The organism is Paraburkholderia sp. 2C, from assembly GCF_054589215.1.
The window spans coordinates 183,121-229,440 of the sequence record NZ_BAAILL010000049.1; the positions used below are offsets into that span (position 1 = coordinate 183,121).

Sequence of the window (46,320 nt, forward strand, 5' to 3'; positions counted from 1 at the left end):
ATCACGACGTCGGCATTGCTCTTCGTGAGCAGCGTCGGCTGCAGCAGCACCGTGTCGACCTGCTTCTTGCCGTTGTCGTACTTCGCATTGAACGCCGGCTTGTTGCCCTTCGCGAGATCGACCGACAACTGCGCCGCCTGGCTTGCGATCAGCTTGAGCGGCTTGTAGACGGTCATCGTCTGCGTGCCGGCAATCACCCGCTTCACGGCCGCGAGGTCCGCGTCCTGGCCCGACACTGGCACCTTGCCCGCGAGATGTTGCGCGGCCAGCGCCTGGATCGCGCCGCCCGCGGTGCCGTCGTTCGAGGCGACGATCGCGTCGATCTTGTTGTTGTTCGCGGTCAGCGCGTCTTCGGTGATGCGCAGCGCCGTTGCAGCGCTCCATTCGGGCACCCACTGCTGGCCGACCACCTTGATGTCGCCGCGGTCGATGGCGGGCTTCAGCACCTTCAACTGCCCTTCGCGCAGCATCTTCGCGTTGTTGTCGGTCGGCGCGCCGCCGAGCAGGAAGTAGTTGCCCTTCGGCTGCGCGTTGAACACGCCTTGCGCCTGCAGTTCGCCGACCTTCTCGTTGTCGAACGAGATATAGCCGTCGACGTCGGCATCGAGAATCAGGCGGTCGTAGGACACGACCTTGATGCCGGCCTTGTGCGCTTCGGCGATCACATTGCCGAGCGTCTTCGAGTTGAACGGTACGATCACGATCACGTCGACGCCGCGCGAGATCAGATTTTCGATCTGCGAAATCTGGCGCGATTCGCTGGCGTCGGCCGATTGCACCGACACCTTCGCGCCAAGTTTCGTTGCGGCCTCAACGAAATAATCGCGATCGCGCGACCAGCGCTCGACGCGCAGATCGTCGATACAGAAGCCGATTTCGGGTTTGTCCTTGCTTGCATGCGCAAGCGGGGCAATCGATGTCAGGCCGGCAAACATCGCGGCGCAGACGAGCGCATTCAGGACGGTACGACGCACGGCAGATTTCATGTCTCACTCCTTTTTTCTGGTTGGCTACCGGCGCTTTCGAACGTGCGAGAGAGGTGAAGAGGCCGGCGAAATCGTACGGATGCGCCGCGAATTCGTGTTCGCGGTCGTCGATTGTGTTGATACTGGGTTTGTCCGCCCGACAGCGTGGGCTGTGCGGGCTCGCCGGGCAATGACGAAATTGCCCGGCCGGCTCGACGTTTTTTACCGATGCCCGGCGCTCACCTCGTGCTACTTCGCGGGGCTGTAAAGCGCTTGCGTCACGATGTTCTCGAGGTGCTCCTGGCGGCCGCTCACATGCCGCGGCGCGAGGCCGCGTGCGATCGCGTCTTTCGCCAGCGCTTCGAGCGTGAAATCGCCCGACAGGATCTTGCGGCCGAATTCGCTGTCCCAGGCCGCGTAGCGCTGTTCCTTGAACGCAGCGAGCTGGTCGTTCTCGACGAGGCGCGCCGCGCGTTCGAGCGCAATCGCGAGTGCGTCGATCGCGCCGATATGGCCGTAAAACAGATCGTCGGGATCGATGCTCTGACGGCGCACCTTCGCGTCGAAGTTCATGCCGCCCGTCGTGAAGCCGCCGTTGCGCAGAATCTCGTACAACGCGAGCGTCAGTTCTTCGACGCTGTTCGGGAACTGGTCGGTATCCCAGCCGTTCTGCGGGTCGCCGCGATTCGCATCGATGCTGCCGAACACGCCGAGCGCAAACGCATTGGCAATCTCGTGATGGAACGAATGGCCCGCGAGCGTCGCGTGGTTCGCTTCGATATTCACGCGAATTTCGTCCTGCAAGCCGAATTGCGTGAGGAAGCCATGCACGGTCGCGACGTCGTAGTCGTATTGATGCTTGGTCGGTTCCTGCGGCTTCGGTTCGATCAGCAGCGTGCCTTTGAAGCCCTTCTTGTGCTTGTGCTCGACCACCATGCTCATAAAGCGGCCAAGCTGCTCGCGCTCGCGCTTGAGGTCGGTGTTGAGCAGCGTTTCATAGCCTTCGCGGCCGCCCCACAGCACGTAGTTCGAGCCGCCGAGGCGCTGCGTTGCTTCGAGCGCCTCGAACACCTGCGTCGCGGCAAAGGCGAACACGTCCGGGTTCGGATTGGTCGCCGCGCCGGCTGCATAGCGCGGATGCGAGAACAGGTTCGCCGTGCCCCACAGCAGCTTCACGCCGGTTTCTTCCTGCTTGCGCGCAAGGTAGTCCGCAATCGACCTGAAGTTGCTCACGTACTGCTGGATGCTGTCGCCTTCGGGCGCGACGTCGTTATCGTGGAACGTGTAGAACGGCGCGTTGAGCTTCGAGAACAGCTCGAATGCGGAATCGGCCTTCAGACGCGCGCGCTCCATCGGCTCGCCCGCGCCGTGCCACGGACGCTCGAAGGTGCCCGGCCCGAACATGTCGGTGCCCGCCCAGCCGAACGTATGCCAGTAGCAGACAGCGAGGCGCAAATGATCTTCCATGCGCTTGCCGAGCACGAGCTTGTCGCGGTCGTAGTAGCGATACGCAAACGGACTGGTCGCCTGCGGGCCTTCATAGCGCACGGCCGGCAGGTGTTCGAAATAGGACATGCGCGTCTCCTTGATTGATATCGTGCGTGCGCGTTGCGCAACCAGGGCGCATGACACGCACCGCACGTTTGCATGAGTGACGCCATGCTGCCAGCTTGCGCTTCGAACCGGCAATTGCGAAATCCGCCAGCGCGACTAGCGATTCTTGCCGCCCGTTAAAATCGTATGGCGGCAGCGAACTCGCACCGCCTAGAATAAGCAGAATGCTTAATACCAACAGCGTGCGAAGCCGCTTGCCCACATGGTGAATCACGTTTGCCCTTAAGGGTTTTGCCGATCAGGGTTTCGCCGCATACGGAGACGATGGCCGCGCACGCGCGCCGTTCAACTGAAACGATGACACGCCAGCAATCCGCTCAACGTACGCATCGAATCGCGTTGCTCTTCAACGCGAACAAGGTCTACGACCGCGAAATCATCACCGGCATCGGCAAGTATCTGCTGTCGACGCGCGTCGCATGGGACCTGTTTCTCGAAGAAGACTTTCGCGCGCGATTGAATGGCATCGAGCACTTCGAGGGCGACGGCATCATTGCCGACTTCGACGATCCCGCCGTTTGCGAAGCGCTTTCCGATTGTCCGCTGCCCGTGGTCGCGGTCGGATCATCGTACGAAGAGGCATCGCGGTATCCGGAGAATCTGCCGTATATCGCCACCGACAATCGCAAGCTCGTCTCGCTGGCGTACACGCATCTGATCGGCGCGGGATTGCAGCGCTTCGCGCTATACAGCCTGCCCGAAGCGCCGACCAACCGCTGGGCGCAGGAACGCGAACTCGCGTTCAATACGCTGCTCGAGGCCGACGGCCTCACCGGCGACGTGCATCGCGGGCTGCCGACCAGCGCGCCCGTATGGAACCAGGCCAGCGAACAACTGGCCGCGTGGCTGCAAGGCCTGCCGAAGCCCGTCGGCATTATCGCGGTGACCGATGCGCGCGCGCGTCAGCTGTTGCAGGTGTGCCTGATCTCCGGCATTGCGGTGCCCGAGGAAGTCGCGATCATCGGTATCGACAACGACCCTTTGACGCGCTCGCTCACGCGCATTCCGTTGTCGTCGGTCATTCAGGGGACCGAGGAAATGGGCCGCACGGCCGCGCACCTGCTGCATCAGATGCTGGGCGGCGCGCGGTTTGCCGGGCGGCGCATTCTCGTGCCGCCGGTCGGCATCAACGTGCTCGAATCGACCCGGCATCAACCGGTGTCGAGCCCGTATGTGATGCGCGCACGCCATTACATCCGGCAGTACGGCTGCCAGGGCATCAAGACCGAGCAGGTCGCCGACTATGTCGGCGTTTCGCGTTCGTCGCTCGAAGAACACTTCCGCCGCGAACTCGGCTGCACCGTGCATCAGGAAATTCTCAACCACAAGCTCGAGGTCGCGAAACGGTTGCTCGCGCAACCGGATATTTCGAGCACCGAAGTCGCGATTCGCTGCGGCTTCACGTCGTTGCAGTACATGTACGCCGTGTTTCGCCGCGAGCTGGGCTGTACCCCGCGCGAGTACCATGAGCGTCTGCAGTCCACGCAGGCATCGCAACCCGGCTGAGCATTCAGCCGACCTCAGGACTTCGATTTTTTTATCCATGAACCTTGCAGACTCGCGCAGCGCCGATCGCGCTCCTCACACGCACGTGACCGTCGAACGCTGGGGCGCGCTGCCCGGCGGCGATGCGGTCCGTCTCTTCACGCTGCGCAACGCGCATGGCATGCGCGTGGTGATCAGCGACCTTGGCGCGACGCTCGTGTCGTGGCACGCGGCCGACCGCGCGGGCCGCATCGCCGATGTCGTGCTCGGGCACGATACGCCGGCCGAATATCTCGCAAGCACGTCGTACTTCGGCGGCACGATCGGCCGTTGGGCGAACCGCATCGCGCACGCGCGCTTCGCGCTCGATGGCGTCACATATCAGCTCGATCGCAATCAGGGCGACAACCTGCTGCACGGCGGCGCGACCGGTTTTCATCGCGCGGTGTGGAATGCGCGTGAAGCGGACGGCACGCTGGTTTTCACGCACGAATCGCCGGAGGGCGATGCGGGCTTTCCGGGCACGCTCGAAGCCACCGTGCGCTACGCGCTCGACGACAGCGGCGCGCTGACAATCGACTACGACGCCGTCACCGACGCACCGACGCCGGTCAACCTGACGAATCACGCGTATTTCAATCTGTCGGGCGGATCGGCCGATATTCGCGGCCATATGATCGAAATCGACGCGGACGAATTCTGGGAAGTCGACGACACGCTGATTCCGATTGCGCGTGCCAGCGTGACCGGCAACGCCTTCGACTTTCGCACCAGCGCGCCGATCGGGGCGCGCCTCGACTGGCCGCATGCGCAACTCGTGCGCGGCAGGGGCTTCGACCATTGCTATCTGCTGCGCGGCACGCCGGGTTCCCCGGATGGGTCCAACGCGCCCGGCGCGGTGCGCCGCGTGGCGGTGCTATACGACCCGGCCAGCGGCCACGAACTGACCGTCGAAACCGACGCGAACGGCTTGCAGTTCTATTCGGGCAATTATCTGGACGGTGTCGTCGGACGCGGCGGCGAGGCGCTGCGCAAGCACGCGGCGCTGTGCCTCGAAACCGGCGGCTATCCGAATCAGATCAACATGGACGATTGCGCTGCGCAAACCGTATTGCGGCCTGGTGAACGGTATCGGCACACCGCCATCTACCGGCTCGGTGTTCGATAGACGAGATCGAATAGCCACATTCAGCCGTAACCGTCAGAAACATTTCGGAACGGTTCGGTTAGCTTGCGATTATTGCGACATTCCCGTTGGCGTGAAATGATAGCGGTTCTCATTTGAACGCCAGCCAGCCCCCTGCTTCGCGGCCATTTTCGTACGATGTACGCCCGCGTAGGCCAGACGGCCAGCCAGCCCGGACTGCCGGCCACGACTTCGGCGCACCGCTTTGGTGCGTTGCTCTGTGCGTCGATTCGTGCATCGTACCGACGGCGTCCCCACCCATTTGCAGGTCGTACAGCAAGCGAGCGAGCGTGCCCGCCGACGGCAAACGCCCGCGGCCGCCGCGGCGCGCCCTTGCGCATCACGACCCGTCACGACGAAACACCATTCGATTTGCGGAGCCATCTTGAACACCACCGACACCCTCGATTCGGGCGCCGCCGATTTCACGCCGCTCGCACCGCATGCCTCGGCGGCCGATGCCGCGGCGTCCGGCGCTTCGGGTGCTTACGCCCAGCAAAAGCGTCCGCGACGCATCACCTTCATCCGCTGGCTGCGCAAGATCCACGGCTGGATCGGCCTGTGGGGCGCCGCGCTTGGGCTGCTGTTCGGCACCACCGGCTTCTTTCTGAACCACCGTGCGGGTCCGCTGCGCATTTCGACAGGCGCGCCGCAGGTCTCCGAACTGCAAGTGCCGCTGCCGCAGCCGGCGCCCGGGTCGCCGCGTGAACTGGCCGGCTGGCTCAAAAGCGAACTGAAGCTCGCCGGCAAGCCCGGCCGCGTGCAGAAGGAACCGGCGCATGCGGTCGCGTGGGGCGAGCGCAGCGCGATCCAGCCCGAGCACTGGCAACTGACGTTCGCCTCGCCGCAGCAGATGACGTCCGCCGACTACTGGGTCGGCAGCGGCTACGTCACTGTGAAACGCACGGACAACACATTCCTCGCGACGCTGACGAACCTGCATAAGGGCGTCGGTTTGAGCGTGGGCTGGGTGCTGCTGATCGATACGCTCGCGGGCAGCATCATCCTGCTTTCGCTGACGGGCGTGCTGCTGTGGACCCAGTTGAATACGCGGCGCACGGTCGGCGCGGTGCTGGTGATCGGGTCGATCGTGGCCGCGGTCTGTGTGGGGCTGGCGTAGCTCGCGCCTTAGCGCCGCTCAGCGCCCTCATTGCCATCCAGCGCGGTTCAGTGCGGCGCGCGGAAAGCCGGCGCGCCGCTCGGCGCCCCCGTCAGCCCGCCATCGACGACGATTTCCGTCGCCGTAATGCCCACCGCATCGTCGGACGCGAGAAACAACACCGCGCGCGCCGTTTCTTCAGGGTCGGCCAGACGCCCGATCGGAATACGCGGCGCGATCGCTTTTTCCGTATCGTCGAGCGTCCGGCCGCTATTCGCGTCGCGCGTCCAGATCGGCGTGCGCGTCGCCCCCGGAATCACCGTATTCACGCGAATCCCGCGCGGCGCCAGCTCCGACGCAAAGACCTTCGCCATCCCTGTCACACCCGCCTTCGACGCCGAGTAGGCAGCCGAGCCCGCGATGCCTTCGCTGCGCATCACCGAGCCGTTGAGCACGATCGCGCCGCCTTCGTGCATCAGCGGCAGTGCGGCCTGCACGGTCAGAAACACCGAGGTCAGATTGGTGCGCGTGATCGCCTCGAAAGCCGCGGCGGTCGTGGCGCCGAGCGGCGTCGCACCGCCCACGCCCGCATTCGCGAACACCACATCGAGCGAACCGAATTCGTCCTTCACCTTCTTGACGACACGCTCGAGCGCGTCCGCGTCGTTCAGGTCGGCATCGATGCCGATCGCGTTCGGGCCGAGTTCGGTCAGCGCCTGATCGAGCTTCTTCGGGTCGCGGCCGGTGATCGCGACGCGCGCGCCCTGCTCGACCAGCATCTTCGCCGTGGCAAAACCGATGCCGCTATTGCCGCCCGTCACGAGCGCCGTCTTGTTCTGGAAACGCATGATGTTCTCCTTGGGAACCGTTTATCTGTACCAAACCGGTTGACCTGGCAACTATTCATTGCAACTGCAACCATAAATTAATGATACTGATCGCAATGATTAAGATCAAACGACCTGGGCAGAACACTGTGTTCGTCTGGCGAAGACAAAAGGTCAGTGAAAGGGATGCGACATCTGACGGCTGCGGCGCGGGATCCGCCTGCGAGGATCGATAGCACCGGTCACGATGCGGCTACCTTCGCCGGGTTATACGTGGCCGCCATCGGTGTCGTTCCGGACGAAAGAATCGACAGTAAATTGACGATCACCTCGCTGCGCTACCCCACGCCGGAGCAAGGAATTGTTGAGTTTCGTGGGGGAACATAAGCTTTATAATTGCATATGCAATTATAAATTCGCATGTCGTCACGAGACCGGGCTGGCCAACGCGGCCGCCGGATCAAGGCAGGTTGGGAGTTCGCCATGAAAGTCAGCAAGGAGCAGGCGGCGCAGAACCGCGCCAAGCTCATCGAGACCGCCGCGCGTCTGATGCGCGAGCGCGGCATCGACGGCGTCGGCGTCGCCGAAATCGGCAAGGCCGCCGGCCTCACGCACGGGGCGCTCTACGCGCATTTCCCGTCGAAGGACGCGCTTGCCGCCGAGGCGCTCGCCTTCAGCCTCGAACTCGGGCACCGGCGCCTGACCGCGCCGCGCGACGGGCGCCTGCCTGAACTCGGCGAACTGCTCGACGGTTATCTGTCGGAGGAAAAGCGCGACGACGTCGCGGAAGGCTGCGCGATGGCCGCCTCGGTGAGCGAGATCGGGCGGCAGGACGCGTCGGTCAGCGACCGCTTTGCGGAAGGCTTCGAACAGATGGTCAGCGTGTTCGCGTCCAAGCTCGGCGCAGGGCACGCCGACGCGAGACGGCGTGAGCGCGCGCTGACGATGGCCGTCGCCATGATCGGCGCGATTTCCGCTTCGCGCGCGGTGATCAAGGCGCGGCCGGAACTCGCCGACGAAATTCTTCATGCGGTCCGGCATTCGATCGACACGATCGCGGCGCAGCCGCGCGGGACGCAGCCGGCCGCAAACGAGCCTACAACAGCCCCAGCGCCGACGCCTTCAGCGTAGCGGCCGCCCGCGTCGAACACTCGAGCTTGCGAAACACGCTTTCGACGTGCGTGCGCACGGTGCTCGGGCTCAGATCGAGTTCGCGCGCCACTTCCTTGTTACTCGCACCGCGGCTGATCGAACGCAGCACATCGGTCTCGCGCGCGGACAGGCGCGCCGCTGAAGAGGCCGGCCGGCGCTGCCCCGCGCTTGCCGCCGCGGCGCGCGGCGCGTCCGGTCCGCACACACAGGCAAGCAGCGTTTCGACCACCTCGGGATCGAAGCGCCCGCGCGCCGCGTCCTCGCGCAGCAGCGTCGCCGCTTCGTCGATACCGAACGCGGCGCGCCACGGCCGCGCCGCGCGCAGCGCCACCCATGCCACCGACGCCGCGAGCACCCGCGCTTCGAGCGGCAGCGCCTCGCGCGCGACGCCGCGAAAGTAACCGGTGCCGTCGTCGCGCTCGTACGCATATGACGCGAGCTCGGCCGCGTCGGCGAGCGTCCCGGTCTGCCGTCCCGCGCGCGCGGTCCAGTACGGCACGAGACGCACGCGCTCCCACGCGGACGCCGGCAGCCGCCCCGGCGTATCCCACAGCGCATTCGGCACCGCCGCGCGGCCGATGCCATGCAACAGGCCCGCGCGATAGACGCGCTGCCGAACCAGCGGATCCGCGCTCAGTTGCGCGCAGCATTGCGCCGCCGTCTGCGCGACTGCGCGCGAGTAGCCGGTCATCCATGGCAGCTTCAGATCGATGACGTCGGCGATCAGCTCGGCGGGCGTCGCACCGGACATGGGCGGCGTCGCGAGCGCCTCGTCGACTTGCGCGGGCGCGAGCGCATCGAGCGTGGCGAGCCATTGCGCGCCATGCGCATCGCCCAGTGCCGCCAACGCGGCCGGATAGCGTACGTCCGCGCGCTGCGCGATCAGTTGCAGCGCCTGTTCGACGCCATAGACGCGCGCGAAAACCTCGAGGTCGCCGGCCAGTGCGATGAGGTACACGGCAACCGGCACCGCGTCGCCCGCGAGCTTGTCGGGCAGGCCGCCGCCATCCCACGCTTCGAAGATATGCCGCAACGCCGCTTGCGTGCTGTCCGCGAGGCCGAGCATGCGCGCGACTTCGCCGGACACTTCGCAATGAATCTGCGCGAGCGGCGTCAGCGCGGCGCTCACGCCGCCTTGTGCGGCAAACGGTTGCGCCCAGTCAGGCCGGTTTTCGAGCATCGCGACGCGGCCGCCGACGTCATCGCCGAGCACGTCGGCAAAACCCGATGCGTTCGCGGTACAGCCGGACCAGCGCAATAGCGACGCTTCGATGACCGCGCAGCACGTGGCGTCGCCGGCGCCGGCCGCGCGCGCGAATTGCGCGGCGAGCCACGCGGTACGCAGCGAGTGATCGGTGGGCTGGCCCATGCTGAGGTCACCGATAAAAGCGAGCGCCTTGACCGCGTCGAAGACGCGCAGCGTGGCGCCCGGGTCCGGCGTCGTTGACGATGCGTTCATGAATCGGCCGTCGAATGGAAATAGAGGTCGGTTGACGATGTTGCGCACTATACCGGCATCGCGGCCGCGAGCAAGGCACGGTAAAAAAGTCCGCTGTTGCAATAAAAAGCGGCGAAGCGCGGTAATACACGGCAAGGCTCGCGGCAAGACACACGGCAACGCGGCGCCACAGAACGCGAAAGCCCCTGCAAACGCCCGACAAAGTTCAAAACTACGTTGCGCGCATTGCACTCCTTGTCGCGATAGCCAATAGTAGAACGACGTGCGCGCCGTGTATTCGATGTCGTGCGCACCGGTTTTCATCTGATGAGGAGCTGATCGTGCACAAGTTCACTGCTACGCTGCATCTTGCCGCCGCGCTTGCTTTCGCCAGCGCTGCCGGCTTCGCGAACGCGCAAGGTTTGTCTGTCTACGACGATGTCCATGCGCCGCAAAACAGCACGAAGCTGATGCCGAACGCACCGCTTGGCAGCGAGTATCCGACGCACGGCAACCGCCAGGCCGGTGAGCTCGATCTGAACCCTACCGACCCGCGCGCGCAGCTCGTCAACGGCTTGCCGAACAACGCGGAAGCGGGCGGCTATGGCGCACCGCTCGCGGGTTGGCACAACAACGTGACGCCGCCGCCTGCCGGGCAAAAGATGGAATAAGGGTGCAATAAGCGGGCGAAAAAAAGCCCGCTTGCGCGGGCAACCTTCGCGGTGGAGAAACCGGTAAAACGGCTCGCGAGGCGAGCCTATCGACGATAAAACCGCGTCATTTCCTGTAGATCCGCTTACGCGCCTGCTCGAGCTGGGCAAGTATCGCGTCGAGCCTGGTCGGATCGGAAACGAACTGCTGCATGCCCTTCATCCCTTCGTCGGCCATTTCCTTCGTCATATCGCGATCGTAGAACTGCGCGATACCGCCCTTCGTGTTCGCGAGAATCTGGAAGCCGATCTTCGAGATCGGATCCTCGGGCTCCGGCGACTTGCTGTTCGCCGACAGCGACCCGAGCCCCTGCGCGAGCTGCGCGCCGATCTCCGGCGTCTCGACGAAAGCGAGGAACGTATGCGCATCGGCCTTGTTCTTCGCGCGCGACGGAATATGCAGCGACTCGACCGGACCGTCTTCGGCGGTCGGCACATTCGCATCGATAATCGGGAACTGGAAGTAGCCCATCTGCGGCTTCACGTTCGCCGGGAAGCCGCCGGTGATAAACGTGCCCATCAGCATCATCGCGGCCTTGCCCTGGAACAGGAACGGCTGCGCGGCGTCGAGATCGTACGAGAGCGAGTTATCGATAAAGTCGTGGTCGTCGAGCAGTTGCTTCCACGTCGTGTAGACCTTCTTCACGCGCGGGTCCGTGTACGGTACGTCGCCGGCCATCAGCTTCTGATGGAACGCATTGCCGTTGATACGCAGATCGAGGTAATCGAACCAGCCGGCAAGCGTCCATGCATCGCGGCCGCCCACTGCGAACGGCGTGATGCCCGCCGCCTTCAGCTTGCGGCACGCATCGAGCAGCTGGTCCCAGGTTTTCGGCTCGCTCGCAATGCCCGCCTTCTGGAACAGGTCCTTGCGATAGAACATCCCCCACGAGTAATAGACGGTGGGCGCGGCATACTGCTTGCCTTCGACGGTCGACGCTTCCTTCGTCGACGCGTACATGCCGTCCCAGCCGTTCTTCTTCCAGTCGCCGCTCAGGTCTTCAAGCAGGCCGCGCCGCGCGTAGTACGCCATGCGCTCGCCGTTGTGCCAGTTCACGACGTCCGGTGCGACCGTCGTCAGCCAGCCCGGCAGTTGCACCTTGTAGGCTTCCTCATCGATAAACGACGCCTTCACGTCGACGTTCGGATGCGCCTTCCTGAACTCGTCGAGAATCTGCTGCCAGACGGCTCGCTGGCTCGCACCCTTGAACGCGATATTGATTGTCATCGTGTCGGCATTCGCGGCAGCCGGGAAAGACAACACGCCCGACGTCGCCGCGGCAGCGAGCGCAAGCGCAACGGCAATGCGCGTGCCGCGAGCCTTCAGTGCTGTTACGGTCATTCCTGTCTCCTTGGTTTTACTTTCTGTGGCACTGCTGTTTGATCGTTTACCGCGTGACCACTGCGCGATGAGTGCGCTTTAACGTGTCCGGTATGCCGCCACGCCTTGCGGTTCGACTTCGCGTGCGCCGATCACGAAGTCGGCGGCATCGATGTCGTCGATCTCGTGCGCGCGTTCGCCGTAGTTGAACACATAGGTCAGTGCGCCGCGGCGGCTGATGCGCAAGCTATCTCCGAGAGCACGCGGCGTGAGCCCCGCTTCGCCTGCAATGCGCGCGAACAGCTGCTCCGTGAGCCGCTCGTCGAAAATACTCGCGAAATAATGCGCGGCGCCACGGCGTACGTAAGCAGGATGCCCGTCGGTAAAGCGCGCGCAAATTTCGAGCGCCGTGTCGTTGCCCGTGTCGATCAGATCGCGCCAATGGCGTGCGTCGCCCGCGGTTTTCGCGTCGACGCTCACGCGCTCGCCCGCATTCGGCCGCAACGATTCGACGCGCCACACGCGCATCGGCAGCAGCGACGCAAGCGGCCCCGGCGGCAAGTGCGCGGGAATCCGCAAGTCGCGCGTCTTCGACCCGCTGCGCGGACCGAACACGACATGCGCGCCGCTCGCTTCGACGCGCGCGGCGAAGTCGTCGGGCACCATGGGCAGCGGCGGCACCACGACCAGCGCATAGCCATCGAGCGGCGCGGTCGCCGGAATCACGTCGACGTCGAAACCGAGCGCGCGCAACGCCGAGTAATACTCGAACGCAAAGCGCGGATAGCTGAAGTCGGCGCCCTGCGGATGAATCTCGAACAGCCACTTCGCTTCGTAGTCGTAGACGAGCGCGACCTTCGTGCGCACCGCGGCGTCGGCATCGGCATGCGCCGCCGCGACGGCGCGAATCTCCTGCGCGACGCGTGCCGCTTCGTGCCCGCCGATATCGAGCTGGTTATCGGGCGTGTTGAGCCCCGCATGCATCTGTTCCTGAGCAAACGGCGCCTGCCGCCATCTGAAGTACGACACGCAGCCCGCGCCGTGCGCGAACGCTTCCCAGCTCCACAGCCGCACCATGCCCGGCAGCGGCGCCGGGTTCCACGGCGCCCAGTTGACCGGCCCCGGCTGCTGCTCCATCACCCAGAACGGCAGCTTCGACATGCCGCGATAGACGTCGTGATTGAACGACGCGAAATCCGGATGGCTCGTGCGCAGCCATTTCGCCTTCAGTTCCGGCGCGAACCATTGCTGTTCGAGCGCGCCGAGCGGATAGCTGTCCCACGTCGCGACATCGAGATCGGCCGCGACCTTGTAGTGATCGAACTCGGTAAAGAGCTGCATGAAGTTGTGCGCGACAGGCCGGCCCGGCGAATGCGCACGGATGATATCGACCTGCATGCGGTTGTAGCGCGCGACTTCGTCCGAGGCGAAACGCCGGTAGTCGAGCCGATGCGAGGGATGCGCTTCGGTGACGGTGCCGACCGGCGCATCGATTTCGTCGAAGCTGCGGTACTCCATGCTCCAGAACACCGTGCCCCATGCGCGGTTCAGTGCGTCGACGGTCTGGTAGCGCGCCTTGAGCCACTCGCGAAAACGCGCCACGGCCGCGGGCGAATAACTGACCACCGTATTGTGGCAACCGTATTCGTTGTCGGTCTGCCAGTATGCGACCGCCGGATGCTTGCCGTAACGCTCGGCGACCGCGGTGCAAATGGTTCGTGATGCTTCGAAAAACGACGGCGACGAAAAATCGTAGTGACGGCGCGAGCCGAATGCACGCGGCCGTCCGTCGGCATCGACCGGCAGGATATCCGGATGGCGGTCGATCAGCCACTTCGGCGGAGTCGCGGTCGGCGTGCACATCACCACCTTGAGGCCCGCGTTGCCGAGCACATCGACCGCGCGGTCGAGCCATGCCCAGTCGTATTCGCCGGGCGCCGGTTCCATCCGGCTCCACGCGAACTCGGCGATCCGCACCTGCTCGATGCCGAGCGCTTTCATCCGGCGGGCATCGTCTTCCCACATCGACTCGGGCCAATGTTCGGGGTAGTAGCACACTCCGAGGCGCATCGCTTCGTTCCTTATGCGTTGAGGGCAACTGCGGCGCCGCGTGCGGGCACGGCAAAGCCGTCTTCGGTGAACAGATGGCAGGCAGCCGGATTCGCGCGAAACGTCACGCGCTCGCCGATCAAAACCTGCACGCCGCCCGGGACTTTCGCGATCAGCGTGTCGCCGCCGGGTTGATCGAGATGCACATAGCTGTGCTCGCCGAGATGCTCGACCAGCTGGACGCCGCGTGTGAGCGTCGAGTCGGCGTCGCTCGTGCCGCTCGCACCATCGGCGCCCGCGGCGATCAGTTCGAGATGCTCGGGGCGCACGCCGAACGTGACCGGTTGCGCATTCTGCAAGCCGCTGCCCTCGGCTTCGACGCGCATGCGCTCGCCCGTCTGCGCGAGCGTGACGGTCACGCCTTGCGCATCGACGGCGGCAACCGTCGCCGGCAGAAAGTTCATGCGCGGCGAGCCGATAAAGCCGGCCACGAAGCGGCTCGCCGGCCGGTGATAGAGCGCGAGCGGCGCGCCGATCTGCGCAATGCTGCCGTGGCGTTCAGTATCTTTGCCTGCATGCAGCAGGACGATGCGATCGGCCAGCGTCATCGCTTCGGTCTGATCGTGCGTGACGTAGACGACGCTCGCTTTCGCGAACTGCCGGTGCAGCTTCGCGATTTCGATGCGCGTCTGGCCGCGCAAGGTCGCATCGAGATTCGACAGCGGCTCGTCGAACAGAAACACGCCGGGCTCGCGCACGATCGCGCGGCCGATCGCCACACGCTGCCGCTGGCCGCCGGACAATGCGCGCGGCCGCCGTTCGAGCAAGGCTTCGAGTTGCAGAATGCGTGCGGCTTCGCGCACCTTGCGATCGACCTCGCTCTTCGGCACTTTCGCGAGCTTGAGCCCGAACGCCATATTCTCGTAGACGCTCATATGCGGAAACAGCGCGTAGCTCTGGAACACCATCGCGACGCCGCGCTCGGCCGCCGGAATAGCGTTCACCACGCGCCCGCCGATCGACAGGTCGCCGTCGGTGACGTCTTCGAGGCCGGCGATCATGCGCAGCAGCGTCGACTTGCCGCAACCGGACGGGCCGAGAAACACGCAGAACTCGTTTTCGCCGATCTCCAGATCGACGTTGCGAATCACCGGCGCGCTATCGCCGTACGCTTTCTGTACGCCGCGTAACGAAATGCTCGCCATTCGTCTCCACTCCATGTTTAAATCAGCGGGAGCCGGAGATTAAGCGCTTAATCAGCGGGGCTTCAAAAAACGATCGCAAGCGCGACCGTTCGTGTGAAGCTTCGTCTCCGATCTCATTCTGTTTGTGCGGGAATGGTGCCGCGCGCCGGGCCGCAACGCAAATTCCGAGAAAACATCCCACATACTGGCGGCACAGCTTACATGTCCACTTCATGTCCACTTTGAGCGAAGTCGCGGCCCATGCCGGCGTCACATCGGCGACCGTATCGAACGTGCTGCGCAATCGCGGCCGCGTCGGCGAAGCAACCCGCCAGCGCGTGCTCGAAGCGGTCGCCACGCTCGGCTATCGCCCGCATCTGGCCGCGCGCGCGCTCGCCGAAGGCCGCGCACCGACCATTGCGCTGATGGTGTCGAGCATCGCGAATCCGTTCTATCCGGAATTCGCCCTCGCGGTCGAGCGCGCGGCGCGCGCAAGCGGCCATTTCGTGATCGTCTGCAATACGAACCAGGATCCGCTCGTCGGGCGCAAGTATCTCGAGCAGATTGCCGGCACACTATCCGAAGGCGTGCTCGTGATGAACGCGAATCTCGACTTCGCGGACCTGCACAAGACCGAGGCGCGCGGCACGCCGGTCGTGCTGTGCATGTGGGAACGGCCGCGCGATCCGCCGGGGCTGCCGTGCGTGGCCGTCGATTTCCGGCGCGCGGGCGAGCTTGCCGCGCAGCATCTGCTCGCATTGGGCCATCGGCATATCGTCGCGATTGTCGGCAGCAAGCGCGCGGGCATTCATGCGGCGCGTTACGAAGGCTTCGTCGATGCGTTGCGCGCCGCGGGCGTCAAGCTGCCGCGCACGTGCGTGCGGCATGCGCCCGATACGATCGAAGGCGGCTATGCGGCTGCGCGCGATCTGCTCGCGGCGCATCCGCACGCCACAGCGCTCTTCGCGAGCAACGATCTGCCCGCGCTCGGTTCGATCAATGCCGCATTCGATCTCGGGCGCGATGTGCCGGCGGATTTGTCGGTGGTCGGCATCACCGATATTCAACTCGCGCAGCAGTCGCGGCCGCCTTTGACGACAGTCGCGGTGCCCACCGTCGAAGCCGCGGAACTGGCGGTATCGCTGCTGCGGGAGCGGGTTGAGCGGCACGGTGACGTGCGCAACGAGGTGCGCAACGAGGCGCGCAGCGGCGCACGAAAGCGCGCGAGCGAAGCGCCGCGTGTCTGCGTCACATCGGAGCCGCGGCTGATCGTGCGTGGTTCGACATGCGCGCCGCGCGGCACGCGCGAGGCGGACAAAAAGCAGCGGCGCGGCTGAGCCTGAACGGCCACGGCGTCATACGCCGGTCGGCCCGTTCAGCACGATGCGCACCTTGCGCGCGAGCTCCGCGCGCTGATACGGTTTATGGATGATCGCGAACTCGGAGCCCGCCGAATCCTTGCGTTCGATCGACGCATCCGCATAGCCGGTCGTCAGCAGCACCTTGATGTTCGGCCGCAAACGCTGCGCCTCGCGCGCGAGCATCACGCCGTTCATATTGCCGGGCATGATCAGATCGGTGAACAGCAGGTCGACCTCCACCCCGTCCTGCAGCGCGACAAGCGCTTCCTTCGCATCGAGCACGACGCGCGTGCGGTAGCCGATCTGCTGCAGCATCGCCTGCGCGACCTCGGCCACTTCGACGCGATCGTCGACGATCAGGATCATCTCGTCGCCGGCCTGTTCGATTGCTTTCGGCGCCACCGGCCGTGCCAGCTTCGCATCCTGCGCGGCGGGGAAATAGAGCCGTAGCGTCGTACCGACATCGACCTCCGAATACAGATTCACCGCGCCGCCCGACTGCTTGGCAAAACCGTAGACCATCGAAAGCCCGAGCCCCGTGCCCTTGCCTTCTTCCTTCGTCGTGAAGAACGGATCCATCACGCGATCGACAATTTCAGGCGGAATGCCGCTGCCGTTATCGGAGATCGAGATCGATACGTACTTGCCCGGCCGCAAGTCCGCGAAGCCGATCAATTGCGGCCGCTCGAGATCGAGGCTCTGGGTGCGCACGGTCACCACGCCATTGCGGCGCAGATGCAATGCGTCGCGCGCATTGATGAGCACATTGAGCAGCGCGACTTCGAGTTGCGACGAATCCACACGGCAATTCGCGAGGTTTTCCTCGAACTCGGTGACCAGCGAGATTTCCTCGCCGAGCGTACGCCGTGCAAGCTCGATCATGCCGCCGGCGAGCGCGTTCAGATTCACCGTGCGCCCGACCAGCTTCTGCTTGCGCGCGAAGGCGAGCAGATGCTGCGTCAGCCGCGTCGCTTTCGCGACCGCGCCGCGCATCTTGTCGAGACTGCGCAGCATGCCTTCGCCGTCCATATCGTGCTCGATGCCGAGTTGCAGCATATCGACGTAACCGGACATCACCTGCAGCAGGTTGTTGAAGTCGTGCGCGATGCCGCCCGTCAACTGACCGAGCGCTTCCATTTTCTGCGCCTGATGCAGCGCATCCTCGGCATCGCGCCGGCGGCTCACGTCGAGCTGCGAGCCGAAGAAATAAACGAGCTTGCCGGACTCGTCGAACACCGGCGAGAGAAACAGCGCGTTCCAGAACGTCGTGCCGTCCTTGCGGTAATTCATGACTTCGACCGCGAGCTCGCGCCGCTCGGCTACCGCGCGGCGCACTTCGTCGAGCGCCGCGCGATCGGTCTCGGGGCCTTGCAGGAAACGGCAGTTCTGGCCGAGCACTTCTTCGAGCTCGTAGCCGGTCATGCGCAGAAACGCACGGTTCGCGAAGATGATCGGATTGTCCGTCCGATGCGGATCGGTGACGACCATCGGCATGCGCGTGGTCGACACGGCGGCAAAGAAGATGTCGTCGCGGTGGTCCGAGATTTCGTGTGCACCGCTGTGAATCGTGGTTTGAATACGAGTCGTGTCCATAGCTTCCGGCAGAGCGTTGATGACAGGCCACACGATTCGCGGAGTCGATCACTCACGTGGGCACGCCGCGCTCCACCAGGCAGTCGCAATGTTCGCTGAGGTGCGAAATTCATGCCCACGACATGCGCAGCGCGACCACGACACGCGTCGCGCGGACGCGCGCGCTGCGCGAAACCCCGACCCGCCGCGGGTCGCGTGAGTGTGTTGCAAGGTGTAAGTCGGCACATTGGCCGCCTGTGCAGCGCGTGGATGCGGCTTTTGCAAGGTGGGAACTCTGGCCGTGGCAGCTTTGCAAAATTTTCAACGGGCGCGGCGCAGGGCATGCGCGGCCTCCGACGCGAAGTTGCGATACCCGCTATGCTTCGTGTTTTCGCATCGTGATCGCTGTGCCCCCCTTCCAGTAAGCGTTTCGCACGATGTCGTGCGCCTTTCTTTCCTTACGTCCACATTGCGGAGACACGTCCATGCAATATTGCAAATTCGGCGGCACAGGCCTGACGGTTTCGCGTCTGTGCCTCGGCACCATGACCTTCGGCATTCAGACCGACGAAGCCGCATCGCGCGCCATTCTCGACAAGGCGGCCGATGCGGGCGTCACGTTTATCGACACGGCCGATGCCTATCCGCTCGGGGCGACTGTCGAGCAGACCGGCCGTACCGAGGAAATCGTCGGGCAGTGGCTCAAGGGCAAGCGCGAGCGCTTTATCGTCGCGACCAAGGCGTTCAACAAGGTCGGCCCTTCGGAGTGGGATCAAGGTTCGTCGCGCAAGCACCTGCTCAATGCGATCGACAATTCGCTGCGACGCCTGAACACCGACTACGTCGATCTCTACCAGTTGCATAACGACGACCACGACACGCCGCTCGAAGAAACGCTCGAGGCACTCGATACGATCGTGCGCTCGGGCAAGGCGCGTTATGTCGGCGTGTCGAACTTCCTCGCATACCGGCTCGCGCGCGCGCTCGGCCGCCAGGATGTGCTGCGCGTCGTGCGCTTCGTGTCCGTGCAGCCGCGCTACAACCTGCTGTTCCGTCAGATCGAACGCGAGCTGCTGCCGCTCGCCGCCGAGGAAAAACTCGCGGTGATGCCGTATAACCCGCTCGCGGGCGGCCTTCTGACCGGCAAGCATCGGCACGATGCACAGCCCGCCGAAGGCCGCTTCACGTCGGCAACGGTCGGTAAGGCCGGCACGATGTATCAGGAGCGTTACTGGCACGAGCGCGAGTTCCAGACGATCAACAAGCTGCGCGGCATCGTCGACAGGACCGGCGTGTCGCTGGCCAGGACGTCGCTCGCGTGGGTGCTCGCGAATCCGGTCGTGACGTCGGCGATTATCGGTGCGAGCCGGCCCGAACAGCTCGACGACACGCTCGCGGCAATCGATCTGAAGCTCGACCCGGAATTGAAGGCGCAGCTCGACGATGCGACCGTCGAGTACCGGTGGGGCGACGCGGCGCGATAAGTTTTAACTTCATCAGCAACTGAAAGACAGACCGGGGAGACGTTCACGTCGCTCCTCGGTCAACAGCCGATTGTTTGTAGGACTGGCTCGGAATTTCCTTGTTTGTATATGCCAATTCCCTTGTCCACGTCTTAGCTCCAGCGATTAATCGAGAATAAGTTTAAATATATCGAATGCCTTTAAGGCACCGATGCATATCAAAATAAAAAGAATTACCAGGCAGACATCGAGGTGGGTTACGATTTGGTGGACGCTCATCCACAGCAGGAAAGATCGAACCCAGCCATGGCTCTGTACTTCATCACAGCGCTCTGCAATCCGGACAAGGTCATAGCCGCAGCAAAACAGCTCGTTTCCGCACGTGATTTTCATGAAGTGGCAAGCGACAAGTTCTTTCTGTCCTTTAATGGCACAACGGTCGAATTGGGAGAAAAACTCGGTATTAACGAAGGTCGGACCGGGATGGGCATTTTATTGCGGGTAACGGCATTTCATGGCCGTGCACCGAAGTCGATTTGGGAATTCATAGGGCTGCAGCTGAGTAAAACATGATGCAAACTTCCTGGACACCAAGCGCCGTCGTCGGCGCGCCCGACCTGCCCATTCAGGCTCAGACAGCGGGCAATGAAATCGGAAATGACTTCACTTTCGCCGTGTACGCGCAGCTCGCACAAATCCACCGCGAGCTCGGCGCTTTGTCAACGGCGCAGGTCCAGTTAGACGCGTATGTCAAGGAATCGGAGACCCGCTTCACGCACCTTGCGCGCGAATCCGAGTTGCGTTTGACCAAACTGGGCGAAGAGTCCGAGAAGCGTTTGACAAAGGCCGGCGAAGAGGCGGAAAAGCGCTGGGCGAAGTGGAACGAGGAGTCTGAGAAGCGCTGGGCCAAATCGAGCGAGGAGTCCGAGAAGCGTTTGACGAAACTCAGCCGCGAATCCGAGGAGCGATTCGCGAGACGCGTCGAAAAAAGTTGAGGAGACCGTCGAGAAACTGGAGACGAGCGCGCTGGAGCGGGTAAAGACCACCGACGACAAGCTCTCGTCGCTGAAGGACTTCGTCCACCGGTTGTTCTGGACAGGCACGGGAATCGTCGCAGTGCTCGGCGTTACCTTGGGATGGAAGCCGATCTGGGCGTGGGTATCAACTTACAGTGCGTGAGAAGTGGCGGGGACATCCTTGCCTCCGCCACCCCTGTCAACCCGCTGTCAACTCACTGTCAACGCCCGGGCGACCTGCTGCTCAGCTTCGAGCGGCATCGGCGAGCGCATTGTTGGTTGGCGTGGCTCACCGCTTGGTTGGCTCACCGGGATTGGTTAGCGCATTGACTAGCGCATCGAACAACGCGTCCCCGCTACCCAAACTTCACTTCCGCAAATCCTCGTCCGGAAACTGCCGGGTTTCGCGCACCGAACGCGGATGCCACAGCCGCGCCCCGCCTTCGATGCCCGCCGCGTTCGACACGATCGCCACGTTCGCGGGCAGATCGAACGTGAGGTTCACCGCATTGCCGCCGCCAATCCACAACCGGTCATAGTTCACGAGCCGCTCGAGTACGCCGATGATCTTCTCGACGCGCTTGTTCCACCGCTTGTCGCCCGCCGACTCGCGCGCGTGTCCGCCGATGTACTCGTCATACGTGCGACTCTTGCTGACGGGATGATGCGCGAGTTCGAGATGCGGCATCAGTTCGCCGTCGCGAAAGAGCGCGGTGCCCGCGCCCGTGCCGAGCGTCAGCACGAATTCGAGACCGTGCCCCTCGATCGCCGCGAGACCCTGCATCTCCGCATCGTTGATCATTCGCACCGGCAAGCCGCCGACGCGCTTCGCGAGCATCTCGGCGAGCGGCACGCCATGCCAGCCCTCATCGCCGATATTGGGCGCCGTCAACACGCGGTTCTCACGCACGACGCCTGGAAAGCCGATTGACATTCGCGTCGGACGTTGTTGCTCGAGCAACGGCTTGACGAGCTTCGCAAGCGTGTCGGCCATCTGCTCGGGCGTACACGGGTGCGGCGTGGCGACCCGAACGCGTTCGCTCAGCATCTTGCCGTGGCCGTCGATGACCGCGGCCTTCAACCCCGTGCCGCCGATATCGATCGCGAGAATCCGTTCGCGCGAGTCAAGTCCACGGGCTGAATGGGGTGCCGCTGGGGCAGACTGGCGCGACGCGGCAGCCTTCTTACCCGCGACGGCATCCGACCCGCTGGCCGCCGCAACCTTCTTCGCCGCAACCTTCTTCACGGCAACCGTCCTCACCGCACCTTTCTTCGCGGCAACCACACGGTTCCCGGCCGCCGCGGTCTTCTTCGCCGCAGCCGACTTCACCGCCCCACCGGGCGCACGCTTCGTCGCGACCTTCTTCGCACTCGTCTTCCTGCTTGCCACGGTTTTTTTTCGTGTTGGCATCGTCATCGTCCCTTTTGAAGTTGTTCTCTCTACTCGCCCCATCAGCGACCCATCAGCGACCCATCAGCGACCCATCAGCGTCGCTTCGGTTCATCGTCGAGCGGCCGCCACGCGCGTCCATCGCGCGCGAGCAGCGCATCGGCCTCAACCGGCCCGCTGCCGCCCGCCGGATAGCCATGCACGGGCATCGCACCGCCGGCGGTCGGATGCAGCACCGCGTCCACCGCCGCCCAGCTTCCTTCAATGCTGTCGGCGCGCTGGAACAGCGTCTCGTCGCCGAGCATGCAGTCGTACAGCAGCGTTTCGTAGCCGACGTTCGCCTGCTCCTTGAAGAAATCGTTGTAATCGAAGGTCGAGCGCACATGCCCCATTCTCATCGTCGGCCCGGGCACCTTCACGTTGAAGTCGAAGCGTGTGCCGTGCGTCGGATCGATGCGCAGCGTCAGCACGTTCGGCGTCAGCGAATCGACCGGCGTATCGCGGAACATCAGGAACGGCACGCGCTTGAGCTGCACCGCGATCTCGGTGCGGCGCACGTTGAGCCGCTTGCCCGTGCGCAAATAGAACGGCACACCGCCCCAGCGCCAGTTATCGATATGAACCCGCGCGGCTGCATAGGTTTCGGTCGTGCTGTCGGGCGCGACGTTCGGCTCCTTGCGATAGCCGACACCGGCGGGCCCCTCTTCGTACTGCCCGAATACGACATCCTCGGCACGCAACGGCTGGATCGCTTCGAACACCTCGGCTTTCTTGTCGCGCACCGTTTCCGCGTCGAACGAATTCGGCGGCTCCATCGCGACCATCGCCATCAGCTGGAACAGGTGATTGGGCACCATGTCGCGAAACGCGCCCGTATGCTCGTAGAACGCACCGCGCCCTTCGACGCCGAGCGTTTCGGACGCGGTGATCTGCACGCTGTCGATATACTCGCGCCGCCATACCGGCTCGAACAGCGCATTCGCAAACCGCACCGCGAGAATGCTCTGCACCGTTTCCTTGCCGAGGAAGTGATCGATCCGGTAGATCTGCTCTTCTTTCGCGTAGGTCAGGATGTGTTCGTTCAGATCGCGCGCCGACGCCAGATCGTTGCCGAACGGCTTTTCGATCACGACGCGCCTGAAGCCGCCCGCGCCCTCTTCGTCGAGCAGGCCCGCCTTGCCGAGCTGTTCGACGACCGGTTTGAAGAAGTGCTCGCCGACCGCGAGGTAAAAAATCGCGTTATTACAGCCGCTCTTGCCGATCGCCTGCTTCACGCGCTCGAACGTGTCGGGCGTCGAGAAGTCGCCGGCAATATACTGCAGCCGCTGCGCGAGCCAGTTCCACGACGCTTCGTCGGCCTTGCCCGCGCTCGAGCGCTCGGCCGCGAACTGCTGCAGCGACGCATGCAGATCGTCGCGCCACTGATCGGTGCCGCGCTCGCCGCGATTCACGCCGATCACCTGCATGCCGTCGTCGAGCAGTCCGTCGACGACAAGGTTGTACAACGCGGGCACGAGCAGCCGCTTGGTCAGATCGCCGCCCGCGCCGAAGATCACGAGCGAGCACGGCGGCGCCTTGCATTCGCCCGCGGGTCCGCAAGGACCGTCGCCGCGTGCGAGCGCGGCGGGCGGCGCCACGGGCACTTTCGCAGCGGCCGCGGCCGAGGTTGCCGTGGACGGATTCAGTTCGGCGGTGGCATTCGTATCGGACGGCATGGCATTCCCTCGCAGATGGTGACCCACACATGACTGGCGTTATCCGGATGACCCGCCGCGCGGCCCTACAGTTCCATCGGATCGCGCGGCGGCACGCTTTCGCAAGACTTCTGTAAAGCCGCCGCGCAAGCATTGCATCGACGCGGCAAGAACTGCGCCCGGTACGCGCGACGCTCGGCAACGTGTGCAGCCGATGCGAGTGCGCCCCGGGCTGCGCTTGCCATATTCGCGCGCGATTCGCGTTTATCTTATTTGACCGCCACAGCCTGTTCGGTTTCGCTGGCCGCCGGCACGAGGCCCGACGGCACCGCTTCGCGCGGCTGCAAAAGCAGCGCGACGAGCCCGCTCCAGCCCGTCTGATGCGACGCGCCGACGCCGCGGCCGGTATCGCCATGGAAGTACTCGTGAAACAGCACGAGATCCTTCGAATGCGGGTCGGCCTGCAGTTGCGGATACGCGGCCATCACCGGCCGATTGCCGTTCGCGTCTTTCAGAAACAGCTTCGTGAGGCGGCGCGCGAGCTCGTCGCCGATCTCGCGCAGCGAGAGCCGCTGACCGGACCCGGTCGGATACTCGATGAGGAACTCGTCGCCGTAGTAGCGATGAAATTCGTACAGCGATTCGATCAGCAGAAAGTTGACCGGCATCCAGATCGGCCCGCGCCAGTTCGAGTTGCCGCCGAACACGCGCGAATCCGATTCCGCGGGCAGATACTTGACGCAAAATTCCTTGCCGTCGAACCGGAACACGAACGGGTCGTCGCAATGCACGCGCGACAGCGCACGCACGCCGTAGTCGGATAGAAACTCGGTTTCGTCGAGCGCGCGCCGCAACAACGCCTTCATGCGATGCCCGCGCAACAGCGACAGCAGCAATGTATTGCCCTTGCCCGGCTCGTTCCAGCGCGACACGAGCCGCGCGAGATCGGGCCGATGCCGGAAGAACCACATCAACCGTTCGTGCAGGCCGGGCAGCGTGCCGTGCAGCCGGTGTTCGAGCGCATGCACCGCGAACAGCGGAATCAGCCCGACGATCGAGCGCACGCGCATCGGCACGTTGCCGCCGTCGGGCAGCCGCAGCTTGTCGTAGAAGAAGCTGTCCTGGCTGTCCCACAGACCCGTCTCGCAGCCGTCCTCGCAACTCACCGCTTCGGCGATATACAGGAAGTGCTCGAAGAACTTCACGCCGATATCGACGAATACATGGTTTTCATAGGCAAGCTCGAGCGCGATGCGCATGAGGTCGAGCGCATAAGCGGCCATCCACGCGGTGCCGTCCGCCTGATCGATATGGCCGCCCGTCGGCAACGGCGACGAGCGGTCGAAGATGCCGACGTTATCGAGCCCGAGAAAACCGCCCTGAAAGATATTGCGGCCGTCCGCGTCCTTGCGGTTCACCCACCACGAGAAATTCAGCAGCAGCTTGTGAAACACGAGTTCCAGAAAATCGCGGTCGCCCTTGCCGGTCAGCGCGCGATCGATCTCGTAGACGCGCCACGCGGCCCACGCATGCACGGGCGGGTTCGCATCGCTGAAGGCCCATTCATAGGCGGGCAACTGGCCGTTCGGATGCTGATAGCGGTCTTTCACGAGCAGCAGCAGCTGACGCTTGGCGAACGCGGGGTCGATCAGCGCGAAGGCCGCCGCATGAAACGCGAGGTCCCATGACGCGTACCACGGGTACTCCCACTTGTCCGGCATCGACACGATGTCCGCGTTGCACAGATGCCGCCAGTCCGCATTGCGGCCGCGCCGGCGGCCCGCGGGCGGCTCCGGCTGCGCCGGGTCGCCGTCCATCCAGCGCTGCACGTCGAACTGGTAGAACTGCTTCGACCACAACATGCCGGCCAGCGCCTGACGCTGCACGAGCCGCTCGTCCGGGTCTTCGATCTCGCGCTGCAGCACGCCGTAGAACTCGTCCGCTTCGGCGATCCGGCGCGCGAACAGCGCCTCGCAGTCGAGCGGCACTTCATCGGGCGACGACGCGACGCGCCAGCGCATATAGACGACCGCGGTGCCGTGCGGCTCGAGTTCGAGCGGCACATGCGCGCCCGCCTTCGAACCGGAATCGCGGCGCACCGCGTCGCGCTCGCCATGCACGAGGTAGTCGTTGAAGCCGTCCTTGAACGGGCCGATCGCATCTTCCATGCCGTACAGGCGGCGCGGGTTCGTCTCGTTCTCGCAGAACAGCCATTCGACGCCGGTTCCGTAACCGGTATTCTCCCGCTCGAGATCCTTGCGCCACGCGGCGACGACGATCGACTCGTAGCCCGGATGACGGCCGAACAGATACGTGCGGTCGCGCATTCTTTCGAACATCAGCGAGGGTTTGTCTTCGAGCCCTTTCCACGACCACTTATTGCGCGCCCAGATCTGCGGCAGCACGTCGAGCGACGCGGCTTCGTCCGCGCGATTCTCGACGGTCACGCGCATCACGATGTCTTCGGGCGTGTGCTTCGCGTACTCGACCGTTATGTCGAAGTAGCGCGAATTGTCGAACACGCCCGTGTCGAGCACTTCGTATTCGGGCATATCGGCGCCGCGGCGCGCGTTTTCTTCGACGAGATCGGCGTACGGATACGCGGCATGCGGATATTTGTACAGCATGCGCATGTACGAATGCGTCGGCGTGCCGTCGAGGTAAAAATACAGTTCCTTCACGTCCTCGCCATGATTGCCTTGCGAGTTCGTGAGACCGAAGAGACGTTCCTTGATGATCGGGTCGCGCCGGTTCCACAGCGCGAGCGACACGCACCAGTTCAGCATGTCGTCGCCGAAGCCGGCAAGGCCGTCTTCACCCCAGCGGTAAGCGCGGCTGCGCGCATGATCGTGCGGGAAGTAGTCCCATGCGGTGCCGTTCGAACTGTAGTCCTCGCGCACCGTACCCCACTGGCGTTCGCTCAGATACGGGCCCCAGCGTTGCCAGTGCGCGCAGTCGGCGGAATGCAGACGGGCGCCCTCGACGGTGTCGAGCAGATTGCAGGCACGTAGGCAGGGCATGACAGCGTCCTCCTTTTGACAAGGCAGCAGGAGTCACATCGTAGCGCGCTTTGCGCGGCGTTGCGCAATTAGCGGGGCATCGCTAGTCCCGCGCGGCCAGCAGCGCGCCGATGCGCAGCCGCTCGCCGAGCGACCACGCCTGAAATGGCGCGCCCGCGGGCCGATGCGGCGCGTCGGCGTCGGCAATTTCACTGATGTGATCGAGGCCCGCGCGATCCAGATGCGCATCGAGCGGTGCGAGAAAACGTTCGCAGGCTGCCGCGCGCGCCGCCGCGTCGGGTGCCTCGACACGCAGCCACGCTTCGACAAACGGACCGAGCAGCCACGGCCACACCGTGCCTTGATGATAGGCGCCATCGCGCTCGCGCGGGCCGCCCGCATAATGCGCGCGGTACGCGGGGTCCGACGGCGCGAGCGTGCGCAGGCCGAGCGGCGTGAGCAGATGAATGCGCACCTGGTCGACGACGGCCCGCGCGGTGGCGCCATCGACAATCTGAAACGGTAGCCCGCCGACCGCGAAAATCTGGTTCGGACGGATCGAACGGTCGAAGGTGCCGGGCACGTGATCGACATCGACGACGTCGAACAGCGCGCGGCTGGCCGGATCGACGAATCGTTCGACGAAAGCGCGCGCCGCGCGCCGGGCCGGCTCGCGCCACTGCGTGTTCCAGTTTGATGCGATGCGCAATGCGTTGATCCACAGCGCCTGAATTTCGACGGGCTTGCCGATGCGCGGCGTCACGACCCAATCGCCGATCTTTGCGTCCATCCATGTCAGCTGCACGCCGGGCACGCCCGCGCGCAGCAGGCCGTCGTCGGCGGCGCCGATGGCAAAGCGCGTGCCGCGCGTATAGCCGGAGAGAATCGTGTCGACTGCCTGCTGCAAGCGCCGGCGTGTCGCATCCGGCGCGTGCCGCACAGCAAGATAGTCGTGTACGGCCACGACGAACCACAGCGATGCGTCAACCGAGTTGTATTCAGGGGCGTCGCCGTAGTCGGGGAAGCGGTTCGGCAGCATGCCTTCGGAGAGCGTCGCCGACCATTGCAGCAAAATCGCTTCCGCTTCGTCGTAACGGCCGCACGTGAGCAGCAGCCCGCGCATCGCGATAAACGTGTCGCGGCCCCAGTCGGTGAACCACGGAAAGCCGGCGACGATCGTGCGGCCCCCCTCGCGCGCAACCACATACGCATCGGCCGCGCGCTGCAGGCGCGACGCGAATGCGGCGCGGCGAGTGCGTTCCGCATGCTCGAGCTGCTGGGCATGCGCGAAGGCGTCGGAGGTCGACGACGCGCGCGCGCGCGGCACACCCTCGGCACTCAGGATCAACACAGCATCGCCGGCCGCGAGATCGAACGAAAAGATGCCCGGCGTTGCGAGGTCTTCGGTGAATTCGAGTCCGCGCTCGCGTTCGACCGGATAGCAGAAATTGCGGTACCAGTCGGGCGCGTGCTCGTAGGCGCCGTTCGATGCCGCGCGAATCGCCGGCACATCGCCATAGGGCTGCCAGCGCACACGGGCGCCGTCGATCTCAGCGCTGAAATTGAAGGCGCGGTTCTCGTGATGCAGCGCGTGATAGTCGCGTCCCGACAGCAGCGGGCGCACATGCAGTGTGATGCCGCCGCGCGCAGGCTCGCCCGCTGCGCTGCCGTTCGCTGCGTTCGCTCCGTTCGTTGCGTTCGTTGCGTTCGTTGCGTTCGTTGCGTTCGCTGCGTTCGCTGCGTTCGCTGCCTTTGCTGCGTTCGCACGGCATTGCAGACGCCAGCGCAACACAGTCTCGCCGGTCGCTTTCACCACGAACACTTCCGCGCTCACTTCGGCGCTCACCTGGGCACTCGCCTCGGTGGACCCACCGAGCGCGAGGCGCCACGTCGGCCACGGTTCGGTCGTGAAGCCCAGCAGACGATCGGCGATATCGGGTACGTTCAGATCGGGCGCATAGCACTGCGCCGTCAGCGGATAGCGCTCGCCGTTCATATCGACCCACGCCTCGATGCCGTTGACGAGCACGAAGCGCCCCGCCGGCGGCCGCGTGGCCGCAAGCAGCAACGCGTGATAGCGGCGCGTGCGCGGCATACCGACCGTGCCCGATGCAAAACCGCCGAAGCCGTCCGCTTCGAGCCATTCGTCTTGTAAACGCTCGTTGTCGATCGGCCCTGCGATGGTCGTCATCGATATGCCCCTCTCTCCTGTTGCCGATTCACTGCGGCAGCACGACCCACACTTCGAGCCCGCCGCCCTCGCGCGGATGAAACTGCAGCGTGCCGCCGTGCAGGCGTGCAATCCGTTCGACGATCGCGAGGCCGAGCCCCGTGCCGCTCGTGCCGCTATGCGCGTTCCTGCCGCGTTGAAACGGTGCCTTCAACGCTTCGAGTTCGGCGGCCGAGAGACCGGTGCCGCGATCGCCAACCGCGACATACACCGCATGCGCGTCGCGCCACGTGCGCACCGCGAACCCGCTGCGGCCGTACTTGATCGCATTCTGCATCAGGTTCATGAGCAGCCGCATCATGCTGATCGGGCGGAACACGACCGGGGGCAAGTCCGCGAGCGACAGTTCGAAATCATGCCCGAGGCCCGCGAAATCCGCAGCAAGCTGCTCGACGAGCGCATTGAGATCGCCGGGCTGCGCGGTTTCGCGCTCGCCGCTGCCCGCATAGTCCATGAACTGCTGCAGGATTGTGTCGATCTGATCGAGGTATGACTCGGCTGCATCGGTGAACGGCGCATCGCGCGGCGCGCCGGCCATCGCCATCGCAAGACGCAGCTTCGTGAGCGGCGTGCGGATATCGTGAGAAATGCCGGCGAGCATCACCGCGCGCGTCGCTTCGGCCTGCTTGAGCGCCTCGGTCATCTGGTTGAACGCCGTGCTGACCTGCGCGATCTCGGTCGGCCCGTCGACGGGCAGCGGCGCGGGCGCGTCGCCTGCGCTGATGCGCCGCGCCGCCTCGGCCAGATGCTTGAGTGGCCGGTTCAGATGCAGTTGAAGCAGAAAGCCGGTCAGCGCGGCGAGCACGCCGAGCGAGAGCGCGAGCAGCAGTGCAGTCAGGATTCTGCCGCCTTGCGCCTCTTCGGGCAGCATCAGCGCAATCCAGTACGGCGCGTCGGCGATATGCACGCGCAGCCACATCGTTTGCGGCGCGCCGCGCGCCGGTTCCGCTTCCCAGCGCACGTCGCTGCCGGCAGGCAGGTAGCGGCGCAGCGTCTCGAGAAAAATGCCGAGCTCGTGCGTGCGGTAAAACTCGAGCGGGTTCATCGGCGGTTGCGCCAGCGCGTCGGACGGCACCTCGGCGCGCGCGCCGATGCGCGCTACCGTCACGTCGCGCGATGCGCGCGGCGTCGCGGCCAGCACCGCGTCGAGCGTCGTGATGTATGCGCCGAACACCGCGGCCGCACGCTCGACGCGCGGCCGCTGCACATAGTGCAGCAACACGGTCAGCGAGCACGCCTCGCTCACCACGACAAGCGCGAACAACAGAACGATATTGCGGGCAAGCAATGAGCGCGGCATCAGGCGTGGTATCGGGCGTGGTATCAGGCGCGCCATTATTCGACGTCGGCAATCAGCATATAGCCGACGCCCCAGACAGTTTTGATAAAGCGCGGCTTCGACGGATCGCTTTCGATCACCTGGCGCAGCCGCAGCACCTGCACGTCGATGCTGCGATCGAGCGCATCGTGGTCGCGGCCGCGGGCGCGTGCAATCAGATTGTCGCGGCTCACCGCGCGGTTCGGCGACGAGCCGAGCGCGGTCAGCAGCAGCATCTGCGCGGAATGCAGCTCGATCGGTTCGTCGCCGCGAAACAGCAGGTTCTTGCCGACGTCGAGGCGAAACTCGCCGAAGCGCAGCGTTTGCGTCGTGACGGTCGGGTCGCCCGATGCGATCTTCTGCCGCCGCAACAGCGCGTTGATGCGCGCGGTCAACTCCTGCGGCAGGAAAGGCTTGGCGAGATAGTCGTCGGCCCCGGTTTCGAGGCCGACCACGCGATCGAGCGGATCGCCCTTCGCGGTCAGCATCAGGATCGGCAAGGTCTGACCTTCGGCACGCAGGCGAGCGCAAATCTCGAGACCGTTTTCCTCGCCGATCATCAGATCGAGCACGAGCAGATCGAACGGCTCGCGCTCGAGATAGCGCGCAAGGCGCGCGCTGTTTTCGACCACCCGCACCGAAAAACCCTGCGACGTCAGAAAGCGCTGCAACATATTGCGCAATTCGGCTTCGTCGTCGAGCACGATGATGCGGGGGGACTTGTCCATGCAAGGCTCCTTTGAAAACACGCTATTCACGCCGTTGTGTCGCGAGGAACTGCTCGATGTGCGGCAGTGTTACATAACCGACTTTCTGCGTGTCGATCTGGTCGAAATGCTGCGCGACGCGCGGCATGCCGAGTTCTGCCTGCTGTTTCGTGAGCTTGCCGTCGTGCGTCGTGTTGGCAGCCGTAAAGCGTTCCTGCAACTGCTGCATCATCTGCTGCATGCGGGCCGAGCCGCCCATTCCCATGCCCATGCCCTGCATCGACTGCGCGTTCTGCGCGGGCAGCGTCTGGGCCGGTGCGTTTTGTGCCGGCGCTTCCTGCGCCAATACGCTCGCCGATGCGAGGCACAGCGCCAGCGTCGCAATCCACTTCTTCATCCCTACCTCCGTTGTGTCGCTCACCTGCGTCGCTTGCGATATGCCGCGAACCGTTCGGTGACAGGGCGAATTCTTGTCGCTCGCCGCGCTCGACGCAACGCGAAAACCATGTCATTCCATGTCGCCGGTTCGGCCGCCACGACGACATCGAATGAAACATGTTTTCGCTGTTTTTTCCGTGCCGCGCTCCGTATCGTTTGCTGCAGGTTCATACCCGTTCGTCGGTTCTGTTGCGCGCCGCAGCGTCGCGTGTGTTCCCTTTCCGCCTGATCGACACAAGGAGTGTTGCGTGAATATCCGTTCTGTCTGTTCGTCCGCTGCCGCCGCGCTCGGCATCGGCTGGTCCGCGTGGTCGTCGAGCGCGCTTGCGGGGACCGTGTTCGTGCACGCCGCCTATGTGCCGGCCGCCGCCGTCTGCCCGCCGCCGCGTTCCGTTTATGCGCCGTCGCCCGCTTATGTCATGCAGGCTTCCGTCACCGCTGCGGCGACCGTGGCGCCGCCGCTCACGTCGCTGCCCTATGCGGCCGTGCCGATTCCGGTGCCCTGCAATGTCGTTGCGCCTGCCGCGCCGGCCCGCAGTATCGTCTATGCGCAGCCCGTGCGCGCGGTCCCGGCCGTCACGGTTTCCGCCATCGCCGCGCCGCGTTGATCCCGTTGCGCGTGCATCGAAGTGCACGAAGTGCGTGAAGTGCGTGAAGTGCAGACAATCGCCTGCCGCAAGCGCCTAACGCGCATCGCGTATCGCCTCGAACACGGCCTTCAGGTTTTGCGCTTTCGTCGCGAGCACTTTCGGTATTTCATCGAGCCGCACCGATTCCTGCACGTCGCCGGGTCGCGGCGGATTGTCGATGGCAAAGAGCAGCGTCTCGTTGTCGCCCGATGCGCCGATCGCCTGCACGGTCATCGTTTTGAACGAGATCTTGCTGACGCCCGCGACGCGTTTCACGCCATTGATCGCGATGCCGACCGGCGTCAGGTTGCGCAACCGAAAGCCCTGCTTTTCGAGCCGCACGTCGGTCAGCGCAATCTGCAGGATCAGCGAATCAGGTTGCGGCGTGTCGACGACCGTCATGTCCTTCATCACTTCCTGCGTCAGGATCTGCGCGAAGGTACGCGTGACCTGCGCCATTTCTTCGGGGTCGATGCCTTTGTACGGCGAATCCGGTGCGAGAAATACTTCGATCGGCACGAGGTAGACGCTGTGCAGCCGTGCGCGCTGCGCCGGGTAATCCGGCGCCATGTACCCCTTCGTGCCGGGGAATTGCGCAACCGGCGTGAGTTGCACGCTGTTCGGTATCAGATAGTCGGCGCGCGCGGCGCCACAATGAAATGCAAGCGGCACGAGCAACGCCGTGCCCGCAATCAGCGATGCCGCGCGCATCTTCGATCGCGTTAGCAGCGTCAGCAGCGTTTGCGCCGTCGACGCGCTCAAGCACCCGAACCGCAGATTCGTCGGCATTTTCATGATTCATTCCCCGATGCGGCGGCCTTGTACACCCGCGTGGAATCAGCATAGGCGATTTGCGATGCGCGCCCGCCTGGTGGATTCCCGCTGCAAACCATGCGGACAAAGCCCTGCACTGCCTGTGCCCGTTTGAAGACACACGCTCGACCCATGCTAGGCTATGCGCCAATTCGGCATGCCGCCGGGCATTTTGCATCCCGAAAAGACCAGATTAGTTGCATTGACTATCGGCATCCGTGCGTCTCACCTCAGATGGCGCGCGCGAAATATGGTGGATTGATGACAAAGGACAATAAGCCGCTCTACCTGTTACGAGACCGTCTATGCACGGCGCTTCGCGGTGCCGCGCCGCCCGCGCGCTCTCCGGCGCTTTTTCCTGCGCTTTTTCCTGCGCTTTTTCCCACTCTATCGTCGGCCGTGCTGCTGCCAGTACTCCTGACAGGCTGCATGGTCGGTCCCGATTACCGTACGCCCGCGCCGCCCGCAACCGACCGCTACACCACCGCGCCGTTACCGGATCAAACCGCGTCGGCGCCCGGTGCGTCGGGCGTGCCGCAGCACTTCGCAGCGGGTGAAGAGATTCCGGCCGCGTGGTGGTCGCTGTTCCATTGCGAGCCGCTCGACACGCTGATTCGCAAAGCGCTCGCGAACAGTCCGAATATCGCGTCGGCACGCGCCGCACTGCGCCAGTCGCGCGAGAACCTGAGCGCGCAGTTCGGCGGCTCGCTGCTGCCGCGCGTCGACGCGCAACTGAATGCAACACGCGAGAAATTCAACGGCATTACCTTCGGACAGCCGCAGTTCACCGAAGACCTGAACCTGTACAACTCGTCGGTCAGCGTGTCGTATGCGCTCGACATCTGGGGCGGCGCACGCCGCGGCGTCGAGGCGGCGCGCTCGCAGGTCGACTATCAGCGCTACCAGTTGCAGGCGGCATGGCTCGCGCTGACGGCGAACATCGTCACCGCGGCGGTCAAGGAAGCGTCGCTGCGTGCGCAGATCGCCGCGACCGAAGAAATCGCGACGGAGGAAGACGCCCAGCTCAAGGTGCTGAAACAGCAGTTCGAACTCGGCGGTATCGGCAAAACCGACGTCCTCACGCAGCAGACGCTGCTCGCGCAAACACGCGCGACGCTGCCGCCGCTGCGGCAACAGCTCGACCAGACGCGCCATCAGCTCGCGGTGCTGTCGGGCAGCCCGCCGAACGACCCGACGCTGCCCGAGTTCCGGCTCGCGATGTTCTCGCTGCCGCAAACGCTGCCGGTCAGCGTGCCGTCGGCGCTCGTCAGGCAGCGGCCCGATATTCTCGCAGCCGATGCAACACTGCATCAGGCGAGCGCGCAGATCGGCGTCGCGACCGCGAACATGTATCCGCAGATCACGCTGTCGGCCAGCTGGGGCACGCAGTCGCTGACCCCCGCCGAACTGTTCCGCGCGGAAAGCACGGTATGGGCCATCGGCGCCGGCGTGCTGCAGCCGGTGTTCCGCGGCGGCCAGTTGCTCGCGGAAAAGCGCGCGGCGGTGGCCGCATACGAACAGGCCGATGCGCAATACCGTCAAACCGTGTTGTTAGCGTTCCAGAACGTGGCCGATTCGTTGCGCGCGCTCGATCACGATGCCAACGGCCTGCGTGCGCAAACCGATGCGTGGCAATCGGCCAGCGACGCGCTCGAGATGGCGCGCGGCCAGTTCAAGCTCGGCGGCATCAGCTACCTGTCGCTGCTCGTCACGCAGCGCCAGTATCAGCAGACCGTGGTCGATCTCGCGCAGGCGCAGGCCGCGCGCTACGCGGATACCGCCGCGCTCTTCCAGGCGCTCGGCGGCGGCTGGTGGAACGATCCGCTGCCGGAGACCGCCGCGGTGCAATGAGGTATCCGCCGCCGCCCGAAGGCCCAATGAAACCGCGATAAAGCCGCAATGAAGCCCCAGCGAAGCCGCGGCGCTTCGACCACCGGATACACCGAACACACCGGATAAGCACAAAGCGTTGCCAGACAGCCCGAGGCGAGCCAGCGCCGGCGCTTCACGATTGAGACGTGCAAGGACATAACGATGAGCACAAAAGGACCGACCGCAAATCAGATCGACACCGTGGATACGCCCGCACGTCACAGGCGGCGCATGACGAAGCGCATGATCATCATGCTGATCTGCGTCGCGCTGCTGCTCGGCGCGATCGTCGGCTTCAATCTGTTCAAGGCGCACATGATCGCGAAGTTCATGTCGGGCAACGCCCTGCCGCCCGCCACGGTCACCGCGACCGTGGCGAAATACCAGACGTGGCAGCCGCAGCTCGCGGCGGTCGGCAGCCTGCGCGCGGTGCGCGGCGTCGACGTGACGACCGAAGTGCCCGGCCTCGTGCGCGAGATCGCGTTCTCGTCGGGGCAGGATGTCAAGGCGGGCCAGGTGCTCGTGCGTCTGAACGACGATTCCGACGTCGCGCTGCTGCATTCGCTGCAGGCCCAGGCCGATCTCGCGCAAACGGTCTATAAGCGCGACAAGGCGCAATTCGAGATCCAGGCGATCGCGAAGGCGCAACTCGACGCGGACGCCGCCGACCTCAAGGCCAAGACCGCGCAGGTCGCGCAGCAGGCCGCGCTCGTCGAAAAGAAGACAATTCGCGCGCCGTTCGCGGGCCGTGTCGGCATCACGACGGTGAACCCGGGCCAGTATCTGAATCCCGGCGATGCGATCGTCACGCTGCAGGCCATCGATCCGATCTATGCCGATTTTTATCTGCCGCAACAGCAGTTGGGCCAGCTCGCGGTCGGCCAGCAGATCGCGATCGACACCAACGCATTCGGCGGCCGCACCTTCAACGGCAAGATCCGCTCGATCAACCCGCGCGTCGACAGCACGACGCGCAATGTGCAGATCGAGGCGACCGTCGATAACCGCGAACGCAAGCTGCTGCCCGGCATGTACGCGAACGTAAAGATCGACGCGGGCGGCGCGCAGCGTTACCTGACGCTGCCGCAAACGGCGATTACGTATAACCCGTACGGCGCGACGGTGTTCGTCGTGAAGCCGGGCCCGGAAGGCAAGACCCAAGCTGACGCGCACGGCAAGACGATGCCGGTCGCGCAGCAGGTGTTCGTGACGCCGGGGCCGACGCGCGGCGATCAGGTCGCGATCCTGAAGGGCATCGAAGCGGACATGCAGATCGTGACGAGCGGACAGCTGAAGCTGAAAAACGGCACGCCGCTCGTGATCGACAACCGCGTGCAGCCGGCCGACAACCCGAATCCGCAGCCTCAGGAACAATAAGGGGCCGCGCATGAACTTCACCGATATCTTTATCAAGCGGCCGGTGCTCGCGGCCGTCGTGAGCCTGCTGATTCTCGTGCTCGGCGTGCGCGCGCTGATCGCGCTCAAGGTGCGCGAATATCCGCAAACCGAAAACGCCGTGGTCACCGTCACGACCGCATACTACGGCGCGAGCGCCGACACGATCGCGGGCTTCATCACGCAGCCGATGGAAGCCGCGATCGCGCAGGCGCAGGGCATCGACTATATGTCGTCGACCAGCACGACCGGCGTGTCGACCATCACCGTCACGTTGCGTCTGAACTACGACTCGAATCGCGCGCTCACCGAAATCAACACGCAGATCGCGTCGGTGCGCAACCAGTTGCCGCCGCAGGCGCAGCAGCCGGTGCTGACCGTGCAGACGGGCGAGACGACCGATGCGATGTATATGGGCTTCTACAGCAGCGTGCTGCCGAGCAACAACGTCACCGACTACCTGCTGCGCGTCGTCAAGCCGAAGCTCGATTCGATCGAAGGCGTGCAGACGGCCGAAGTGCTCGGCGGCCGGCAGTTCGCGCTGCGCGCGTGGCTCGATTCGGCGCGTCTCGCCGCGCATAACGTGACGGCCCAGGACGTGTTCACCGCGCTTGGCAGCAACAACTATCTGGCGACGCTCGGCACCACGAAAGGCCAGATGGTGTCGGTCGACCTCAACGCGGGCACCGACCTGCACACCGTCGACGACTTCAAGAAGCTCGTCGTCAAGCAGAAAGGCACCGCGATCGTGCGGCTCGAAGATGTCGCGAACGTCGTGCTCGGCGCCGACAACTACGACTTCAACGTCGCGTTTTCGGGCAAGCGCTCGGTGTTTATCGGCATCAAGGTGGCGCCCGACGCGAATATTCTCGATGTCGCGAAACGCGTGCGCACCGCGTTCCCGGGCTTGCAGTCGCAGTTTCCGACCGGCATGACCGGCGACATCGTCTACGACGCGACCGACTTCGTCAATACGTCGATCGAGGAAGTGATCAAGACGCTCGTCGAAGCGCTACTGATCGTGACGGTCGTGATCTTCCTCTTTATCGGCAGCCTGCGCGCGGTGATCATTCCGGTGGTCGCGATGCCGCTGTCGCTGATCGGCACGTTCTTTGTGATGCAGGCGCTCGGCTACTCGATCAACCTGCTGACGCTGCTCGCTCTCGTGCTCGCCATCGGCCTCGTGGTGGACGACGCGATTATCGTCGTCGAGAACGTCGACCGGCATATGAAGGAAGAAGGCCGGCCGCCGTTCGAAGCGGCGCTGATCGCGGCGCGCGAACTGGGCGGCCCGATTCTCGCGATGACGGTCGTGCTGATCGCCGTCTATGCGCCGATCGGCTTCCAGGGCGGTCTGACCGGCGCGCTCTTTACCGAGTTCGCGTTCACGCTGGCGGGTGCGGTGACGGTGTCGGGCGTCATCGCCTTGAGCCTTTCGCCGATGATGTGCTCGCGCTTTTTCCGCGCCGAACAGGAATCGAACCGCTTCGTGCGCTTCGTCGACCGGCAGTTCGATCGCGTGCACCGCGGCTATTCGCGCATCCTGCATTCGACGCTCGACGCGTGGCCCGTGTTGATTGTTATGGGCGCGCTGCTGCTCGGCGGCACCGTGTACCTCTTTATGACGTCGCAATCGGAACTCGCGCCGCAGGAAGATCAGGGCATCGTGCTGTCGCAGATCCAGGGCCCGCCGAACGCGACCATCCAGCAGATGCAGACGTACGCGGACCAGGTGTTCGACATTTCGAAACAGCTGCCCGAATACTCGCAGATGTTCCAGCTGACCGGCGCGCCGACGCTGAACCAGGGCATCGGCGGCGTGCTGTTCAAGACCTGGGACAAGCGCAAGAAAGGCGCGACGCAGCTGCAGCAGGAATTGCAGCAGAAATGGAACAGCATTGCAGGCGCGCGCGTCGCCGCGTTCCAGTTTCCGCCGTTGCCGGGCGCGCAAGGGCTGCCCGTGCAGTTCGTCATCACGACGACGGAGCCGTTCGAGAACCTCAACGAAGTCGCGCAATCGGTGCTTGCGAAGGCCTATCAGAGCGGCATGTTCTTCTACGTCGACAGCGACCTGAAGCTCGACAAGCCCGAAAGCGTGCTGCTCGTCGACCGCGACAAGGTCGCCTCGCTCGGCATGACGCAAGCCGATGTCGGCGCGGCGCTCGGTGCGGCGCTGGGCGGCAACTACGTGAACTACTTCTCGATCGCGGGCCGCTCGTACAAGGTGATTCCGCAAGTGCTGCAGACCGACCGCCTGAATCCGTCGCAGGTGCTCGACTACTATCTGCGCACGCCCGACGGCAGCGTGATTCCGGCCTCGACGGTCACGCATCTGAAGCAGCAGGTCGTGCCGGAGTCGATCAACCACTTCCAGCAGCTGAACTCGGCGACCATCTCCGGCGTCGTGGTGCCCGGCGTCTCGCAAGGCGAAGTGCTCGACTTCCTGCGCAAGGCGACCGCCGAAGCGGCGCCGTCCGGCTATGCGGCCGACTATTCGGGGCTGTCTCGCCAGTTCGTGCAGGAGTCGGGCGGCTTCGTCGTCACGCTGCTGTTCGCGACGATCATCGTGTTTCTCGCCCTGGCCGCGCAGTTCGAGAGCTTCCGCGATCCGATCGTGATTCTCGTGTCGGTGCCGATGGCGCTCTTCGGCGCGCTGATCTTTATCAACGTCGGGCTCTCGACGCTCAATATCTACACGCAGGTCGGGCTCGTCACGCTAATGGGGCTCGTCAGCAAACACGGCATTCTGATCGTGCAGTTCGCGAACCAGTTGCAGCGCGCGGGCAAATCGAAGCGCGAGGCGCTCGAAGAAGCGGCCGCGGTGCGTCTCAGGCCGATCCTGATGACGACCGCCGCGATGGTGTTCGGCGTGCTGCCGCTCGTGATCGCGTCGGGCGCGGGCGCGGCGGGCCGCAATGCGATGGGTCTGGTGATCTTTACGGGGCTGTCGATCGGCACGTTGTTTACGCTCTTTGTCGTGCCGGCGATGTATATGTTTATCGGCGCCGACCACCATCGGGATAGGCAAGCACCGAGCGTCGCCTGATCGCGCGGCGGCAGACGCACTAGCAGACGCACTAGCAGGCGGCACGCCGGAATACGGCGCGCCGCCTGCCTTTTTTATCGTCCGTACGCCGCCGACGAGTACGCAAGCCGCGGCGGGGGAAGGGCGACAGGCGTTTGCGGCGCATTCCTGAAATGCAGCAGATGCCAGTAACGGAAAGCGTTGACGCGCTCCGTCCGGATCAGCTGGAAGTCGGAAAAATTCAGCACCTCTTCGAGCGGAAAATCCGACTTGAAGCCGATCACCGATTCGAGTCCCGCCAGCAGGCGCTCGAACGCGCGGACGAAGCGGTTGCGCGAAGCGAAGTGATTGACGACGATCACTTCGCCTCGCACCTTGCATACGCGTGAGATTTCGCGCAGGAAGGCGGCCGGATCGGGCACCACCGACGCCACGTACATCGCGACGACGAAATCGAAACTGTTGTCTTCGAACTGCAGACGGGTCGCATCCATGTTCACAATGCGAATCTGGCTGCCAAGGCCCTCCGATTCGACACGGCGCCGCGCCCGATCGAGCATCTTCTCCGAAATATCGACGCCGGTAATCTGCAGATCGGAGCGGTAAAGCGGCAGCGACAACCCGGTGCCGAGCCCCACTTCAAGCACCTTCGCGCCCGCTTCGGCCCTCGCGTTAATGCGCTCGGTACTGCGCACGCGGCCATGCTGGAACGCACGCCCAAACAGGTAATCGTAAAAACCCGCCGCGAAATCGTAGATTTGTTCAACTCTCATCGCGCCCTCGTTTGATTGGTGGCCCGCTGTCAGACCCGCTGTCAACAGGAATCCCGGCCGCGGCATCGTTCCCGAATCGTTTCGATCGCGTTGTTGCCGCTGCCCGGTCGTCGATCGCGGCCCGCAAGACCGCGATCGTCGCGGCCATCGAATCCGGACAGCGCGCGATGGTCACGACGCCGGATACAACAACCCGGGAATCGAACTATTCCGGAATGGGGTCACAGCTGCAGGGATCAGCGCGCTTTTATCGCGCCGGCTTCGTGGCCTGCGCATGCGGCGTTCCCGCATCGAGTTGCGCGCGCAGCGCGGCGATCACGTCGGTCCAGTCGCCCCGCGCCGTCTGCCGGAAAAGCCGCGCGGTTGCGTACCACGGGCTGTCGCTTCGCCCGAGTTGCCAGCGCCAGTCCGGCATGAACGGCAACGCAATCCACACGGGCTTGCCGAGCGCGCCCGCCAGATGCGCGACCGCCGTATCGACGCCGATCACGAGATCGAGCCGCGAGATCAGCGCGGCGGTATCGGCAAACGTCGTGAGCCGCGACGAGACGTCGCGCAGCACGCCGCCGGCTTCGAGTTCCGCGAGGGTCGCGCGATCGCTGTCGCGCACGTCGTGCTGCAGCGAAACGAAGTCCGCCTGGGCGTCGAATAGCGGTTGCAGCTGTTCGAGCGGGATCGCCCGGTTGCGGTTGCGATCGTTGAGCAGCATGCGGCTTCCGGACCACACGACGCCCACGCGTGGCTTTCCGGTGGAACCGGTGAACAGATCGTCCCATTGCGCGACGAGCGATTCGGGTGCATGCAGATAAGGACCGGCCATCGCGAAGTCGGCTTCGCGCAGCTTCAGCGCAAGCGGCAGACTCAGCGCCGGAATGTGATAGTCGAAAGCCGGCGCCGGTGCGGTCTCGCCGATGACGTCGGCCGCGCCGCGATAGTGCCGCAACAGCGGCAGCAGCGCGTCCTGCACGCGCAACACGACACGCGCGCCCATCGCACCGAGGCGCTCGACGAAGCGCACGAACTGCAGCGTGTCGCCGAACCCCTGTTCCTGATGAACGAAAACCGTCTTGCCGGCGATGGGCTGCGTGCCCGTCCATTGCGTGCTCGACGGAAAACCGTGACTCATCGTGCCGTCGCGCCAGCGCCATTCGTATTCGCGCCAGCCGTGCTCGAATTCGCCGCGCAGCAGATTCGTCTGCGCGCGATTCGTGCGGGCGCCCGCGTCGTTCGGGTCGATCGCCAGTGCCTTTTTGAACTGAAGCATGGCGTCGTCGAAGCGGCCCAGATCGCGCAATACGACACCGAGATTCGTATACGCGGGAACAAAGCGCGGCTTCAGCCTGATTGCCTGCTCGTACGCCTTGCGTTCGTCGTCGAAGCGTTCCATCTGGCCAAGCAGCGTGCCGCGGTTGTAATGCGCTTCGGCCGACTGCGGCTGGAGTTTGCACAGCTGCTCGAGCTTCTCGAGCGCACGCGGCAATTCGCCGATCTGCACCAGCGACATCGCCGCGCCATGCAGCGATGCGACATGATTCGGCAACTGCGCGAGACAACGCTCGAACAGCGTGAGCGCATCATCGTGACGTTGCGCCGATTGACACACCTGTGCAGCAAAGTTCAGGTCGTCGATGGGCATCGGGATGCGCGTCGATGCCGCTACCAGGTGTTGCGCCGCGCGCGCGTGATCGCCCCGTCGCGCAGCGATGAAACCGAGCCCGGCGTGTGCTTCGCCATGCTCGGGCGCGCTTGCCAGCACGCTTTGCAAAAGACGCGCGGCTTCGTCGAATCGACCTTCCGCGTAGTGCTTCTGCGCCTCGGCCAGCGTGGGTTCGAAATCGTGATTCATGCAAACCTGACGTAATGCGAACACATGCGTCCGCTTTCAAACCTGACTACCGATCTGTATTGACCGGGTAAAGACCGGTAGTTTAATCACGAATCGCAGCAGCGGCCCGCAGGCCCGTTACTGCCGCACGAGCCGCACACGGGCAAGCCCTTCGAGCGAGTACACGGCAAGCGCGATCCAGATTGCGCCATAGCCGATCAACTGCGTGCCGCTAAACGGCTCGCGATAAATCAGCACGCCGATCAGCAATTGTAATGTCGGCGTCACATATTGCAGCAATCCGAGCATGGACAGCGGAATGCGCCGCGCACCCGCGGCGAACAGCAGGAGCGGAATCGCCGTAATCGGCCCCGCCAGTGCGAGCAATACCTTCAAACCGGTTGGCGCCGCACCGAAGCCGCTATCGCCATGCAGCGACAAGGCCGCGAGATACAGCAACGCAATGGGCAGCAGCAGAATCGTTTCGAGCGTGAGCCCTTCGAGCGCGCCGAGCTTCGCGGTCTTGCGCAACAGCCCATAGCCGCCGAACGTCAGCGCAAGCGCAATGCTGATCCATGGCGGCCGGCCGTTTTCCCACGTCAGCCACAGCACGCCCGAGGTGGCGAGCGCCACCGCGAGCCACTGCACGGGCCGCAACCGTTCGCCGAGAAAGGCAAGACCGAACAGCACACTGACCAGCGGTGTGACAAAGTAACCGAGGCTCGCCTCGACGATATGCCCGGCGTTCACGGCCCAGATATAGGTGCCCCAGTTCGCCGACAGCAGCGCCGCGCTCGCCGCGAAGCGCGCGAGCAGGCGCTTATCGCGCAGCACGGGCCCAAGCCAGCGCCACTGCAGACGCGCGCTCAGCACGATAAACAGAAACAGCATCGACCAGACCATGCGGTGCGCGAGAATCTCGAGCGGCGCGATCTGATGCAGCGATTTGAAGTAAACGGGAAAGAGCCCCCAGATCGTGAAGGCGAGAAATGCGTAGGCGACGCCGTAGTTCATCGAGATTAACGAAGCGAAAGATCTATCGAACTGTATTGTAAGCTTCGAGTCACGCAATCCAACACGCAAGGTTGCCAGTTTTGCGACAATACGGGTCTTTCGGCATACGAGCTCGTCAATTTCCACAAAGAAATCGCCGATCCGGTGCAATCGGCCAATCTTAAGGACGCTCCGTCCACTGAAGTCATTCCTTCCGATGTCTCTTCCGCACATTGATCTTTTGTATTCCGCCTCCGGGCTTTTCGTTGGTTTTCTCGTCGGTTTGACGGGCGTCGGCGGCGGCTCGCTGATGACGCCGATTCTCGTGCTGCTGTTCAACGTTCACCCGGCCACCGCGGTCGGCACCGATCTGCTCTATGCGTCGGTGACCAAAGCAACCGGCACGCTCGTGCATGGCGTCAAGGGTTCGGTCGACTGGGGCGTCACGCTGCGTCTTGCCGCGGGCAGCGTGCCTGCCGCGACGCTCACGCTGATTCTGCTGCATCGCTATGGAATGGACACGCCGCGCGGCAGCTATCTGATTCAGGTCGTGCTCGGTGCGGCATTGTTGATCACCGCGATCGCGCTCGTGTTCCGGCCGCAGCTCGCCGTCTTCGCGGCGCGCCGTCGGCCGGCGCCCGCCTACGGCAACACGCTCGCGCTCACGATGCTGACGGGCGCCGTGCTCGGCGCGCTCGTCACGCTCACGTCCGTCGGCGCGGGCGCGATCGGCGTGACGGTGCTGTTGCTGTTGTACCCGGCGCTGCCGGTTTCGCGCATCGTCGGCTCCGACATCGCGCACGCAGTGCCGCTCACGCTGCTGGCAGGCGCGGGGCACTGGCTGCTCGGGTCGATCGACTGGTCGGTGCTGCTGTCGCTGCTCGTGGGGTCGTTGCCGGGCATCGTCGCGGGTAGCCTGCTGTCCGCGAAAGCACCGGAGAAGTTGCTGCGCCATGTGCTCGCCGCCACGCTGACCGCAGTCGGCGTGAAGCTCGTGCTGGCTTGACCGGACGCTATTTGAAGAACCGGCAGTTCAGATCCGTTTCGAACTCGCGGACCCAATGCCCGGCGCTGTCCTCGTGATACGACTGCGCCCAGCCGCCGCGCCGCACGGTCACGAGCCGCCGTTCCCGCGCGGTGTCGTGCGCATCGATCGTTGCGGTCACATCGAAATGCGCGGGCGCAAAGCCGTGCCGCGCGCACACCAGTTCGAAAGCTGCCCGTTCGCCGATCGGCAAGTCGGTGTACCTCAAAAGTATCGTGTCCATCATGCGACTCCGATTCCGATACCTCACAGTACGACACCACGTGGGTAAATTATGTGTCATCGCGCACAGGCAGCCTGAATATCCGAAGCGCTGATCGCATCAAGCGTGCGTGGCAGCGCACGGAACGCGCGGGTTGATGCGCGATGAATCGGCTGATCCGGTCGGCTGAACGGCGGGCTGAACGGCGGGCCGAACAGCGCGGTTCAACGGTTCAACGGCGCGACTGAACGGCGTGCCTAGCGCGGCACGCTGACTGTCCCGAACGCCACCCTGATCGCGTTCGATCCCGGACTCGCGACGATCGGCGGCAGATTCGCCGTGCCGAGCGCCGGCGCCGAACCGGGCGTGCCGCCGCGCGGCACCGTGCGGACCACCTGCGACGGCGGCAGCGCGGCGCCGCCTTTCAGGTGACTCCACATCAGGTTCAGCGCCTGAAGGTTGTAGTAATGCAGCGGCACGTAGCGCGTATCGAAACCCGCGACACTGAGGAACGCGTCGAAATGCTGGGCGTTCGTGACTTCGTAAAAGGACAACTGGCTTCTCGATCCTTCAGCGAGGCTGTTCATCGCGAGATATGGACGCGAAGCATGATTGACCGGCACCAGCGTGTCGCTTCTGCCCTGCACGATGATGGCCGGCTTGCCGCGCAGGTTCGCGTTCACGCGAATCGCGTTGACGTTTGTCTGCACCCGCGAGTCGCCGCCCGTCCATAGTCCACGCAGACACACGGCGCCGGCGAAGCTCGCGTCGGCGGTCGCGAGCCGATGATCGAAGCCGAACGGCGGAAGGTTGTACACGAGGTTGATGCCGTTGGTCGGCGGCACGCCGTTGCCGAGGCCGAATATCGACAGCATCGGAGAGACAGGCAGCGGCACGCCCGCCGCGCCTTGCGCATTCGTCGTGCCGAAACTGAAGCCGCACAGGTTGTCGCCGACGCTCGACTTCGTGTACGCGTTCAGGTAAGTGACGGCAACCGCCGGCACCGCCTGCGAATCCCACATCGAGGCTTGCAGCAGGTCGGAGTCCGTTTCGTAGCCGGCCGCATGCAGCCGGTTCAGCGCGTCGGTCGATTGCGTCGCGAGATCGCCGCTGTTGACGAACCCGCTGCCCGCCAGCGAGGCGCAGCGCGCCGTGCGGATGGCCGCGGTGGTCGCGGTCGGCAGCGTCGACAGATACGGCGCGCCGATCAGCGCGGGCGCCGCCGCCGCGCACGGCTGCAGCAGGTTCGCGTAAGTGATGTAGTCGGCCAGCGGCGCGCCTGCCGACGCGATGCGCACGCCGCCTTCGAGCACCTGCGCGTTCGGCGACATGTTGAGGTTGATCTGCGGCTCGCCGACCACCACCGCGGTAATCCATCCCTGCGTGTCCTGCTCGGCGGCCGCGAGCGATGCGCCGCCGCCGTTGCTGACCGAGGCGGCGATCGTGGTGATGCTGCCCGTCCGGTAGCGCACGCCGTGGTTCTTGCCGTTGACGATCGGCGCGAACTGCTGGTTCAGCGCCCAGTACGCGAACTGGATCGCCTCGAGCGTGTCCTTGCCCCAGTCCTGTTCCGGGTTTTGCTGCGAGTGCGCATGCTTGTACGCGTAGCGGTTCGGGAAGGTCTGATTGAAGATCGCGAGACTCGACAACGGCAGGTTCGCGCTAAAAAGACTTTTCGTGCCGGCCGTCGACGCGATGGCAAGCCGGCCGTCGATCAGCGTGACGAGGTTGGTCATCAGTTCGTGCGCGCCGTTGCCGGTGCCCTTGTCGGTGTACGCGACCGCGCAGCCGCGCTTCAAGCCCCATTCGCCGGCCGCCGAAATCGCGCCGTAGACGCCGCGCGAACCCGACGACGTCGCCGTGACGATGCACGGATTCGCCGGATCGAAGCTCACCGGCACCTGGATCATCAACGTGATGTTCTGCAGGCCGCTGCCGTCGTCGGCGTAGGCAATGTATTCGGTGCCGGCGATCTTGCCTTCGCCTAACGTGTCGTTGCCGTTCAGATCGATATTCGGCCCCCAGAAGCGGCCGTACCCGCCATTCGCGGTGATGTCGACCAGCGCGCGGTAATTCGACCAGATCGCGAGACGCCGCAGTTCGGCCGCGGTCGGCGCGCCGGGGTTCGCAAAGCCGGGCGCGTCGCCGGCGAGGCCGGTCTTGCCGAGACCGGCGGTGAGGAGGTCGTCGGTGTTGCCGTCGTAGGAGATCGTCGTCACGCTGCCCGACACGACGAAGGCCGGCAGCACATTGATCGACGAACCGCTGCCGCCAGCGTCGCCGCCATCGCCGCAGGCGCAGACGAGCGCGGTAGCGCACGCCATCGTCGCGAAACGCAAGGATCGGGTTACCGGCATTGTTGTCTCCCGTGCATCACGGACACATCGTGAGCGTAGTAGACGAAACGGCGGGCACAAAGGAACGCCGCGCACATCGGCGGATACATCAGGCAAGGCGCATAAAAGAGAAACGGGCTTCGGCGTGTGCCGAAGCCCGTTTCTCCGATCGGGACCGACCGGTGCGCGTACTG

The 46,320-nt window shown here is 64.4% G+C and carries 35 protein-coding genes; 14 read left to right on the plus strand and 21 right to left on the minus strand.

Going from position 1 to position 46,320, the window contains the following annotated elements; genetic code table 11:
• A partial coding sequence (gene xylF, locus ACYPXD_RS25125) for a D-xylose ABC transporter substrate-binding protein (protein WP_459717425.1) occupies nt 1-986 on the minus strand: 986 nt, incomplete at its 3' end.
• Nucleotides 987-1,214: 228 nt separating this feature from the next.
• On the minus strand, nt 1,215-2,540 hold the full coding sequence (gene xylA, locus ACYPXD_RS25130) for a xylose isomerase (RefSeq protein ID WP_459717428.1): 1,326 nt from the start codon (nt 2,538-2,540) through the stop codon (nt 1,215-1,217).
• 336 nt (nt 2,541-2,876) lie between these two features.
• Between xylA and ACYPXD_RS25135 the strand changes: the two genes are divergently transcribed.
• The 3 genes from ACYPXD_RS25135 (at nt 2,877) to ACYPXD_RS25145 (ending at nt 6,370) form a co-directional block, all read left to right on the plus strand.
• Nucleotides 2,877-4,085: a XylR family transcriptional regulator gene (locus tag ACYPXD_RS25135; protein ID WP_459717430.1), complete on the plus strand. Its 1,209-nt coding sequence runs from the start codon at nt 2,877-2,879 to the stop codon at nt 4,083-4,085.
• Between the two features lie 37 nt (nt 4,086-4,122).
• Nucleotides 4,123-5,232 carry an aldose epimerase family protein gene (locus tag ACYPXD_RS25140; RefSeq protein ID WP_459717433.1) on the plus strand — a complete coding sequence of 370 codons (1,110 nt, stop codon included), beginning with the start codon at nt 4,123-4,125 and terminating at the stop codon, nt 5,230-5,232.
• Between the two features lie 403 nt (nt 5,233-5,635).
• Entirely contained in the window at nt 5,636-6,370 is a 735-nt protein-coding gene (locus ACYPXD_RS25145) for a PepSY-associated TM helix domain-containing protein (RefSeq protein WP_459717436.1), read from the plus strand.
• A gap of 47 nt (nt 6,371-6,417) precedes the next feature.
• Here ACYPXD_RS25145 and ACYPXD_RS25150 read toward each other — a convergent pair whose 3' ends face one another.
• Complete coding sequence (locus ACYPXD_RS25150; protein ID WP_459717439.1) at nt 6,418-7,197, minus strand: SDR family NAD(P)-dependent oxidoreductase; 780 nt, start codon at nt 7,195-7,197, stop codon at nt 6,418-6,420.
• A 462-nt stretch (nt 7,198-7,659) separates the two neighbouring features.
• On the opposite strand from ACYPXD_RS25150, the gene ACYPXD_RS25155 reads away from it, so the two are divergent.
• The gene (locus ACYPXD_RS25155; RefSeq protein WP_459717441.1) at nt 7,660-8,307 is read left to right on the plus strand and encodes a TetR/AcrR family transcriptional regulator; all 648 of its coding nucleotides are present in this window, start codon (nt 7,660-7,662) and stop codon (nt 8,305-8,307) included.
• Here the strand turns inward: ACYPXD_RS25155 and ACYPXD_RS25160 are convergent.
• Nucleotides 8,273-9,787 carry an HD domain-containing phosphohydrolase gene (locus ACYPXD_RS25160; protein ID WP_459717444.1) on the minus strand — a complete coding sequence of 505 codons (1,515 nt, stop codon included), beginning with the start codon at nt 9,785-9,787 and terminating at the stop codon, nt 8,273-8,275. The two genes, ACYPXD_RS25155 and ACYPXD_RS25160, sit on opposite strands and share 35 nt — an antisense overlap.
• A 320-nt stretch (nt 9,788-10,107) precedes the next feature.
• On the opposite strand from ACYPXD_RS25160, the gene ACYPXD_RS25165 reads away from it, so the two are divergent.
• The gene (locus ACYPXD_RS25165; RefSeq protein ID WP_459717447.1) at nt 10,108-10,437 is read left to right on the plus strand and encodes a hypothetical protein; all 330 of its coding nucleotides are present in this window, start codon (nt 10,108-10,110) and stop codon (nt 10,435-10,437) included.
• A 106-nt stretch (nt 10,438-10,543) separates the two neighbouring features.
• Here the strand turns inward: ACYPXD_RS25165 and ACYPXD_RS25170 are convergent, their stop codons facing one another.
• The 3 genes from ACYPXD_RS25170 to ACYPXD_RS25180 form a co-directional block, all read right to left on the minus strand.
• Nucleotides 10,544-11,818 (minus strand): ABC transporter substrate-binding protein, encoded by a 1,275-nt coding sequence (locus ACYPXD_RS25170; RefSeq protein ID WP_459717450.1) that lies wholly within the window; start codon nt 11,816-11,818, stop codon nt 10,544-10,546.
• A 78-nt stretch (nt 11,819-11,896) separates the two neighbouring features.
• Entirely contained in the window at nt 11,897-13,867 is a 1,971-nt protein-coding gene (locus ACYPXD_RS25175) for a beta-galactosidase (protein ID WP_459717452.1), read from the minus strand.
• 11 nt (nt 13,868-13,878) lie between these two features.
• Nucleotides 13,879-15,051, minus strand: a complete 1,173-nt coding sequence (locus ACYPXD_RS25180; RefSeq protein WP_459717455.1) for an ABC transporter ATP-binding protein — start codon at nt 15,049-15,051, stop codon at nt 13,879-13,881.
• 212 nt (nt 15,052-15,263) lie between these two features.
• Here ACYPXD_RS25180 and ACYPXD_RS25185 point away from each other — a divergent pair, with 212 nt between their 5' ends.
• A complete protein-coding gene (locus tag ACYPXD_RS25185; protein WP_459717458.1) occupies nt 15,264-16,367 on the plus strand; it encodes a LacI family DNA-binding transcriptional regulator in 1,104 nt (367 codons plus the stop codon).
• 18 nt (nt 16,368-16,385) lie between these two features.
• Here the strand turns inward: ACYPXD_RS25185 and ACYPXD_RS25190 are convergent, their stop codons facing one another.
• Nucleotides 16,386-17,984 (minus strand): histidine kinase famiy protein, encoded by a 1,599-nt coding sequence (locus ACYPXD_RS25190; protein ID WP_459717461.1) that lies wholly within the window; start codon nt 17,982-17,984, stop codon nt 16,386-16,388.
• Nucleotides 17,985-18,448: 464 nt separating this feature from the next.
• On the opposite strand from ACYPXD_RS25190, the gene ACYPXD_RS25195 reads away from it, so the two are divergent.
• The 3 genes from ACYPXD_RS25195 to ACYPXD_RS25205 all read left to right on the plus strand — a co-directional run bounded on the left by ACYPXD_RS25195 (nt 18,449) and on the right by ACYPXD_RS25205 (nt 20,421).
• Nucleotides 18,449-19,447, plus strand: a complete 999-nt coding sequence (locus ACYPXD_RS25195; RefSeq protein ID WP_459717463.1) for an aldo/keto reductase — start codon at nt 18,449-18,451, stop codon at nt 19,445-19,447.
• A gap of 285 nt (nt 19,448-19,732) precedes the next feature.
• Entirely contained in the window at nt 19,733-19,999 is a 267-nt protein-coding gene (locus ACYPXD_RS25200) for a hypothetical protein (RefSeq protein WP_459717466.1), read from the plus strand.
• On the plus strand, nt 19,996-20,421 hold the full coding sequence (locus ACYPXD_RS25205; RefSeq protein WP_459717469.1) for a hypothetical protein: 426 nt from the start codon (nt 19,996-19,998) through the stop codon (nt 20,419-20,421). The genes ACYPXD_RS25200 and ACYPXD_RS25205 overlap by 4 nt, the downstream gene beginning before the upstream one ends.
• A gap of 388 nt (nt 20,422-20,809) precedes the next feature.
• Here the strand turns inward: ACYPXD_RS25205 and ACYPXD_RS25210 are convergent, their stop codons facing one another.
• From ACYPXD_RS25210 to ACYPXD_RS25240, 7 genes are all read right to left on the minus strand, one after another.
• On the minus strand, nt 20,810-21,553 hold the full coding sequence (locus tag ACYPXD_RS25210) for an ROK family protein (protein WP_459718500.1): 744 nt from the start codon (nt 21,551-21,553) through the stop codon (nt 20,810-20,812).
• 374 nt (nt 21,554-21,927) lie between these two features.
• A complete protein-coding gene (gene zwf, locus ACYPXD_RS25215) occupies nt 21,928-23,547 on the minus strand; it encodes a glucose-6-phosphate dehydrogenase (protein WP_459717473.1) in 1,620 nt (539 codons plus the stop codon).
• A gap of 248 nt (nt 23,548-23,795) precedes the next feature.
• A complete protein-coding gene (locus ACYPXD_RS25220; RefSeq protein WP_459717476.1) occupies nt 23,796-26,546 on the minus strand; it encodes an MGH1-like glycoside hydrolase domain-containing protein in 2,751 nt (916 codons plus the stop codon).
• Nucleotides 26,547-26,628: 82 nt separating this feature from the next.
• Nucleotides 26,629-28,716: an amylo-alpha-1,6-glucosidase gene (locus tag ACYPXD_RS25225; protein ID WP_459717479.1), complete on the minus strand. Its 2,088-nt coding sequence runs from the start codon at nt 28,714-28,716 to the stop codon at nt 26,629-26,631.
• 28 nt (nt 28,717-28,744) lie between these two features.
• Nucleotides 28,745-30,055, minus strand: coding sequence for an ATP-binding protein (locus tag ACYPXD_RS25230; protein ID WP_459717481.1), 1,311 nt, complete (start codon nt 30,053-30,055; stop codon nt 28,745-28,747).
• A gap of 35 nt (nt 30,056-30,090) precedes the next feature.
• Entirely contained in the window at nt 30,091-30,801 is a 711-nt protein-coding gene (locus tag ACYPXD_RS25235) for a response regulator (protein ID WP_459717484.1), read from the minus strand.
• Between the two features lie 22 nt (nt 30,802-30,823).
• Nucleotides 30,824-31,177, minus strand: coding sequence for an EF-hand domain-containing protein (locus tag ACYPXD_RS25240; protein WP_459717488.1), 354 nt, complete (start codon nt 31,175-31,177; stop codon nt 30,824-30,826).
• Between the two features lie 289 nt (nt 31,178-31,466).
• Here ACYPXD_RS25240 and ACYPXD_RS25245 point away from each other — a divergent pair, with 289 nt between their 5' ends.
• Nucleotides 31,467-31,826: a hypothetical protein gene (locus ACYPXD_RS25245; RefSeq protein WP_459717493.1), complete on the plus strand. Its 360-nt coding sequence runs from the start codon at nt 31,467-31,469 to the stop codon at nt 31,824-31,826.
• A gap of 75 nt (nt 31,827-31,901) precedes the next feature.
• Here the strand turns inward: ACYPXD_RS25245 and ACYPXD_RS25250 are convergent, their stop codons facing one another.
• Nucleotides 31,902-32,642: a DUF3313 family protein gene (locus tag ACYPXD_RS25250; RefSeq protein ID WP_459717496.1), complete on the minus strand. Its 741-nt coding sequence runs from the start codon at nt 32,640-32,642 to the stop codon at nt 31,902-31,904.
• Nucleotides 32,643-33,059: 417 nt separating this feature from the next.
• Between ACYPXD_RS25250 and ACYPXD_RS25255 the strand changes: the two genes are divergently transcribed.
• From ACYPXD_RS25255 to ACYPXD_RS25265, 3 genes are all read left to right on the plus strand, one after another.
• On the plus strand, nt 33,060-34,511 hold the full coding sequence (locus ACYPXD_RS25255; RefSeq protein ID WP_459718502.1) for an efflux transporter outer membrane subunit: 1,452 nt from the start codon (nt 33,060-33,062) through the stop codon (nt 34,509-34,511).
• A 252-nt stretch (nt 34,512-34,763) separates the two neighbouring features.
• Entirely contained in the window at nt 34,764-35,909 is a 1,146-nt protein-coding gene (locus tag ACYPXD_RS25260) for an efflux RND transporter periplasmic adaptor subunit (protein WP_459718506.1), read from the plus strand.
• A gap of 10 nt (nt 35,910-35,919) precedes the next feature.
• On the plus strand, nt 35,920-38,973 hold the full coding sequence (locus ACYPXD_RS25265; protein WP_459717499.1) for an efflux RND transporter permease subunit: 3,054 nt from the start codon (nt 35,920-35,922) through the stop codon (nt 38,971-38,973).
• A gap of 74 nt (nt 38,974-39,047) precedes the next feature.
• On the opposite strand, the gene ACYPXD_RS25270 is transcribed toward ACYPXD_RS25265, so the two are convergent.
• The 3 genes from ACYPXD_RS25270 to rarD form a co-directional block, all read right to left on the minus strand.
• Complete coding sequence (locus tag ACYPXD_RS25270; RefSeq protein ID WP_459717503.1) at nt 39,048-39,725, minus strand: class I SAM-dependent methyltransferase; 678 nt, start codon at nt 39,723-39,725, stop codon at nt 39,048-39,050.
• A 247-nt stretch (nt 39,726-39,972) separates the two neighbouring features.
• The gene (locus ACYPXD_RS25275; protein ID WP_459717505.1) at nt 39,973-41,571 is read right to left on the minus strand and encodes a tetratricopeptide repeat protein; all 1,599 of its coding nucleotides are present in this window, start codon (nt 41,569-41,571) and stop codon (nt 39,973-39,975) included.
• Nucleotides 41,572-41,688: 117 nt separating this feature from the next.
• Nucleotides 41,689-42,564: an EamA family transporter RarD gene (gene rarD, locus ACYPXD_RS25280; RefSeq protein ID WP_459717507.1), complete on the minus strand. Its 876-nt coding sequence runs from the start codon at nt 42,562-42,564 to the stop codon at nt 41,689-41,691.
• Between the two features lie 196 nt (nt 42,565-42,760).
• On the opposite strand from rarD, the gene ACYPXD_RS25285 reads away from it, so the two are divergent.
• Nucleotides 42,761-43,549 (plus strand): sulfite exporter TauE/SafE family protein, encoded by a 789-nt coding sequence (locus ACYPXD_RS25285; protein WP_459717511.1) that lies wholly within the window; start codon nt 42,761-42,763, stop codon nt 43,547-43,549.
• Between the two features lie 7 nt (nt 43,550-43,556).
• Here ACYPXD_RS25285 and ACYPXD_RS25290 read toward each other — a convergent pair whose 3' ends face one another.
• Nucleotides 43,557-43,811, minus strand: coding sequence for a hypothetical protein (locus ACYPXD_RS25290; protein WP_459717514.1), 255 nt, complete (start codon nt 43,809-43,811; stop codon nt 43,557-43,559).
• Between the two features lie 236 nt (nt 43,812-44,047).
• Nucleotides 44,048-46,147 carry a D-(-)-3-hydroxybutyrate oligomer hydrolase gene (locus tag ACYPXD_RS25295; protein WP_459717518.1) on the minus strand — a complete coding sequence of 700 codons (2,100 nt, stop codon included), beginning with the start codon at nt 46,145-46,147 and terminating at the stop codon, nt 44,048-44,050.
• Nucleotides 46,148-46,320 lie beyond the last annotated feature (173 nt).

Coding starts and splice junctions, on each gene's coding strand:
- xylA (WP_459717428.1), bottom strand. CDS start 2,540: ATGTCCTATTTCGAACACCTGCCGGCCGTGCGCTATGAAGGCCCGCAG.
- ACYPXD_RS25135 (WP_459717430.1), top strand. CDS start 2,877: ATGACACGCCAGCAATCCGCTCAACGTACGCATCGAATCGCGTTGCTC.
- ACYPXD_RS25140 (WP_459717433.1), top strand. CDS start 4,123: ATGAACCTTGCAGACTCGCGCAGCGCCGATCGCGCTCCTCACACGCAC.
- ACYPXD_RS25150 (WP_459717439.1), bottom strand. CDS start 7,197: ATGCGTTTCCAGAACAAGACGGCGCTCGTGACGGGCGGCAATAGCGGC.
- ACYPXD_RS25155 (WP_459717441.1), top strand. CDS start 7,660: ATGAAAGTCAGCAAGGAGCAGGCGGCGCAGAACCGCGCCAAGCTCATC.
- ACYPXD_RS25160 (WP_459717444.1), bottom strand. CDS start 9,787: ATGAACGCATCGTCAACGACGCCGGACCCGGGCGCCACGCTGCGCGTC.
- ACYPXD_RS25170 (WP_459717450.1), bottom strand. CDS start 11,818: ATGACCGTAACAGCACTGAAGGCTCGCGGCACGCGCATTGCCGTTGCG.
- ACYPXD_RS25175 (WP_459717452.1), bottom strand. CDS start 13,867: ATGCGCCTCGGAGTGTGCTACTACCCCGAACATTGGCCCGAGTCGATG.
- ACYPXD_RS25180 (WP_459717455.1), bottom strand. CDS start 15,051: ATGGCGAGCATTTCGTTACGCGGCGTACAGAAAGCGTACGGCGATAGC.
- ACYPXD_RS25185 (WP_459717458.1), top strand. CDS start 15,264: ATGTCCACTTTGAGCGAAGTCGCGGCCCATGCCGGCGTCACATCGGCG.
- ACYPXD_RS25190 (WP_459717461.1), bottom strand. CDS start 17,984: ATGGACACGACTCGTATTCAAACCACGATTCACAGCGGTGCACACGAA.
- ACYPXD_RS25195 (WP_459717463.1), top strand. CDS start 18,449: ATGCAATATTGCAAATTCGGCGGCACAGGCCTGACGGTTTCGCGTCTG.
- ACYPXD_RS25200 (WP_459717466.1), top strand. CDS start 19,733: ATGGCTCTGTACTTCATCACAGCGCTCTGCAATCCGGACAAGGTCATA.
- ACYPXD_RS25205 (WP_459717469.1), top strand. CDS start 19,996: ATGATGCAAACTTCCTGGACACCAAGCGCCGTCGTCGGCGCGCCCGAC.
- zwf (WP_459717473.1), bottom strand. CDS start 23,547: ATGCCGTCCGATACGAATGCCACCGCCGAACTGAATCCGTCCACGGCA.
- ACYPXD_RS25220 (WP_459717476.1), bottom strand. CDS start 26,546: ATGCCCTGCCTACGTGCCTGCAATCTGCTCGACACCGTCGAGGGCGCC.
- ACYPXD_RS25225 (WP_459717479.1), bottom strand. CDS start 28,716: ATGACGACCATCGCAGGGCCGATCGACAACGAGCGTTTACAAGACGAA.
- ACYPXD_RS25230 (WP_459717481.1), bottom strand. CDS start 30,055: ATGCCGCGCTCATTGCTTGCCCGCAATATCGTTCTGTTGTTCGCGCTT.
- ACYPXD_RS25235 (WP_459717484.1), bottom strand. CDS start 30,801: ATGGACAAGTCCCCCCGCATCATCGTGCTCGACGACGAAGCCGAATTG.
- ACYPXD_RS25240 (WP_459717488.1), bottom strand. CDS start 31,177: ATGAAGAAGTGGATTGCGACGCTGGCGCTGTGCCTCGCATCGGCGAGC.
- ACYPXD_RS25250 (WP_459717496.1), bottom strand. CDS start 32,642: ATGAAAATGCCGACGAATCTGCGGTTCGGGTGCTTGAGCGCGTCGACG.
- ACYPXD_RS25260 (WP_459718506.1), top strand. CDS start 34,764: ATGACGAAGCGCATGATCATCATGCTGATCTGCGTCGCGCTGCTGCTC.
- ACYPXD_RS25265 (WP_459717499.1), top strand. CDS start 35,920: ATGAACTTCACCGATATCTTTATCAAGCGGCCGGTGCTCGCGGCCGTC.
- ACYPXD_RS25270 (WP_459717503.1), bottom strand. CDS start 39,725: ATGAGAGTTGAACAAATCTACGATTTCGCGGCGGGTTTTTACGATTAC.
- ACYPXD_RS25275 (WP_459717505.1), bottom strand. CDS start 41,571: ATGAATCACGATTTCGAACCCACGCTGGCCGAGGCGCAGAAGCACTAC.
- rarD (WP_459717507.1), bottom strand. CDS start 42,564: ATGAACTACGGCGTCGCCTACGCATTTCTCGCCTTCACGATCTGGGGG.
- ACYPXD_RS25285 (WP_459717511.1), top strand. CDS start 42,761: ATGTCTCTTCCGCACATTGATCTTTTGTATTCCGCCTCCGGGCTTTTC.
- ACYPXD_RS25290 (WP_459717514.1), bottom strand. CDS start 43,811: ATGGACACGATACTTTTGAGGTACACCGACTTGCCGATCGGCGAACGG.
- ACYPXD_RS25295 (WP_459717518.1), bottom strand. CDS start 46,147: ATGCCGGTAACCCGATCCTTGCGTTTCGCGACGATGGCGTGCGCTACC.